At 41.2% G+C, this 46,476-nt stretch carries 40 protein-coding genes and 3 tRNA genes (1 of these 43 running past the window's edge); 10 read left to right on the forward strand and 33 right to left on the reverse strand.

Translation table 11 applies throughout. The features are described 5' to 3' along the window. From AA980_RS17175 to ychF, 19 genes are all read right to left on the reverse strand, one after another. Positions 1 to 311, reverse strand: partial view of a S1C family serine protease gene (locus AA980_RS17175; RefSeq protein WP_024030283.1) — the beginning only. 922 nt of this gene lie to the left of the window's left edge; 311 of the gene's 1,233 nt are visible here — the first part of the coding sequence; it begins with the start codon at positions 309 to 311; its stop codon lies off the left edge, out of view. 424 nt (positions 312 to 735) lie between these two features. Then, complete coding sequence (locus tag AA980_RS17180) at positions 736 to 1,530, reverse strand: MBL fold metallo-hydrolase (protein WP_024030284.1); 795 nt, start codon at positions 1,528 to 1,530, stop codon at positions 736 to 738. Between the two features lie 6 nt (positions 1,531 to 1,536). Beyond that, positions 1,537 to 2,334: a two-component system regulatory protein YycI gene (locus tag AA980_RS17185; protein ID WP_024030285.1), complete on the reverse strand. Its 798-nt coding sequence runs from the start codon at positions 2,332 to 2,334 to the stop codon at positions 1,537 to 1,539. Continuing rightward, positions 2,321 to 3,640: a YycH family regulatory protein gene (locus tag AA980_RS17190; RefSeq protein WP_024030286.1), complete on the reverse strand. Its 1,320-nt coding sequence runs from the start codon at positions 3,638 to 3,640 to the stop codon at positions 2,321 to 2,323. Before AA980_RS17190 ends, AA980_RS17185 begins: the two co-directional genes overlap by 14 nt. Continuing rightward, a complete protein-coding gene (gene walK / locus AA980_RS17195; RefSeq protein ID WP_024030287.1) occupies positions 3,637 to 5,460 on the reverse strand; it encodes a cell wall metabolism sensor histidine kinase WalK in 1,824 nt (607 codons plus the stop codon). Before walK ends, AA980_RS17190 begins: the two co-directional genes overlap by 4 nt. Before the next feature lie 8 nt (positions 5,461 to 5,468). Then, a complete protein-coding gene (gene yycF, locus AA980_RS17200; RefSeq protein ID WP_024030288.1) occupies positions 5,469 to 6,179 on the reverse strand; it encodes a response regulator YycF in 711 nt (236 codons plus the stop codon). 217 nt (positions 6,180 to 6,396) lie between these two features. Further along, entirely contained in the window at positions 6,397 to 7,845 is a 1,449-nt protein-coding gene (locus AA980_RS17205; protein WP_024030289.1) for a peptidoglycan DD-metalloendopeptidase family protein, read from the reverse strand. Between the two features lie 408 nt (positions 7,846 to 8,253). Beyond that, positions 8,254 to 8,326: transfer RNA gene (locus AA980_RS17210), tRNA-Phe, on the reverse strand. A 51-nt stretch (positions 8,327 to 8,377) separates the two neighbouring features. Further along, positions 8,378 to 8,449 (reverse strand) — tRNA-Glu (locus AA980_RS17215). A 13-nt stretch (positions 8,450 to 8,462) separates the two neighbouring features. Next, positions 8,463 to 8,538, reverse strand: a tRNA-Lys gene (locus tag AA980_RS17220). 1,113 nt (positions 8,539 to 9,651) lie between these two features. Next, entirely contained in the window at positions 9,652 to 10,944 is a 1,293-nt protein-coding gene (locus tag AA980_RS17225; protein ID WP_024030987.1) for an adenylosuccinate synthase, read from the reverse strand. Positions 10,945 to 11,385: 441 nt separating this feature from the next. Continuing rightward, positions 11,386 to 12,741 carry a replicative DNA helicase gene (dnaB, locus tag AA980_RS17230; protein WP_024030267.1) on the reverse strand — a complete coding sequence of 452 codons (1,356 nt, stop codon included), beginning with the start codon at positions 12,739 to 12,741 and terminating at the stop codon, positions 11,386 to 11,388. A 148-nt stretch (positions 12,742 to 12,889) separates the two neighbouring features. Next, positions 12,890 to 13,339: a 50S ribosomal protein L9 gene (gene rplI, locus AA980_RS17235; RefSeq protein WP_024030266.1), complete on the reverse strand. Its 450-nt coding sequence runs from the start codon at positions 13,337 to 13,339 to the stop codon at positions 12,890 to 12,892. Beyond that, entirely contained in the window at positions 13,336 to 15,309 is a 1,974-nt protein-coding gene (locus AA980_RS17240) for a DHH family phosphoesterase (RefSeq protein WP_024030265.1), read from the reverse strand. Before AA980_RS17240 ends, rplI begins: the two co-directional genes overlap by 4 nt. A 25-nt stretch (positions 15,310 to 15,334) precedes the next feature. Then, the gene (locus AA980_RS17245) at positions 15,335 to 16,279 is read right to left on the reverse strand and encodes a YybS family protein (RefSeq protein WP_024030264.1); all 945 of its coding nucleotides are present in this window, start codon (positions 16,277 to 16,279) and stop codon (positions 15,335 to 15,337) included. Between the two features lie 101 nt (positions 16,280 to 16,380). Beyond that, positions 16,381 to 16,620, reverse strand: coding sequence for a 30S ribosomal protein S18 (gene rpsR / locus AA980_RS17250; protein WP_024030263.1), 240 nt, complete (start codon positions 16,618 to 16,620; stop codon positions 16,381 to 16,383). A 51-nt stretch (positions 16,621 to 16,671) separates the two neighbouring features. Then, complete coding sequence (gene ssb / locus AA980_RS17255) at positions 16,672 to 17,193, reverse strand: single-stranded DNA-binding protein (RefSeq protein ID WP_024030262.1); 522 nt, start codon at positions 17,191 to 17,193, stop codon at positions 16,672 to 16,674. A gap of 74 nt (positions 17,194 to 17,267) precedes the next feature. Beyond that, positions 17,268 to 17,555: a 30S ribosomal protein S6 gene (gene rpsF, locus AA980_RS17260; RefSeq protein WP_024030261.1), complete on the reverse strand. Its 288-nt coding sequence runs from the start codon at positions 17,553 to 17,555 to the stop codon at positions 17,268 to 17,270. 185 nt (positions 17,556 to 17,740) lie between these two features. Then, positions 17,741 to 18,841, reverse strand: a complete 1,101-nt coding sequence (gene ychF, locus AA980_RS17265) for a redox-regulated ATPase YchF (protein WP_024030260.1) — start codon at positions 18,839 to 18,841, stop codon at positions 17,741 to 17,743. Positions 18,842 to 19,097: 256 nt separating this feature from the next. On the opposite strand from ychF, the gene AA980_RS26505 reads away from it, so the two are divergent. Further along, on the forward strand, positions 19,098 to 22,073 hold the full coding sequence (locus AA980_RS26505; RefSeq protein ID WP_082195756.1) for an SH3 domain-containing protein: 2,976 nt from the start codon (positions 19,098 to 19,100) through the stop codon (positions 22,071 to 22,073). A gap of 72 nt (positions 22,074 to 22,145) precedes the next feature. Here AA980_RS26505 and AA980_RS17275 read toward each other — a convergent pair whose 3' ends face one another. From AA980_RS17275 to AA980_RS17285, 3 genes are read right to left on the reverse strand one after another with little or no spacing between them, the layout of a single operon-like run. After that, positions 22,146 to 24,149 carry a molybdopterin-dependent oxidoreductase gene (locus AA980_RS17275; RefSeq protein WP_024030907.1) on the reverse strand — a complete coding sequence of 668 codons (2,004 nt, stop codon included), beginning with the start codon at positions 24,147 to 24,149 and terminating at the stop codon, positions 22,146 to 22,148. A gap of 42 nt (positions 24,150 to 24,191) precedes the next feature. Continuing rightward, on the reverse strand, positions 24,192 to 24,392 hold the full coding sequence (locus AA980_RS17280) for a DUF951 domain-containing protein (protein WP_024030908.1): 201 nt from the start codon (positions 24,390 to 24,392) through the stop codon (positions 24,192 to 24,194). A 29-nt stretch (positions 24,393 to 24,421) separates the two neighbouring features. Beyond that, positions 24,422 to 25,282 carry a mechanosensitive ion channel family protein gene (locus tag AA980_RS17285; protein ID WP_407937467.1) on the reverse strand — a complete coding sequence of 287 codons (861 nt, stop codon included), beginning with the start codon at positions 25,280 to 25,282 and terminating at the stop codon, positions 24,422 to 24,424. Positions 25,283 to 25,448: 166 nt separating this feature from the next. Between AA980_RS17285 and yyaC the strand changes: the two genes are divergently transcribed. Continuing rightward, positions 25,449 to 26,063 (forward strand): spore protease YyaC, encoded by a 615-nt coding sequence (gene yyaC / locus AA980_RS17290; RefSeq protein ID WP_024030910.1) that lies wholly within the window; start codon positions 25,449 to 25,451, stop codon positions 26,061 to 26,063. A 50-nt stretch (positions 26,064 to 26,113) separates the two neighbouring features. Here yyaC and AA980_RS17295 read toward each other — a convergent pair whose 3' ends face one another. The 11 genes from AA980_RS17295 to rpmH all read right to left on the reverse strand — a co-directional run bounded on the left by AA980_RS17295 (position 26,114) and on the right by rpmH (position 36,377). After that, positions 26,114 to 26,827 (reverse strand): DUF554 domain-containing protein, encoded by a 714-nt coding sequence (locus AA980_RS17295; RefSeq protein ID WP_024030911.1) that lies wholly within the window; start codon positions 26,825 to 26,827, stop codon positions 26,114 to 26,116. Positions 26,828 to 26,908: 81 nt separating this feature from the next. After that, positions 26,909 to 27,757, reverse strand: a complete 849-nt coding sequence (locus AA980_RS17300; RefSeq protein WP_024030912.1) for a ParB/RepB/Spo0J family partition protein — start codon at positions 27,755 to 27,757, stop codon at positions 26,909 to 26,911. Continuing rightward, complete coding sequence (locus AA980_RS17305; RefSeq protein ID WP_024030913.1) at positions 27,750 to 28,511, reverse strand: ParA family protein; 762 nt, start codon at positions 28,509 to 28,511, stop codon at positions 27,750 to 27,752. Before AA980_RS17305 ends, AA980_RS17300 begins: the two co-directional genes overlap by 8 nt. Before the next feature lie 269 nt (positions 28,512 to 28,780). After that, on the reverse strand, positions 28,781 to 29,644 hold the full coding sequence (noc, locus tag AA980_RS17310) for a nucleoid occlusion protein (RefSeq protein WP_024030914.1): 864 nt from the start codon (positions 29,642 to 29,644) through the stop codon (positions 28,781 to 28,783). A 99-nt stretch (positions 29,645 to 29,743) separates the two neighbouring features. After that, entirely contained in the window at positions 29,744 to 30,460 is a 717-nt protein-coding gene (gene rsmG / locus AA980_RS17315; protein WP_024030915.1) for a 16S rRNA (guanine(527)-N(7))-methyltransferase RsmG, read from the reverse strand. A 12-nt stretch (positions 30,461 to 30,472) separates the two neighbouring features. Further along, on the reverse strand, positions 30,473 to 32,362 hold the full coding sequence (mnmG, locus tag AA980_RS17320; RefSeq protein WP_024030916.1) for a tRNA uridine-5-carboxymethylaminomethyl(34) synthesis enzyme MnmG: 1,890 nt from the start codon (positions 32,360 to 32,362) through the stop codon (positions 30,473 to 30,475). A gap of 280 nt (positions 32,363 to 32,642) precedes the next feature. After that, a complete protein-coding gene (mnmE, locus tag AA980_RS17325; RefSeq protein ID WP_024031044.1) occupies positions 32,643 to 34,028 on the reverse strand; it encodes a tRNA uridine-5-carboxymethylaminomethyl(34) synthesis GTPase MnmE in 1,386 nt (461 codons plus the stop codon). A 270-nt stretch (positions 34,029 to 34,298) separates the two neighbouring features. After that, complete coding sequence (gene jag / locus AA980_RS17330) at positions 34,299 to 34,922, reverse strand: RNA-binding cell elongation regulator Jag/EloR (RefSeq protein ID WP_024031043.1); 624 nt, start codon at positions 34,920 to 34,922, stop codon at positions 34,299 to 34,301. Next, positions 34,919 to 35,689, reverse strand: coding sequence for a YidC family membrane integrase SpoIIIJ (gene spoIIIJ, locus AA980_RS17335; RefSeq protein WP_024031042.1), 771 nt, complete (start codon positions 35,687 to 35,689; stop codon positions 34,919 to 34,921). The genes jag and spoIIIJ overlap by 4 nt, the downstream gene beginning before the upstream one ends. A 155-nt stretch (positions 35,690 to 35,844) precedes the next feature. Further along, complete coding sequence (rnpA, locus tag AA980_RS17340; RefSeq protein ID WP_024031041.1) at positions 35,845 to 36,192, reverse strand: ribonuclease P protein component; 348 nt, start codon at positions 36,190 to 36,192, stop codon at positions 35,845 to 35,847. A 50-nt stretch (positions 36,193 to 36,242) separates the two neighbouring features. After that, a complete protein-coding gene (gene rpmH, locus AA980_RS26510) occupies positions 36,243 to 36,377 on the reverse strand; it encodes a 50S ribosomal protein L34 (RefSeq protein WP_024031040.1) in 135 nt (44 codons plus the stop codon). An 85-nt stretch (positions 36,378 to 36,462) separates the two neighbouring features. Between rpmH and AA980_RS17345 the strand changes: the two genes are divergently transcribed. From AA980_RS17345 to gyrA, 8 genes are all read left to right on the forward strand, one after another. Continuing rightward, positions 36,463 to 36,744, forward strand: coding sequence for a hypothetical protein (locus AA980_RS17345; protein ID WP_024031039.1), 282 nt, complete (start codon positions 36,463 to 36,465; stop codon positions 36,742 to 36,744). A gap of 342 nt (positions 36,745 to 37,086) precedes the next feature. Further along, positions 37,087 to 38,433, forward strand: a complete 1,347-nt coding sequence (gene dnaA, locus AA980_RS17355; RefSeq protein ID WP_024031037.1) for a chromosomal replication initiator protein DnaA — start codon at positions 37,087 to 37,089, stop codon at positions 38,431 to 38,433. 185 nt (positions 38,434 to 38,618) lie between these two features. Continuing rightward, positions 38,619 to 39,755 carry a DNA polymerase III subunit beta gene (gene dnaN, locus AA980_RS17360; RefSeq protein WP_024031036.1) on the forward strand — a complete coding sequence of 379 codons (1,137 nt, stop codon included), beginning with the start codon at positions 38,619 to 38,621 and terminating at the stop codon, positions 39,753 to 39,755. A gap of 336 nt (positions 39,756 to 40,091) precedes the next feature. After that, positions 40,092 to 40,307: a S4 domain-containing protein YaaA gene (yaaA, locus tag AA980_RS17365; protein WP_024031126.1), complete on the forward strand. Its 216-nt coding sequence runs from the start codon at positions 40,092 to 40,094 to the stop codon at positions 40,305 to 40,307. A gap of 16 nt (positions 40,308 to 40,323) precedes the next feature. After that, positions 40,324 to 41,439 (forward strand): DNA replication/repair protein RecF, encoded by a 1,116-nt coding sequence (gene recF / locus AA980_RS17370; RefSeq protein WP_024031127.1) that lies wholly within the window; start codon positions 40,324 to 40,326, stop codon positions 41,437 to 41,439. Positions 41,440 to 41,451: 12 nt separating this feature from the next. Next, positions 41,452 to 41,697, forward strand: a complete 246-nt coding sequence (gene remB / locus AA980_RS17375; protein ID WP_024031128.1) for an extracellular matrix regulator RemB — start codon at positions 41,452 to 41,454, stop codon at positions 41,695 to 41,697. Positions 41,698 to 41,777: 80 nt separating this feature from the next. Next, positions 41,778 to 43,700, forward strand: coding sequence for a DNA topoisomerase (ATP-hydrolyzing) subunit B (gene gyrB, locus AA980_RS17380; RefSeq protein WP_024031129.1), 1,923 nt, complete (start codon positions 41,778 to 41,780; stop codon positions 43,698 to 43,700). A 24-nt stretch (positions 43,701 to 43,724) separates the two neighbouring features. Further along, positions 43,725 to 46,250 (forward strand): DNA gyrase subunit A, encoded by a 2,526-nt coding sequence (gyrA, locus tag AA980_RS17385; RefSeq protein WP_024031130.1) that lies wholly within the window; start codon positions 43,725 to 43,727, stop codon positions 46,248 to 46,250. Positions 46,251 to 46,476 lie beyond the last annotated feature (226 nt).

Here is a 46,476-nt window from a genome sequence, read left to right on the forward strand (position 1 = left end):
GTAGCCTGAATGTTATTGATGCCAACAACTGCTTCACCTGTTTTATCAACAGCTTTTGTCGTATTAGTGGTTACATCATAAGATACTTGCTTAATGACATTTTGCTGGTTATTATTATTCGTATCCGTTGGTAAGTTTTGCGCGGATTCCAGCTCATAAGGGAGGATCCCCTGTTTTGACAAGGTTGGAATGGCCAGGATAACGACAATGGCACCAATTATTGCCCCGACAAAGCTAGCAAGAAAGAAACCGCTCTTTTTTCCCTTTTGTTCTTGATAACGCCCCTGTGAATGATCATCATAATAACCCAATCTACACCATTCCTCTCTACCCGAAAAGGTTGCTATCTACTATTTTGGCTTATAATAACAATTATACTCATTCAACTGAAAATTACTAAAAAATTGCTTTTTATTAGCAAAAACTTACGAGTTTATTCATAGTTTTTTCATAATTTATAAAAAAAAGCGCCACAGCATAAGGGAGGGCACTGAAAAAGTCAATTAAATTTAGAATATGTCTCTATACTGTCTGTTGATTTCCACTCCAGGCGGCTACGCGCACCTTAGGGCGTGCCGGTGAGCCTCCTAGGCGCTAGCGCCTGCGGGGTCTCACCTGACCCGTACTCCCGCAGGAGTCTTCGCCGCCTTCCGTTCCAATCAACAAGTTCTTTTACCTAGGCTAAATTTAAGATATTCGGTGCCCTCACATAAGGGCGCGTGATTTTCTTATAATTTATACCGCTGTTAAAATCGTTGGTGTTTTTGGGTCTGTGTCGTAAAGCCCAAATTGTTCGCCGACTATTAAGCCCTGGCTCTCGAGGGTTTGAGTCACTGCCATCTTCGCTAAATCCTTCATATTATTATCTAAACTAAGATGGGCAAGATAGACCCTTTTGGTTCGATCTCCAACCACATCGCTCATTGCAATCGCAGCATCCTCATTGGAAACATGGCCGACATCACTGAGAATCCTTCGTTTGATGTTCCAAGGATATCTCCCCATCCGCAGCATTTGCACATCATGATTGGATTCAAAAATATAAACATCGGCATTAGAGATAGTTCCCTTCATTCGGTCGCTTACATAGCCTGTATCGGTAATCAGCACTAGCTTTTTCCCAGATTGATGGAAGACGTAAAACATCGGTTCTGCCGCATCATGGGAAACCCCGAATGATTCAATATCAACAGAACCAAAGCTCTTTACCGTTTCCATATTGAAAACAAACTTTTGCTCAGTCGGAATGACCCCGACCGAACTTTCCATCGCCCGCCACGTTTTTTCATTCGCAAACACTGGCAAATGATATTTACGAGCCAGAATCCCAATCCCTTTAATATGATCACTATGCTCATGCGTGACAAAAATCCCCGATAGCTTACTAATATCACGATCAATCTGCCCAAAAAGAGCCTCCATCTGCTTGCCGCTAAACCCGGCATCCACGAGGAAGGAATGTTCATCAGATTCTACATAGAGGGCGTTTCCCGTACTCCCGCTTGCAAGAATGCTATAACTTAACGCCATGCTGTTTCACTCCACTTTACTATTTTCGTCACTCTTAAAATCAATAATCTGGCCCTCAAACGCATTCACAAATAAACTTTCCTTATCATTGACGACAAAGTGCCAGGTTGGTGCTAATACTTGAGATGCTGCCAGTTGAATCAGGGTCGAATAGCCAAGCTCCACCTTGGTAATTTTACTCTTCGGCTTCAACATTCCCTTTTGATGCAGGGTTTCAATTGCCTTTAACGGAAGCAGAATATCCTCTTTTGCCGTTAGTTTTTCGAACCCCTCCAGATAGGATTGTTGATACGAAACGATTTGATTATCTGCATTATAAGTGAAAGTAATCATTCCATTTATATTTTGATACAACGTGAAATTATCATATTGCTGAAAGAAGGTGATGGTATTCTTTTTGTCATCCTTTTCCCAAAACTGATAATGCTCACCGTAAAGGACATTTTCCTTTAAAAAGCCAGAGAGTTCAGCCGGTTCAAACTTTGAACCTAACTGCAATGGCTTCTCAAGTGTTACTTGAAGCGACAAACCTTGGTCCATAATAGTGGCAGACTGACCTTTTAATTTTGCAAAATCACCTTTAATAAAGACCTTTGGTTTTGCACTTAAATATTGATCCTTTATCGGTGCCTTTGGTAAGTCGTTATATTGAATCTCATCCGCCTTCAGTTTTTCTTCAAACGAAGCCTCATTTGCGACTTCGTATTTATTGGCATCACGGATTTTCATGAATTGAAATAAGAGGTAAACATCCAAGATCAGAAATGTTATGATAAAAATTGTTTTAGTTTTATTCCAATCCATGCTGCAATCCTCCCAGGTCGTCCATCGTAATCTGTCCCCATGCTTTATCATAGCGATAGAACCAGGTTGGCTCTAAGAGAATAAGCCTATTCTGATCTGAATCCCTTTCCATCCGATAGCCTAAAACCATTTCTTCAAGAAGCTCTGGTTTAAAGTTCTTTTGCTTTTGTAAAAATTCCAATGCGGCGTGTCCTGATGGCCGCGATACTTTCTGCATTTCCGTCGTTACTGGCAGTTCCAACGAAATATTAGGGCGCACATATTTATTAATGGTATCCCTGCCCCAAACTTCTTTGATTTCTGAAAGTCCATTATCATTAAAAACGGGATACCCTTCAATACTGTATAAACGAAAGGTAACGGACCGGCTAAATTCACTTTTTGAAACAAAACGATACGAATCTGTCCATCCCCCGTGCTCATTGACAAAATCAATGCTTCGTTTGACTAAATCATACGAGTTATCAATAAAATCATCATCTGCCGTTGGATTGACATAAGAAAGCATATTGCTATTATTATTCACCGTCATTTTGCTAGAACCATTTGTGTATTCTTCACCTTGCGTTATCAAACTTTTTTGAACAAAACTAGGATCACTAAAAAGCGCCTCTTTAAATTCCTCAGAAATAAGGTTAACAGGTACATACTTATAGGTCATCATTTCCGTCGTATTTTCAGGCAGGAAAAGCGTATGTTTATCAGATGTTTTATAGGCAAAGAACTCAGGAAACCGGTCAGCATTTTTATAGAAGTCACGGTTAAACGAGCTTAAATTGGCAGGCGTTATATGACTTATATGGACTTGCTGGTTTTCTGTTGAAACAAAGTAAACAATCCCATTCTCCTTTTCCGAGTCCTCAACATTAATAATAATCCGATTAAAGTTAAAGGAGGGCAGCTTCTTTCCTTCCATAGTTAAGACGCTGCGGTATAATTCAATTGGGACTTCTCCTGGAAAAACAATTTCTGCATTTCCGCTGCTGTGCGATAATTCTTCTATATTACCCACTTTGTCGCTAACATTTTTGATGTCGTAAAATGCCCACCCGCTCAATTCCTTGATTACCTTTTCAAGCTCCTCGGTATTATTGGTCCCGTAATGCTGACCTTTTATATGAAACAATATCCGATCAGGACGAACAATCTTTTGAACCTCCTGTTTTTCACTTACGGTGACTTCTCTCACCATATTATTTTCCATGGTGTCGTAATTGGGCTGGTATGTCCAAAGATTCCATGTTAACAGGGCACTGACCATGACTAATATTGTTAATATCCATGATTTAATATTTTCGTATCTCATGACCACTCTTCCTCTTCAGGACGCTCATACGGTAATGAAAAGGAAATCACCGTTCCCTTTCCTTCTTTACTTGTCGCCCAAATAGCTCCGCCGTGGACATTGACCATTTCCTTGGCAATCGCCAGCCCTAGTCCCGTACCGCCCAATTTCCGAGTTCTTGCTTTATCCACACGATAAAAACGGTCAAAAACCTTTCCAATATTCTCTTTTGGAATCCCCATCCCTTGGTCCGAGATGCTAACGATAATCTGGTCTTCTCGTTCTTGGACGGAGAATGTGACCTGGCCGCCTTCCGGTGAATACTTTAACGCATTGGAAATAATGTTGTATAATACCTGAGTCATTTTATCTTCATCAATTTCTACAAAGATGGCATGGTCAGGAAGCTTTCGATTGAAAGTGACATTCTGCTCCTTGGACATTTCAAAGCGGTCAATGATGCGATGATAGAAATTGACAAAGTTTACCCATTCCCTATTTAGCTTGTAATCCGTACTATCCATTTTCGATAGCTGCAGGAGGTCATTGACAAGTCGAATCATCCGTTCCGTTTCTGTCCGCGTCACTTCCAAAAAGTTTGGCGCAATTTCCTCATCTTGCCACGCCCCATCGGCAAGTGCCTCTAAATAACTTCTCATTGTGGTTAACGGCGTTCTTAGTTCGTGCGAAACATTGGCGACAAACTCTCTTCTTTCAGCATCAATCTTTTCCTGTTCTGTGATATCATGCAGCACAGCAATCAAACCGTTAACAAAGCCGGTTTCTTTTTGAATGACAGAAAAATTGGCGCGAAGAATATAGCTTTTTGTATTTGTACTATAGTCTAAGATTAACGAATCCTTCTCCTCTAATAAATCCTCAAAGGAATTGGAATCATCCAAACTCAATAACGACACAATCGGCTGCGAAAGAACTGTTTCACGTGAAACATTCAGCATGTCCGCTGCCGGCTCATTAATTAAAATAACTCGGCCTTTTCGGTCAGTAGCAATAACGCCATCGGTCATATACGATAGCACTGATGACAGTTTTCTTCGTTCCCCTTCGGTCATGGCCTGTGCTTCTTGAAGCTTCTTCGTCAGGTTGTTAAAGGTGACCGCTAGCGTACCGATTTCATCATTGCCATATACTTTAACCTTTCGGGAAAAGTTCCCTTTTGCCATCGCAAATGCCTGCTTCTTCATATCCGCAATTGGTCTTGTGATGGTTTGGGCCAATAATATCCCGAGAATAGCCGTTATTGATAAGGCAATCGCAGTTCCGGTCGCAAAGATTCCATTGATCGTTTTCATTTGTTCAAAGACATTTTCAATTTTTGCAACAAGATCGATTGATCCAATCACTTTTTTACCGGACTTTATTGGGGTAGAGAGGACCCAAATCCGATGTCCTGTTTGTGGGTCAATTTTGATTGCACTTTGGTCCTCCTCTAACACCATCGATTGCTTTATGCGCAGTTCTGTGGTCCTTTGGCCGACCACTCCTTGATTACTTGGTTGAGAACCGAGAATTTTAAGGGACCGGCTTTCAATGACGCGAACTTCAGAAATATCGCCTGCATCAAAGTCTCTAAGGATTTTTTTAATATCGTCTTCAAGTGTGGGGTCTTCTGGCGTTCTTTCCTTTTCCATTTCCTCCCGTACATTATAAGCAAGCAAATTAACCCGCTGCTTTAACGATGTCTGGAAATTTGCTCTTAGTGTTTCTTCCAGCTGGCGGACAAAATAAACACCGATAATTTGCATCGCTACTAAAAGCAGGAGGACATAGATGATGACAAACTTTACATGTATTGAGCGAAAGAAACCAACCTTTTTCATCAAAGAAATTACTCCTGTTCAGGATTCCGCAAGTAATATCCAACCCCGCGGCGAGTGACAATCCACGTTGGATGACTAGGGCTATCCTCAATTTTTTCGCGCAGGCGTCTAACGGTTACATCCACTGTCCTCACATCGCCGTAATAATCGTAACCCCATACCGTTTGTAAGAGGTGCTCTCGTGTCATTACTTGACCGATATGCTTGGCCAAATAGTAGAGCAGTTCAAACTCCCGGTGTGTCAGTTCAATAGTTTCACCGCGTTTTGAGACGACATAGGCATCAGGATGAATCACAAGCGAACCTATTTCAATTTCATTCGTTTCATTCTCAGCATCAGGCTGGGACAGAATCTGTTGGTGCCGGCGTAAATTGGCTTTAACACGGGCAATCAGTTCCCTTGTGCTAAATGGCTTTGTTACATAATCATCAGCACCCAGTTCAAGACCTAAAACTTTGTCAATTTCAGAATCCTTTGCTGTCAGCATAATAATCGGCATTTCATATTTTTTGCGGATTTCCCGGCAGACTTCCATCCCGTCCCTTTGTGGAAGCATAATGTCTAAGAGAATCAGGTCAGGCTGGATCTCTTCTACCAATTGAAGAGCTTCGTTGCCATCATAAGCACAATAGACAACGTAGCCTTCTTTTTTTAAATTAAACTGCAAAATATCTGCAATTGGTTTTTCATCATCTACAACTAGAATCTTCTTCTCCATACAATTTCTCCTTTTTACGTTAAATAATCTATACAATCAATAGCTGTTAAAAGACATACCTATACTATCTTACTTTACCATTTTATCAGCTTTAATTCACCTATAAGTAGCATTTGGCAAGAATGGAATAACATTTTTTCCCTTCTAGATAGTAGTAATTCCAATTACGTTTAAAAGGAAAAGTCTCTAGTTCCAACTAGAGACTTTTGATTCGTAATTATTTTAGATAGGAAAGCGGGTTGACCAAGCTGCCGTTTTTATACACTTCAAAATGCAAATGGACTCCGGTCGAATCGCCTGTTGAACCCATAATCCCAATTTGCGTGCCCTTTGAAACTGTTTGGCCGGCTTTAACATTAAGCGATGACATATGTCCATATAATGTGCGGAAGCCGTTTTGATGGTCGATGATGACTCTATTTCCATAGCCATTGCCCCATCCGGCAGAGACAACGACGCCATTATCAGCAGCCTTTATCGCTCTGTTGCTTGGTCCGGCAATATCAATTCCTTTGTGCAACTTGCCCCAGCGGTAGCCCATTTGGCTGGATACATATCCGCCAACAGTCGGCCAGGCCAAGACCCCCTCACCACGGGAAGGAATTGCCTTTGTTCCTTTGATGACAATATGATTTACCGCCTGCTGCAGGATTTGTTCGCTAGACTTATCCTTCTTAACAGTTACACCATTTTGTTCTGTAATTGCGTAAGTCACCGAGCGGGATCCGTTTTGACCTTTTTGTTTTTCCTTTGTATCGCCCTTCGGCATTGATGAATCCTCAACTACTTCATTTGCAAAAGGAATTTCTTCCTTTTGATTTAATTCTTTTTCAACGATTACTTCAATAAATGGTTTTAGCGCCGTTATATTAATTTCTTGACCAATTTTCAAGAGTGTTTCCTCGGTTATGTTTGGATTTAATGCCAGGATATCAGCCAACTTCAGACCGTGATCCTCGGCAATCGTTTCGAGAACATCTCCCTCTTGGATGGCATATTTCTTTTCTTCTAATGTGCCTTTTTGTAAAAAAGTAACAGCATCCGCAGCCGACATAATTTTGTCTGGGGCTACATTTACAGTTTCAACTGAAACATTTTTCGAAAGATGGACGTCTAATAGACGAGTCTCATTTTCTTGCAATGGCGGCAATGCCGTTTCGTCAGAAGCTTTTCGTGTTTCAAGTTCTGTTAATTGATCCTCAGTGACATATTGCAGCTTGAAATTCTTGATTACTTGTTCGGCTGTTTCTTCATGATCCAAGTAAACAACTGGTGTCCCGTCGATGAGGATTGCAGATGCCTCAGCCTGGATTTGAAAAGAGTTTTGTATATTTTGGACGGCTTCCTGATTATTGGCTTCTGAACGGAAAACCTGCTCAGGGATGTATTCAACCTGAGGGCCAATTTTTAAATTGACTTCCTTGAAGGATTGCTTTGCTGTGTCTACTTTTTCAGTAACGAGTTTATCAATTATGTCTTTATCCGTGACATTCCCAATGTATGTACCATTAAGATAGACATGATATATAGTTGTTAACTTTGGTGATGTGGCAAATGCAACCGGACCGTTACTAAAGGCAATAACGGACGCAGCCATGGTTGTAATAACTGCCGTTTTAAGAAATAAAAACCTCTTTGACTTCGAATCTTTATTCGAGAATAACATTTTTTCCTCCTAAACCACGGTAAAACCCTCTTAATCTTGTATGTAGACTAGTAAAGAATTTTCCAGAATTTTAGACCTTCTTTACTTTATCATAATTTTTTTTAAAAAGTTTATTAGTCTCTATAATGTAACAAAACTGTATAATTACTGACATTTTCCTACTTTTTCTGAAATATGTTAGTCATATTTTCATAGTTTTCATTTGAATTTTTTAAAAAAATTAGGGAGGAATTCCTATCATATCAAGGGTTTTACTGGTTCGAGAGTAATAGATTCCCATTTTACAAAATAGGACAAACTATGGTGGATTTGTAAAATATATGGAAGTTTTATTTCGTTTTTGTAACAGTGGCGATTTATATAAGTTTATAAAAAAAAGAAACCTGCGTTAGCAAGCTTCTTCTTGTATGGCTCAGGACGGAATCGAACCGCCGACACAAGGATTTTCAGTCCTTTGCTCTACCGACTGAGCTACTGAGCCAAAATATGGCGTGGCGNATTCTAACCAACTGAACTACCAGACCAAAACCAATGACCCCTACGGGATTCGAACCCGTGTTACCGCCGTGAAAGGGCGGTGTCTTAACCGCTTGACCAAGGGGCCATATTATTAAAAATGGTGAGCCATGAAGGACTCGAACCTTCGACCCTCTGATTAAAAGTCAGATGCTCTACCAACTGAGCTAATGGCTCGTACTATAATTGTTCCCTAAACTTCGACTTCTGCCGGATGCTCAAAATCCCTTGCGGAATTTCTCGCAGATTGCACGCGGAAGCTTATTCATTGAAGTCCGCAATCTGCTCTACCAACTGAGCTAATGGCTCGTACTATAATTGTTTCCTAAACTTCGACTTCTGCCGGATGCTCAAAATCCCTTGCGGAATTTCTCGCAGATTGCACGCGGAAGCTTATTCATTGAAGTCCGCAATCTGCTCTACCAACTGAGCTAATGGCTCGTACTATAATTGTTTCCTAAACTTCGACTTCTGCCGGATGCTCAAAATCCCTTGCGGAATTTCTCGCAGATTGCACGCGGAAGCTTATTCATTGAAGTCCGCAATCTGCTCTACCAACTGAGCTAATGGCTCGTACTATAATTGTTTCCTAAACTTCGACTTCTGCCGGATGCTCAAAATCCCTTGCGGAATTTCTCGCAGATTGCACGCGGAAGCTTATTCATTGAAGTCCGCAATCTGCTCTACCAACTGAGCTAATGGCTCGTACTATAATTGTTTCCTAAACTTCGACTTCTGCCGGATGCTCAAAATCCCTTGCGGAATTTCTCGCAGATTGCACGCGGAAGCTTATTCATTGAAGTCCGCAATCTGCTCTACCAACTGAGCTAATGGCTCGTACTATAAGTGCTGTAATTTGTCGTATTGTGACGACGCTTTTTATAATAGCATGGATAATAGATTTAAGGCAATACTTTTTTTAAAATATTTTTTAAAATATAGTTTCTATCTAAACTTCCGCTTAATTTAATCCAATTTTGCCAATTAAACATGCGCTTTTCGTTGATATTCTGTTCGAATGGTGGGGTAAAACGGGAAAACTGCAGAAAAAAATATTTTTAGGGCAAAAAGTTCTGTCAGAATCACTTATTTAGGGACGCAATCTAGTTTATTTGCGAATAAGTCCATTTTATTTGCGAATTACCTGGCTTTATTTGCGAATCCAGACCTTTTATTTGCGAATTACTTAGTTTTATTTGCGAATCGTCAAATCACACAATTTCCATCCCTCGCAAACCTTTCATATTCAAAGAGGAAAGCCCGCCAAGATGCGGGCCTCTCATTCTTGATTTAAATCTGTCTCCAAGGGCTGCGGACGACGTTTGTTTGGTTTCGATCTGGGCCGACAGAGAATGTGGTCAGCGGAACTCCTGTAAGCTGGGTGACACGCTCAATATAATGGCGGGCATTGGCAGGCAGTTCATCTAATGATTTAACGCCTGTAATATCCTCATTCCAGCCTGGAAGCTCCTCATATACAGGTTCACACTCCGCTAATACCTTTAAGCTCGCTGGATACTCTGTAATGAGTTCACCTTTATAGCGATAGGCCGTACATATTTTCAAAGTTTCGATACCGGTTAAGACGTCAATCGAATTAAGGGAAAGATCGGTTAACCCGCTGACACGGCGGGCATGACGGACAACGACGCTATCAAACCAGCCGACACGGCGCGGGCGTCCTGTTGTAGTACCGTATTCGCGTCCAACCTCACGGATGCGGTTTCCTGTTTCATCATTTAATTCAGTAGGAAACGGACCGTCCCCGACACGGGATGTGTATGCCTTACAAACGCCAACGGCATGAGTTATTTTCGATGGACCAACACCTGAACCAATCGTTACTCCGCCGGCAACTGGGTTAGAAGATGTAACAAACGGATACGTGCCTTGGTCAATATCAAGCATAACGCCCTGGGCACCTTCAAAGAGCACCCGCTTACCGTCATCTAGAGCATCATTTAACACCACAGATGTATCGCAGACATATTGCTTAATCTGCTGTCCATACTCAAAATATTCATCTAAGATTTCTTCTTTCTTAAAGCCAGTTGTCTCATAAATCCGTTCAAATAAGCGGTTCTTTTCAGCGAGGTTCCGCTCAAGTTTTTCCTCAAACACATCGCGCTCAAGCAAATCAGCAATCCGGATACCGACACGGGCGGCCTTGTCCATATAGGCAGGTCCGATTCCCTTTTTTGTCGTACCGATCTTATTAGCACCCTTACTTTCTTCTTCCACTTCATCCAATTTTAAATGATACGGAAGGATCACATGGGCACGATTGCTAATCCGAAGATTCTCAGTTGTAACGCCTTTTTCATGTAAATAAGCCAATTCCGTAACCAGTGCTTTTGGATCAACAACCATTCCATTGCCGATTACGCTAATTTTTTCTTTATTAAAAATCCCTGATGGAATTAAGTGTAATTTGTAGGTTTCTCCGTTAAATTTGATGGTGTGGCCTGCGTTGTTTCCACCTTGATAACGCGCAATTACTTCTGCATTTTCAGACAAAAAGTCAGTTATCTTTCCTTTGCCTTCGTCTCCCCACTGCGTACCAACTACCACTACTGATGACATATTAAGGCACCTCCAAAGTTTTTACCACTTTATTTACTCTGATAAGAAAGGAAAATTTCGACTTCGAAAATTGTCCAGCTTCAGCGCTTTTCTTATCACTTCATTAGTTTAGCAATTTTTCTACCATTAATCAAACTAAACACGAACATTTTATAGTTAAATATAAAATTATGTTCGTGAAATATAGCAATCTATTAAAATAAAGGCTGTGTTATAAGTGAATGTTTATTTCCGTTCCAGGCGCGAGCTTTCCGCGGGGCGGGCGGTGAGCCTCCTCGGCGAATTGCGCGCCTGCGGGGTCTCACCTGTCCCGCTGCTCCCGCTGGAGTCTCGCTGTATCCACGTCCAATCAACATTGTGATCAAAATCAATAATGTGGTTTAACACAGCCAAAATAAAAAAAAGCCAGCCTTAGATTTAGGCTGACTTTTCATATCGGCGTTATGCTCCTGGAGGAGAGTCATAACGCGTCTCGATGTTGACGAATTTATTATATTCCTTCACAAATGCTAACGAAACCGTGCCTGTCGGACCGTTACGCTGCTTAGCTATGATAATCTCGATAATATTCTTATTCTCTGATTCCTTATCATAGTAATCGTCACGATATAGGAAGGCAACGATATCGGCATCCTGCTCAATACTTCCTGATTCACGAATATCGGACATCATCGGGCGTTTATCCTGACGCTGCTCGACACCACGGGAAAGCTGAGAAAGAGCAATAACAGGGACTTGCAGCTCACGAGCTAATTGCTTAAGCGAGCGGGAAATTTCCGATACTTCCTGCTGACGGTTTTCACCAGAACGACCGCTTCCTAATATCAGCTGCAAATAGTCAATTAAAATCATCCCTAAGCCATGCTCTTGCTTTAAGCGGCGGCATTTAGAGCGAATATCACCGACGCGAACGCCAGGGGTATCATCAATATAGATTCCCGTATTTGATAAGGCTCCCATAGCCATCGTCAGCTTACCCCAATCATCCTCTGTCAGTGACCCGGTACGAAGCCTTTGGGCATCGATATTTCCTTCGGCACATAAAAGACGCATGACAAGCTGTTCAGCACCCATCTCAAGACTAAAGATGGCAATGTTTTCACCTGTTTTTTTGGCCACATTTTGCGCAACATTGAGGGCAAATGCTGTTTTACCAACAGAAGGACGGGCACCAACAATAATTAAGTCATTGCGCTGGAAGCCTGCTGTCATCCGGTCAAGCTCAACAAACCCAGTCTCAAGACCTGTAATTTCGCCAACGCGTTTATGCATCTCCTCAATATTGTCATACGTCCGAACGAGGACATCTTTAATGCTGTGGAAGGCACCGGCATTCTTTCTTTGAGCAACTTCAAGGATACTTTTCTCAGCCTCGCTCAAAAGCGCTTCGACTTCATCCTCACGCGAATATCCATCAGTGGCAATTCCTGTTGCCGTACGAATTAACCTTCTAAGTAAAGACTTTTCTTCTACGATTCTAGCATAATACTCTATATTTGCGGCAGTAGGAACCGACCCCGACAGTTCGTTTAAATAACTAACCCCGCCTGTATCTTCAATCAGCTTGGCCGCTGCCAATTCTTCTGTCACTGTAATTAAGTCAACCGCTTTACCTTCATCGTTTAGCTTCAACATGACATTAAAGATTTTTTGATGGGAGGCACGATAAAAATCCTCAGGAATTAATATTTCTGAAGCTAATGTTAACGCAGAAGGCTCTAGAAAAATCGCCCCTAAAACGGCTTGTTCCGCTTCAATATTTTGCGGCGGCATGCGGTCCGCATATAAATCACTCATCTATTCAAAACCTCCTATGTGAGAGGATGATTTAAAAATATCATATCTTATAAAGAAAAAAGTGACCAGTCAAAACCGATCACATCCCGTTGCTTACTTTGTCTATTCTATCATGTTTATCCAGAAATTGAACTGGCAAATTTTTATCTTATTTTATTTCCTTTACCGCAACAGTAAGTGTTGCAACTACTTCATGATGAAGCTTCACTGGAACCTTCGTATGGCCAAGGGTGCGGATGGCATCTGTTAATTCCATTTTCCGCTTATCAACTTTAATCCCTGTTTTCTTTTGTAGCTCTTCAGCAATTTGCTTTGTAGTAATCGAACCGAATAGTCTGCCGCCTTCACCAGCTTTTGCTGATAACTCAACAGTCGTTTGGTCCAATGTTTCTTTCAGCTTTTTCGCTTCAGCCAGTTCTTCAGCAGCTACCTTTTCCTGTTTCTTTTTTTGCCCCTCTAATGTGCTGATATTCGAGTTACTTGCTTCAATTGCCAAACCTTGCTTAATTAAGAAGTTTTGTGCATAGCCATCCGCCACATTTTTTACTTCGCCTTTTTTTCCTTTTCCTTTAACATCCTTGAGAAAAATTACTTTCATTCCTTTTTCACTCCTTCAAAATAATCATCAATCGCTGCTTTTAATTGTGCTTCCGTTTCTTCAATTGACAGCCCTGCCAGCTGGGTGGCCGCATTTGTTAAGTGACCGCCGCCCTTTAAGCTTTCCATAATCACTTGGACATTGATGTTTCCGAGGGACCTCGCACTAATACCAATAACTCCTTCGCCGCGTTTTGAAATCACAAAGGAAGCTAGGACACCGTCCATCGATAACAATGTATCCGCTGCTTGGGCAATAATCACTTGATCATTAAGATCATCTTCAGTGCCCTTAGCAATCGCAACCCCTTCACGGTAAAAAGTTACTGATTCAATCAGCTTCGACCTTTTGATATATGTATCTACGTCTTCTTTCAAAAACTTTTGCACGAGAACGGTATCAGCACCGTGTGCCCTCAAGTAGGAGGCGGCGTCAAATGTTCTTGAGCCGGTTCGTAATGTAAAGCTTTTTGTATCGACGATGATTCCTGCTAAAAGCGCCGTCGCTTCTATCATCTCTATTTTAGCTCGTTTCGGCTGATATTCCAAAAACTCTGTTACTAACTCCGATGTAGACGAGGCATATGGCTCCATATACACGAGCAATGGACCCTCAATAAAATCTTCGCCGCGGCGATGATGATCAATCACCACAACATGATCAATTTTGTTTAATAGCCGTTCCTCCATGACCAAAGAAGGTTTATGGGTATCAACAACAACAAGCAGCGTCTTATCCGTGGCAATTTCAAGCGCCTCATCAGGTCCGATAAAATGAGCAAACAATTGCTCTTGTTGGCGGATCTCAGCCATCAATCGCTTGACAGCATTGTCGATTTCCTGGGTATTAACAACGATATAGGCTTCCTTCCGGTTCATTTGCGCTACTTTATAAATTCCAATACTTGAGCCAATCGAATCCATGTCAGGGTTTTTATGACCCATAATAATCACTTTATCACTTGCAGTAATTAAATCCTTCAAGGCATGGGAGATGACCCTTGCTCTAACTCTTGTCCGTTTTTCAATTGGATTTGTTTTGCCGCCAAAGAACTTCACTTTCCCATTTGGCAGTTTAATCGCAACTTGATCCCCGCCCCTGCCTAAGGCCAGATCGAGACTTGATTGTGCCAAGACACCTAATTCAGGTAAGGACGAGACACCTGTTCCAACCCCAATACTCAAGGTAAACGAGACATTCTGATTTGAGGTCATTTCGCGCACTTCATCAAGGATGGCAAACTTCCCCTTTTCAAGCATATGGAGAATTCCTTCGTTAAAAACAGCCATAAATCGTTCCGAGGAAATCCTTTTTAAGAAAATTCCATTATCTGTTGCCCATTTATTCAGGATTGATGTAACTAAATTATTGATGCTGCCGCGCATCTGGTCGTCCATTCCCTGAGTTAAGTCATCATAATTATCTAGAAAGATCGTTGCAATAACGATCCGTTCTTCATGATACATTTTCTCAATCTCTGTTTGTTCTGTTACATCGAAAAAGTATAACAGCCGTTCTTCACGTTTATGGATGACGCGGAACTTCCGGTCATAGAGGGTAATGACTTCTGTTTCTACCTCCTGCTTAATTAACGGAACTAATGGGTCTGCTACGTCATACAGAGACCTTCCGACAAGTGTGTCCTCATCAAAACAAGAGGCGAGGAAGGGATTTGTCCATTCAATATTATACTCATCATTAATAAGCATAATTCCGATGGGCATCCCCAAAAGTGCTTCTTCGCCCACTCTTTTTACCCGGTAAGAAAGTGTTGTGATGTACTCTTCCATTTCCACTCTCTGGCGATGGTCAATGACAAACATATAGTAGATAGGAAAAAACATGAGTAACAGTCCGGCAGCACTTAATATCCAATTATATAAGGACAGGACAATGAGCACGACCACTGTAACGCCTATTAACCCGTAAAAGGGGTAACGTATTGACCGCTTTTCTAAAAATGCCGGCAAAGTTTTCAGCTCCTTGTCACAAGTCTTACTCTTTCTTCTTAAAACGCTTGCGGTAATCAAATCCGATATCTAAAATCCCTAACATTAATATTATATAATGAACAATCGGAATCATGAAAGCAAGAATTACCACAAGGGCGTTGAAACCCTTGGAAACGGACTTTTGATAAAAAATATAAAAAATAAACGCAAGACCTTGAAATAACAAAAACATATTCAATATATAAGTCGCATTAGTGACGACCGTATATAGATAGGTTCCTTCTTGGGGATGGGCCAGTATATTTACTCCCAAGGCAATTAAATAGTACCATAGAAGACTTCTAGGCAGGGACATATTGCGAAAACTGCCCCACGGCTGAACACTCACACCAAATCGCTTTAATATTGGAAAGCTGACCCACTGGATAATAAAGACAGCCGTAATTGACATCATAATTAAAAAATACGGGACCAGCGTTTCAATCATTTTAAGCAGGTCGGCATTTTGTTTTTTTATCAGTTCAATTTGATCTTCTTGCCCCAGAGCTTTAAGGAGATCTTGAGAATTATTGACGGTGTCATTTAATGCTGCAGTCAGCTCATTAATGATATTTAACTTAAAAAAGGCGACAGAAATTACATAATAAATGACAAGTCCCGCCATAAAGATCAGCGAGTTTACTATTAATATCGATGTTCGGCTCTTATTTTTTTGAAGCATAAACCCGATGATCACTCCGATTGTCCCATAAAGTAGCATTAAGCCAAGTCCCAAGAATGAACCGGCAAGAAATGAAAGGAATATAGCCGCTAGAAAGAAGGCCACTATATTTTTCAGCTCATTTTTTGCCGCAAACAACATGAACGGCAGCGGTAAGACCAAGTTTGAAAAGGCTCCAACAAGCGGTATGTATATGGTGATTAATAGCAGAACAGTAAATGCCGCTAAGAGGATGGCACCTTCTGTTAATTTACGAACATTTTTCACTTCTTCCCCCCTAATATTCTAACCCTATCTCCTTATTGTAGCTTTCAATTTATTAAATGTAAAAAGACAGCAAGGGCGTGGCCCTTGCTGCCTACAATTTATTATTCACCTGCAACGAATGGTAGTAATGCCATTTGACGTGCACGTTTGATTGCAACTGTTAGTTTGCGTTGATATTTAGCGCTTGTACCAGTTACACGACGTGGTAAAATCTTTCCACGCTCAGAGATGAATTTTTTGAGTAAATCCACATCTTTATAATCGATGCGAGAGATGCCATTTGCTGTGAAATAACATACTTTACGGCGCTTCGCGCGTCCGCCTTTACGTCCTCCTGCCATGAAAATTCCCTCCTTTATGTTTTTTATCTTAACGTTTGAGTAAGGTTTGATTTAAAATGGCAGATCGTCATCAGAGATGTCGATTTGACCATTTCCGGCAAATGGATCTTCATCCATTCGGGTAAAACCTTTATTTTGGTTTTGGTTCTGATTTTGGCGTTGATTCTGATTGCTGCTGCCATATGGATTACCTTGTGGTTCCATTGGAGGAGCTCCGTAATAATCGTTGCTTCTTCCACCGCCTCCGCCAGAAGAGCCCTTAGGTTCAAGGAATTGAACGCTATCTGCTACAATCTCAGTAAAATATTGACGTCTTCCATCTTGCTCGTACGTACGAACTTGAATTCTGCCGTCTACACCTGCTAAGCTGCCCTTCTTCAGGAAGTTTGCAACATTTTCAGCAGCCTTACGCCACACAACAATGTTAAGGAAGTCTGCTTCACGTTCACCTTGCTGATTTGAAAATTGCCGATTTACTGCAAGAGTAAAGGTAGCAACGGCAATGCCGTTTGGAGTAAATTTCAATTCAGGGTCTTTTGTTAAACGGCCAACAAGCACGACACGGTTTATCATCAGAATCAACTCCTTTTCTTTCGGCGCATGTTTCATCTGAAACATTCTGCACCAGAAAAATTTTTATATTAATATTAAGCTTCTTCTTTAATTACAAGATGGCGAATGATATCTTCGCTGATTTTTGCAAGACGAGAAAACTCTTGTACTGCAGCAGCTGAAGATGTTGTTTTAGCGATTTGGTAGTATCCGTCACGGAAATCGTTGATTTCGTATGCTAGACGGCGCTTACCCCAATCCTTTGTTTCAGCAGTTTCCGCACCATTGTCAAGAAGAATTGTGTTGAAACGCTCAACAAGAGCCTTTTTCGCTTCATCTTCAATATTTGGGCGGATGATGTACATGATTTCGTACTTATTCATCACAGTCACCTCCTTTTGGTCTAAACGGCCCGAATGGGCAAGGAGCAATTATTCATTACTCACAAGTTGAAATTATAGCACAGGTATAAGAAAAATGCAATGTCCTTCACAAGTTTGTAAATTTTATAAAAGGATTTTACCTGCTAAATATTAAAAGCCCTGCAAAAATTGCAGGGCAGAAATATTTATACATTAAAACGGAAGTGGATGACATCGCCGTCTTTTACTTCATATTCTTTTCCTTCTAAACGAACTTTACCTGCTTCTTTTGCTGCAGTGTGACTGCCGGCTGCGAGTAAATCATCGTAGGACACTGTTTCTGCACGAATGAAGCCGCGTTCGAAGTCTGAATGAATAACGCCGGCACATTGCGGTGCTTTCATGCCTTTTCTAAATGTCCAAGCCCGAACCTCCTGTACACCTGCGGTAAAGTAGGTAGCTAACCCGAGTAAATGGTATGCAGCACGGATTAATTGGTCAAGACCGGATTCCTCAATGCCAAGCTCCTCAAGGAACATCTGCTTTTCTTCGCCTTCAAGCTCCGCAATTTCTTCTTCAATCTTGGCACAGATGACGATTACTTCTGCATTATCTGCTGCAGCAAATTCACGAACCTTTTGAACATATTCATTTTCTGATGGATCTGCTACATCATCCTCACTAACGTTTGCTACATAAAGTACAGGCTTAATCGTTAACAGATGCAGTCCTTTTACCAATTTCATTTGTTCTTCGGTAAAATCAACCGTACGTGCGGGTTTTTCAGCCTCAAAGGCATCACGCAGCATCGCAAGGACTTCAAATTCAGCTGCTGCTTCCTTATCCTTTTGCTTTGCCAATTTTTCAACACGGCCAATTCTTTTTTCTACTGATTCCATATCGGCAAGGATTAACTCAAGGTTGATGGTTTCAATATCATCAATCGGGTCAACCTTACCGGATACATGGGTAATATTTTCATCGGCAAAACAGCGAACTACCTGGCAAATGGCATCAACTTGACGGATATGAGAAAGGAACTTATTTCCAAGCCCTTCTCCTTTACTTGCGCCTTTGACAATCCCGGCAATATCGGTAAATTCAAATGCCGTTGGCACGGTTTTCTTCGGTTGCACGAGTTCCGTTAATTTTTGCAGGCGGTGGTCAGGAACCTCCACAATTCCGACATTCGGGTCAATCGTACAGAAAGGGTAATTCGCTGATTCTGCACCAGCTTGGGTAATTGCATTAAATAAAGTAGACTTTCCAACGTTCGGCAATCCTACAATACCGGCTGTCAATGCCATATACTTCACTCCTCTAAAAAAGTTAATCTATATTAATTAAAATTAGTCCAAATGTTTTCATTAGACAAGTCCTCCACAATTATAGACATACGTCTGAAAAAAGACAAGAACTAGTACAACTAGGTTCATTTCGGCATCTTTCTACAAATTCCTCACATTAATTTAGTAAATATGGTAAAATTTATTATAATATTTTTCTAGTATCATAGGGAAATGAATACATATTTAAAGTTTAATAGACTTTGGAGGGGGATTAATGAACAAGATACCGTTATCACAAGAGAGTATAAAAACAAAAGGACCACAGAAATCTAGAAATGTTATCAAAAAGGCAATTATTCCTGGTTTTTGTTTTGCTGTTTTATCTACTGCAGCATTTGAAGAAGTGGTTCATGCGGCCGGATCCACTTCAGCTAAAATAACTGTAAATAGTCAATTATCATTCACAACCAAATATGTAAATGTTACAAGCGGGTCATTAAATTTACGGTCAACTGCCTCTACAAGTGGCTCTATCGTCACTAGTCTTTCAAAAGGAACAGCGGTAACCGTTTATTCGGAAGCAAACGGCTGGGCCAAGGTATCCGCCAATGGTAAAGATGGGTATGTCAGTACAAGCTTTTTATCATCCGCAAATCCAACAGTTAAGCCCAGTTATCCCGCAGTTGCAGCAATTACCAAATATGTAAATGTTACAAGCGGGTCATTAAATTTACGATCAACTGCCTCTACAAGCGGCTCTATCGTCACTAGTCTTTCAAAAGGAACAGCGGTAACCGTTTATTCGGAAGCAAACGGCTGGGCCAAGGTATCCGCCAATGGTAAAGATGGGTATGTCAGCACAAGCTTCCTATCATCCGCAAATCCAACAGTGAAGCCTAGTTCTCCCGCTGCTGCGGCAATAACCAAGTATGTAAATGTTACAAGCGGGTCGTTAAATTTGCGATCAACTGCCTCTACAAGTGGCTCTATCGTCACTAGTCTTTCAAAAGGAACAGCGGTAACCGTTTATTCGGAAGCAAACGGCTGGGCCAAGGTATCCGCCAATGGTAAAGATGGGTATGTCAGTACAAGCTTTTTATCATCCGCAAATCCAACAGTTAAGCCCAGTTATCCCGCAGTTGCAGCAATTACCAAATATGTAAATGTTACAAGCGGGTCATTAAATTTACGATCAACTGCCTCTACAAGCGGCTCTATCGTCACTAGTCTTTCAAAAGGAACAGCGGTAACCGTTTATTCGGAAGCAAACGGCTGGGCCAAGGTATCCGCCAATGGTAAAGATGGGTATGTCAGTACAAGCTTTTTATCCGCACAAAACCCAAATGGTTCAGCGACTTCCCCACCAGCAGCAGTGGTGACTAAATATGTAAATGTTGCTAGCGGATCATTAAATATGCGAAATGGCGCTTCCAATAGTTCCTCTATAATCGTTGGCCTTGCAAAAGGCACCGCGGTTAAGGTTTATTCAGAAACTGGGGGCTGGGCTAAGATTGAGGCCTATGGAAAAACCGGTTATGTCAGTTCTGCTTTTTTAGTGGCTACTATTCCAGCCTCTAATAATAATACTGGTTCTGGTACCGTTCCTCCCGCTCAGCAAATAACAACAAAATATGTGAATGTAAACAAGGGCTCGAGCCTGAATGTTAGAAAAAGTGCTTCAACCAGTTCAGCCATTCTCACAAAGCTGTCAAGTGGAACGGAAGTAAAGGTACAGTCAGAGTCAAACGGCTGGGCAAAGATACAAGTAAACGGAGTAGAAGGATATGTGAGCTCGGAATTCCTTTCCGCGTCTAAATCAAACCCTGCTCCTCCAAAAGAGGAACAGCAAACAAGCAAAACGATGTTTGTCAATGTGAGCTTGGGCTCCACTTTAAGTATGTACAATAGTGTTTCAACAAATGCATCCATCCTCGTCAAATTAGCCCGTGGGGTGGAGGTCACTGTTTACTCTGAGGAAAATGGCTGGTCGAAAATAGAAGCATATGGGAAAACCGGCTATGTGAGCTCGGAATATCTATCTGAAACAAAACCGGCTGCTGGTGAGGAAAACGCACCAGATAATAAATCAGGTTCAGCTAATGTAGAGACAGTTACAAAATATATAGATGTAATTTATGGTTCCAGCTTAAATTTGCGCACGGCCGCCTCTACTAGTGCAGCAATCATCACAAAACTTGCGAGAGGGACTATTGTCACTGTTCATTCAGAAGAAAATGGCTGGTCAAGGGTAACCGCCAATGGACAAACCGGCTATGTCAGTTCCCAATACTTATCGAAAACAGCACCATTTAATCCGAATACAACAAAAGGCACCATTGAAAAAGTATACAAAAGCTACGATATTAGCTTAAATGACCTAACAAAAAAACAAATGGCTGTGAACCCGCAAACAGATAAAAAGTACAAAACCTACATTAGCACCGATGCCGTTACTGTTACTACTCCTACTAGCGGAAACGTAAATGGGACGGGGTTGAATGTTAGAGGCGGCGCCGGCACGGATTATTGGGTCGTCGGGCAAGTGAATAACCAAGATTCCCTGCAAATTCTTTCGACTGTTAAAGACGCAGCTGGAAACACTTGGTATGAAATTAAGTATAATAAGGCATGGGTCAATGCTAGTCCTGAAGATGTTGCCCACTTTGTAGACCCTAACAATTTTCTTAGTAATACTGTTGATTCCCTGCAATTCCTTAAGCTATCCGCTTCAGCAAATATTGATGCAGGGGAGGTAAATGAAAGAATTCTCTCGGGAAAAGGTATTCTACAAGGTTTAGCATCCGCCTTTATTACCGCTGGAGACACATCTGGGATTAATGAAATTTATTTAATCTCCCATGCATTACTAGAGACAGGCAATGGTACATCACAGCTTGCAAAAGGTGTACAAATTAATGGAAAGACCGTTTACAATATGTATGGAATTGGTGCTTATGATCACTCTGCTCTTAACAGCGGTGCCCAATTTGCCTATAATGCCGGTTGGTTTACACCTGAAGCAGCGATTATTGGCGGAGCACAATTTATTGAAAATGGGTACATAAATGCAGGTCAAGACACACTCTATAAAATGAGATGGAACCCAGGCTCAGTAACGAAAAACGGCTATGCGTCCCATCAATATGCCACAGATATAGCTTGGGCTGCGAAGCAAGTAAACCAAATCAACAATATATATAGTTTATTAGACTCTTATAAACTAGTGCTTGAAATCCCACAATTTAAGTAACTTGCAGACCGTAGAATGTAAAAAGGCTGTCCAATGGACAGCCTTTTTACATTCTTTTTTGCTTATTTTTCCTTACTGACGGATATCCTTATCCAAATTTACAAGACAATCATACAACGTGCTCCCAAAGCCATTATCTGATTCTCTGCTTGATGTCAGTTTATTAACGGAACCGCCAAACTCCCTCCAAATACCTTCATCGATATTAATTGTGTTTGGATGCGCACCCGCTAAAATAGAAATGAATCCCTTTACTTCGCCGCGGTCATTCCAGACCTTGACAAAATCACCATTTTGCAATCCCCGCTCTTCGGCAATATTAGCAGCAATCTCCACTTTCAATTTAGGCTTTGAAGCAAACAGGTGATAGTTCTGCGAGTGATTGGAGCGCATCGGATGAATCGTGAGCAGCTGATACGGATATTCATTCGCAAGCTCAGGGTTTGCCCACTTCGATTCATTCGGGACCGCCAATGTTAATCGGCCCTGACCACCTTTTTGCTGTGCTGTAAATTCATACTTACCTGACGGAGTTTGGAATTTATGGTCATGCCATGGGATTTTTTCAACCGGAAGTTCCATTGTATGCTGCGACTTTAATTTTTCAAGCGTCAACCCCTTTTCCGCTAACGGTTTAAGTGCCATCTGAAACCATTCGTCTCTTGAAAAATTAAAATCGTCGCCAAAGCCAAGCCGCTTTGCCAGCTCGGTCCAAATCCATAAATCCGGCTGTGCCTCACCAGGGGCTGAAACAAGTTTCGGACCGTAATTCACATAGTGATGATACATCGATGAATAGTAGAGATCTTCTTCTTCAAAGGCAGTTGTCGTCGGCAGCACATAATCGGCAAGCATAGCTGTATCCGTCATAAATTGGTCAATCACGACAAGCGTCGGAGTAGAGGCAAAGGCCCGTTCAACCAAATGGGTGTCAGGCACCTGTGTCAATGGATTGCCGCAGGTCACGATAATCATCTTTATTGCTGGGGCATACGCGGCAAGCACTTCTTCCGCTTGCTTCATGATGGAGAATTGCCTATGGTTTTGCCGGCGTTCCGGAAGTGTTAATTCCTCAAAGGCAAAGCTTTGCCCAACCTGGAGATTTGCATAATTAGCCCCGCCGCCGGCAATGCCAATATTCCCACTGATGGCAGCCAGGGCATCAATTAAGCGGATTGTATTACCACCGTTTTGATAGCGCTGCAGTCCTAAACCCATATAGGTTGCCGTAGGCTTATCCGCAAACACTTGGGCTAATCTTGTCATGACTTCACAAGCAACTTCCGTCATTTCACTAATTTTTTCTAAAGAAATGCTCTTAACCAGCCGCACTACATCAGCAAAGCCGTGAGTAAATTGCTCAATAAAAACACGGTCCTCTAAGCCTAACCTTAACATTTCCTTGATAATTCCAGCTGCCAATAATCCGTCCATCCCAGGTTTAACCGTTATATATTCATCAGCAATTTTCGCAGTCGCGTTATAAAGCGGATCAATGACATAAAGCTTGGCACCTTGCTTCTTAGCATCCAAAAGCTTTTCGTAAAAATGCATATTAGTCCGGGCCACATTTCTTCCCCAAATGATGATATTCTTACTATTGAAAATATCATCAGGTTCATGGCTCCACGCATTGCCAAAATCCCATTTCTGCGCTTCAATCCCAGCCCCCCAGCAAAGCGAGCCGTACAGCTCAGTTACACCGCCATAGCAATTAAAAAAGCGCTGGTCTAGATTTTTCAAGATGCCGTTATTGGCATAATCATGACTGTGGAGGACAGCAGTGGTCCGATATTTTTCTTTAATATCCGTTAATTTAGCAGCTATTTCATCAAGCGCCTGCTCCCAGGAAATTTGCACAAAATTCCCGTTTACCTTTTTTAAGGGATGCAGCACCCGCGCAGGCGAGTTGGTTCTAGTTTCAAGCATCCGGCCCCGGCCGCAGATTTTCCCTTTGGTAATTGGATGGGAGGGATCACCGTCCACTTTCATCACTCGATTATTTTCTACTGTTACCTGAAAGCCGCAGCTATCCCAGCAATTCAACGGACAGGCCGCCTTTCGTACCTCAGCCAAAATCGTTTCCCCCTCTAAACACAATCGTTCTATTTCTACTTGTTATTCACCCTCATGCTTGACGAGGATCTTTTTCATCTTGCGCGAAAACTCTCTTCTTGGGATCAAGACGCTATGAGCGCAGCCTTCACATTTAATCCGAATATCCATTCCTAAACGGATAATTTTCCAGCGATTTGTTCCGCAAGGGTGCTGCTTCTTCATTTCTACAATATCATTTAAGGCAAATTCTTTTTCTTCCATACTTTCCACCACCGTTTCTATTTAGATTACTAGGAACCACTTTTGTACATATAAAGTCTTGGATCTGGCGCTTTAATGCCATTCTCGTCCAATAATAGCTTGATATCCTTCCGAATCCCCCGGGTTACACCGGATTGCTTCATTGGCAATGTTTCAACTACAATTCGGAAAACAATCTCGGCAGGGTCTATCGTTTGAATCCCTAACAGCTCAGGCGTCTTCGTTAACTCTTCATATTTCAATGTCATGTTTTGTAGTGCTTCACCAATCACATTTTCCGCCTTATCAATGTCTTCTCCATAGGAAATCGCAATATCAATCGTTGCCACGGTATTATTTAATGAAAAATTGGTTACTTGGGTAATGCTTCCGTTCGGTAAAATATGAACCTCACCTGTCCCGCTTTTTATTTTTGTTGTTCGGAGTCCAATTGTTTCGACTGTTCCTTCTAATAATCCTACACGAATTTGGTCACCGACTGAAAATTGATCTTCAAAAATAATAAAGAAACCGGAAATCACATCTTTCACAAGGCTTTGGGCACCAAATCCGACCGCTAAACCAACAACCCCGGCACCAGCAATAAGCGCCTTTACATCAATCCCTAATACTGAAAGAATCATCATAAACGCAATAAAATAAACTACATATGAAATAATGTTATCGAGAAGCTTAGAAAGCGTCTCTCCCCGCCTTACCGAAGTGCTGAGCGGCGAGATATTTCTAATTTTAAACATGTTGTGAATGGCAACTTTTCCAAGTCTAATTAAGATATTTGCAATGACGATAATCGCTATAATTTTTAGAAGCCCTTCACCGAGAGAGAGCCATGTACTTTGATCTTGAAATTTAGTGACTTGTTCTTGAATTTCCTTTTCAGTCATATTTATTTTCCACCATCCTCTAAACAGCCAATTAAATTAACATCTATTTTAACAATTTTTTTCTGTTCTAGATAGCATTCTGATTTTTTCTTTTTCTTCCAATCCTTATGTATAGATTTACCGGATTTTCCGTATACTAGTAAGACTTATTAACAGTGGGAGAGGACTTTACATGAATTTGAAAACAGGCTTTTTTGAGCGGAGGGCGGGGAAACAAATTTTTCATGATGATGTGCAAGCTGCTGAAAACCTGGCGGCTGAACTGCTATCCACAATTCCTAAAGTGACAAGCCGGCCAATTGTATTTGTTTGTATTGGAACGGACCGCTCCACAGGGGATTCATTAGGACCACTTGTCGGGACTCTTTTAGAGGAGAAAGAGCTGAAATCATTTTATGTTTACGGAACATTGGATAAACCAATCCACGCTGTGAATCTGGCTGAAAAAATCGCGGAAATCAATACAAGACACGTTCATCCTTATATTGTCGGAATCGATGCCTGCTTAGGGCGAATAAAAAATGTTGGGAACATCCAGGTCGGAAATGGCCCCGTGAAGCCGGGAGCAGGCGTTAACAAAGACCTGCCTGCTGTAGGAGATATACATATCACTGGCATCGTCAATGTCAGCGGGTTTATGGAGTTTTTCGTTTTGCAAAACACACGCTTAAATCTTGTGATGAAAATGGCCAAAACAATTGCCAACGGAATTTACGAAGCAAGCCTGCTTTACCCAAAACTATCCTGGAACGACTTAAAATGGTTAGATGAAGAGAAGACGAATTAAAAAAGAGCGCACAGTGTTAAGACACCTTACGCTCTTTTTATTTCCGTTTATCAGAAAAATAGATTGACAATATAAACACCCGTTACAATTACTCCCGTTACGAAGATACCTGGAAGCAGGTTGGCAACCTTTATCTTTACCATTCCCGTAAGGTTTAAACCAATGGCAAAAATCATAATTCCGCCCGCAGCCGTCATTTCAACAATAAATTGGTCCATTAATGCCTGAGGAACAAATCGGTCAATCTGAGTAGCAAATAAAGCAATTAACCCTTCATAGAGAACGACAGGAATCGCAGAAAAAATCACGCCGATGCCAAGCGTAGTCGTTAAAATCAACGCTGTAAATCCGTCAATAAAGGATTTCATGTACAAAACATCATGATCACCGCGAATCCCGCTGTCAAGGGCACCAAGAATCGCCATTGCTCCAATCACAAAAATTAATGTAGCGTTCACAAACCCTTCTGATATGCTGCCTTTTCCATTTGAACCAATCTTCCGCTCCAGCCACTGACCCAAATCATTTAATCGATCTTCTAATCTTAATAGCTCCCCGATAACCGCTCCGGCTACGAGGCTGATGATGACAATGATGAAATTTTCACTCTTAAATCCCATCTGTAAGCCTAAGACCATCACAGACAGTCCAATCGCATACATGACCGTCACTTTCATTCCTTCAGGGATGCGGTTTAGCAGCTTCCCGATCAAAGATCCAATAATAATTAATAGTCCATTTACAAGTGTTCCTAGTAAAAACATGGTGTTTTTTCGCCTTTCGAAATAGTATTAATATTAACCTAGGATCAATAGAAGTAAAATAAACCATCGTCGTGCGATGGTTTATAAAGTCTCCTCTTGATTGAGCATTTCTAGAATGCGTTCCAGATCCTCTTGAGAGAAAAATTCAATTTCAATTTTCCCCTTATTTTTGTTTTGTTTAATATTTACAGTTGTCCCAAAGCGCTCACGAAGAAAATGTTCCCTTTCTTTAATGAAAACATCCTTTTTCTTTTCCGGCTTTTTTGTTTCACGTGAAACATTTTCATTTAAATGCTGAATTAATTTTTCTAATTGACGGACATTCAGCCCTTCGTTAACAACCTTCTCTACTAAAACTGGCACATTCGCCTTTTGCCTGAGTCCTAATAATGCGCGGCCATGGCCCATGGATATTTTCCCAGCTGAAATCAGTTCCTGAATTTTTGCAGGAAGGGACAGGAGCCGAATGTGATTGGCTATATGCGGCCGGCTTTTCCCTAACCGCTTTGCTACCTCTTCCTGTGTCAGCTGCAGTTTTTCCATTAATGTTTGATAGGCAAGTCCCTCTTCAATCGGGTTTAAATCTTCCCTTTGCAGGTTTTCGAGGACAGCTAATTCCATCATTTTCTGTTCAGAAAGCTCGCGGACTACTGCTGGAACCGTTTGGAGCTTCGCTTCCTTTGCCGCTCGAAAACGCCGTTCTCCCACAACAATTTCGTAGCCTTTTATACTTTTTCTCACAACGAGAGGCTGTAAGATTCCATGTTCTATAATTGAATCCTTTAATTCATCAATTGACTCTTGTTGAAAGGTTTTGCGAGGCTGGTAGGGGTTGGGACGCAGATCCTTAAGTTTGATCTCTTGGACAGTTTCTTCCTTACTGACATCATTGAAAAAAGCATTTAGGCCCTTTCCTAAACCTTTAGCCATTCGCGACCACTTCCTTTGCTAAATCTAAATACACTTCAGCACCGCGGGATTTTGAATCATAGGTAATGATTGGTTCCCCATGGCTTGGAGCTTCACTTAGACGCACATTTCTTGGAATAATGGTTTTATAGACTTTATCTTGAAAGTACTTTTTTACTTCTTCAATGACTTGGATGCCAAGATTTGTCCGCGCATCAAGCATTGTTAATAAAACGCCTTCAATTTTCAAGTCTTGATTTAAGTGTTTTTGTACCAGTCTGACCGTGTTTAATAACTGACTTAAGCCTTCAAGTGCATAATATTCACATTGAACAGGGATTAACACCGCATCCGATGCCGTTAACGCATTAATCGTCAATAAGCCTAATGATGGCGGACAATCAATAATAATATAATCAAATTGATCTTTCACTTCTCCAAGAGCCCGTTTTAGCCTGACCTCTCTTGAAATCGTGGGAACCAATTCAATTTCAGCACCCGCTAACTGAATAGTAGCCGGAATTGCATACAAATTTTCAACAGATGTTGGCTTAATAACAGCTTTTGCTTCGACATCGTCTACTAAAACATCATAGATACACTGCTCTACTTCTGCTTTTTCAATGCCGATACCGCTGGTTGCATTACCCTGTGGGTCTGTATCTACCAGTAAGACCCGTTTTCCAATATAGGCTAAGCAAGCGCCTAGGTTGACAGAGGTAGTTGTTTTACCGACTCCGCCTTTTTGATTCGCGATTGCAAGGATTTTGCCCACGTTGTCACCTACCCTTTAATTCTCAAAAGATATTATTCTCAAATTCTATCAAAAGTGTCGTTAATATCACCAATTCTATCATAAAACAAGGAATGTAAAATTCCATTCCTCTATTTTATCATGAAATGAAAGGGTTGTTGTTTTTTTTCCAAAATAAATATAGTGTTTCAGACTGGAACAATTATTCCATTTTCCCCAAAATTAGGGATTGTAACACACAAAAACAGGGGAGCAGACAAAAAGTCGTGTGCTCCCCTGAATATAGTTATCTATTTTTTCTTTGGAATCCGAATAGTAAATTGGTAAAATTCATCAAATTCTTCTTCCTCAGCATCCAGGTTAATCCCGCTGTCTGTTACCATCGTTAATGATTGCCGAATGGTATTGACGGCAATTCTCATATCTTTACTGAAAGCCTTTCTTTTCGGCTTTGGTTTTTCATTCTTTTGTTCAAGCAGCCTGGCAACCCGTTCTTCGGTCTGCTTAACATTCCAATTCCGTTCCATCACTTCAGTTAAAAGAGTCACTTGTTTTTCCGGATCTTTCAATGGAATCAATGCTCGAGCATGACGTTCAGTAATGGTTTTATTTAATAAGGCATCCTGAACCGGCTCCGGTAATTTAAGAAGCCGCAATTTGTTGGCGACAGTCGACTGCCCTTTACCAAGGCGCTGTGCTAATGCTTCCTGTGTCAAGTTGTGAAGCTCCAGCAGCTTCCCGTATGCGTGGGCTTCTTCAATTGGGGAAAGCTCTTCCCGTTGTAAATTCTCGATAAGCGCCACAGATGCCGTTTCGGTATCGGTTAAATTTTTTATAATGGCTGGCGCTTCGTCCCAGCCAAGTAATTTCATCGCACGCCAGCGGCGCTCCCCCGCGATAATTTCATATTTATCGACTGCAAATTCCCTGACCACAATCGGTTGAATGATACCGTGTATATGAATCGTTCTCGATAACTCTTCAATTTTCTCTTCATCAAATACCGTCCGCGGCTGGAATCGATTGGGCACAATCTGATCAATCGGTATTTTTTTTATTTCCTCGTTTCGTTCGATATCCAGCTCTTTCTCAAGCTCAACCTCTTGTTCTCCCTTATCGCCGAGGCCAAAAAAGCGTGTAAACGAACTCTTCATCCCCCAACACCACCTTTACGAAACTCCCTATTACTTATTCTCTATGCAATCCAATTCTTCCTGCCCTAGGATAACATTTTTGTCTAAAAATTGTAAGCTTTATTCAATTGGCATTTTACCAGGTGTTCCTGGCTTCCGGGGGTATTTCTTTGGTGTCTGTTTTTCTTTTTTAATGATTAAGATTGTGCGTTCACTCTCTTCCAATGGCAGCGTAAAGGTAAACTCTTTTTCTACCTTACCGCCAAGAGTAGTTATCGCCTTTTGACCCACTTCTAATTCATCCTTGGCATGAGCTGCCTTCATGGCAATAAAATGGCCGCCTACTTTTACAAGCGGTAAACAGAGCTCACTTAATACGGACATTCTTGCAACAGCCCTTGCTGTTACGACATCAAATCTTTCCCGGTAGTTTGGATTGACCCCAAAGGTTTCCGCCCGATCATGAACAAAATGGACGTTTTCCAAATCCAATATGTTAGCAAGATGATTTAAAAACGAGATTCGCTTGTTTAATGAATCAACAATCGTTACTTCGATTTGAGGATAAATGATTTTCAAGGGGATACTTGGAAATCCTGCACCCGCCCCGACATCGCAAAGATGAAAGGGCTTGGTAAAATCAAAATAAAACGATGCTGTAATCGAATCAAAAAAATGCTTTAAATACACATCAGCTTTTTCCGTAATTGCGGTTAAATTCATTTTTTCATTCCATTCAACCAAGGTTGAATAGTACTTTTCAAACTGGGCTAGCTGCTTTTCAGAAAGGAGAATCCCCTTTTCCTTTAAACCCGCTTCAAATTGTTCGATATTCATTAATAAATCTTCCTATTCATTTGAGATTCTGGCCACGCGGCCTTGCTCCAGGTAGACAAGGAGAATCGAAATGTCGGCTGGATTTACTCCTGAAATCCGGGATGCTTGGGCTAGTGATAGCGGTTTGATTTGTTTTAATTTTTGTTTTGCCTCGGTTGCGATTCCTGAAATTGCATCATAATCGATATTCTCAGGGATTTTCTTATCTTCCATTTTCTTTAAACGCTCGACCTGCTGCAATGATTTTTCAATATAGCCCTCATACTTAATTTGGATTTCTACTTGTTCCTTGACTTCATCATCCAAAGGAGAATCTGATTTCGTAAGAGTCTCCAGCAATTCATAGGACATTTCCGGTCTTTTTAACAAATCAGAAGCACGGATTCCATCCTTCAATTCACTGCCGCCAATACTGCGGATTAGTTCTTGGACTTCGGCAGAAGGTTTTAAAATGACCGACGATAATCGTTGCTTTTCTGCTTCAATCGCTGCCCTTTTCACTAAAAATGATTGATAACGTTGTTCACGGATTAGGCCAATTTCATGCCCTGTCTCTGTTAATCGGAGATCGGCATTATCATGACGTAATAAAAGCCGATATTCCGCTCTTGATGTTAACAATCGATAAGGTTCGCTTGTTCCTTTTGTAATTAAATCATCAATCAACACACCAATATAGGCATCGGATCGGCTTAACACCAATTGTTCGCGGCCGAGTGCATTCAATCCGGCATTAATACCGGCCATTAACCCTTGACCTGCAGCCTCTTCATAACCGGACGTCCCATTAATTTGACCTGCTGTATATAAATTTTTGACAACCTTTGTTTCCAGCGTTGGCCATAGCTGTGTAGGTACAATCGCATCATATTCAATCGCATAGCCGGCTCTCATCATTTGGGCATTTTCGAGGCCAGGAACCGTTTTGATGATTTGCTGCTGCACGTCTTCCGGCAGGCTTGTTGATAATCCTTGTACATAGACTTCTTTTGTATTCCGTCCTTCAGGTTCGAGAAAAATCTGATGGCGCGGCTTGTCATTAAACCGAACAACCTTATCTTCAATTGACGGACAATATCTTGGTCCTGTCCCTTTAATCATTCCGGAAAACATCGGTGACCGATGAAGGTTTGCGTCAATTAATTGATGGGTTCGGTCATTTGTATAGGTCAGCCAGCATGGCAGCTGGTCGGTAATATATTTGGTTGTTTCATAGGAAAAGGCGCGTGGCGCTTCATCACCAGGCTGGATTTCCGTCTTGCTGTAATCAATCGTGTTGCTATTTACCCGTGGCGGTGTCCCTGTTTTAAACCGCACTAATTCGAATCCAAGCTCCTCTAAATGCTCCGACAGCTTTATCGATGGCTGCTGGTTATTCGGACCGCTCGAATATTTTAATTCGCCAAGGATAATTTCGCCGCGTAAGAATGTTCCTGTCGTAATAATAACTGTTTTTGAACGGTAAACAGCACCTGTTTTCGTAATGACGCCTTTAGAAACACCGTCCTCGACGATTAATTGCTCGACCATGCCCTGGATTAAGGTTAAATTGGCCTCTTCTTCCAAAGTCTTTTTCATTTCATGCTGGTAGGCAAATTTATCAGCTTGTGCTCTTAGGGCGCGGACTGCCGGCCCTTTACCAGTGTTCAGCATCCGCATTTGGATATATGTTTTATCGATATTCTTTGCCATCTCGCCGCCAAGGGCGTCGATTTCCCGAACGACAATCCCTTTTGCCGGACCGCCGACAGATGGGTTACATGGCATAAAGGCAACCATATCTAAGTTGATGGTAATCATTAATGTTTTTGCGCCAAGCCGTGCCGCCGCAAGGCCCGCCTCACAGCCAGCATGGCCGGCACCAATGACAATGACGTCATAATTTCCTGCTTCGTATAGCAAAGTATTTCCTCCTTTTCCGTACAAACGGAAAAAATTGCGTTAAACAATAAAATGTCCAGCTCCAGCGCCGCAAACGGGCGCTTCCGCTTTTCTTCAAAGATAAAAAGTATAAAATTTTGGACTTTGAGAATTGTCCAGCTTCAGCGCCCTAGCGGCTAATGTCCTTCGCTCTCCGCCCTACGATAAGTCAACATCGAATCGCCTCCGGCTCTTCGTGTTTCCTTTATCTCAGTTGGAGCGCTCCAGGCCATACGCCGCTGAACAGGGCGCTTCCGCTTTTCTATTTCCCTAAACAAAACTGTGCGAATAACTGGTCAATTAGACTTTCATGGACGCTGTCGCCGATGATTTCGCCAAGCAGCTCCCATGTTCTCGTTAAATCTATTTGGATGATATCAATCGGTGTGCCCATTTCCACTCCGTCAAGCGCCTCTTCGATTGCGTGGAGACTTTGGTGCAATAATGCAATATGACGGCTGTTGGAAACGTAGGTCATATCTCCCGCTTCAATCGAACCAGCAAAGAATAATGAAGCAATTGCTTCCTCCAGTTCATCAACACCGCGATCTTCTAATAGTGATGTCGTCACAACCTTATGTTCCATTGCTAATTCATGAACCCGGGCCATATCAATTTGCTGCGGCAGGTCCGTTTTATTAACAATAACGATGACATCCATCCCTTTGACGACCTCAAAAAGATGCTCATCCTCAACACTAAGCTTGTCAGAGTAATTCAAGACCAGCAAAATTAAGTCGGCCTCTTTCAATACTTGACGGGAGCGCTCGACACCAATCCGTTCGACGATATCTTCCGTTTCCCGGATACCGGCCGTGTCCAATAGTCTGAGCGGGACGCCGCGGACATTGACATACTCTTCAATCACATCACGCGTTGTTCCAGGAATATCAGTAACAATTGCTTTATTTTCCTGAACAAGACTATTTAATAACGACGATTTCCCGACATTTGGGCGCCCGACAATGGCAGTAGACAGACCTTCTCGTAAAATTTTCCCTTGCTGTGATGTTTGCAGCAACTTATTTATTTCCTCACGAACAAAATGAGCCTTTTCTTTAAGCATTTTATGGGTCATTTCCTCGACATCATCGTATTCCGGGTAATCGATATTCACCTCAACATGAGCAAGGATTTCTAAGATTTCCTGGCGGAGCCTTCTAATCAGCTTCGATAACCGTCCGTCCATCTGCCCGAGAGCCACATTCATCGCCCGGTCTGTTTTCGCTCTGATTAAATCCATAACCGCTTCTGCCTGCGATAAATCAATCCGTCCATTTAAAAAAGCCCGTTTCGTAAATTCACCGGGTTCAGCAAGTCTCGCACCATTCGTTAATACATGCTGTAATACCCGATTCACGGAAACAAGTCCACCATGGCAATTTATTTCAACTACGTCCTCTTTCGTAAACGTCTTCGGTCCTTTCATGACAGAGACCATTACCTCTTCCACCACTTGGCCGCTTTTCGGATCAACCAGATGGCCATAGTGAATCGTATGGGTTGCCACTTCAGCTAACCTCTTTCCCCCTATACTCTTAAATAGCTTGTCTGCAATTGGGATTGCCTCATCGCCGCTCAAACGGACAATCGCAATGGCACCCTCACCCATCGGCGTCGATATCGCTGCAATAGTATCAAATTCCATTTTCCTCACTTCACCTCACAAATAAAAAAATTCATCTATATATAATAAATAACTTTTTCTCCAAATTACTAGAATACCACATGACTTTTTATTTTTACTACCGTAAATTATCCACAACCTGATGGTATCCTTGTATTATTTTAACTTATCCACATGTGAATAACAATAAAACAAGAAATGAAACAAAGTTGTCGACAGGTGAATTACTTAAATCGGGCAAAAAAAAACACCCTGCTTAAATTTAAGCTGGATGTCTTTTTTATAAAAAATTTACCTTTTCACTGGTGTAATAACAATAAATCGATGTGGTTCAGAGCCATCTGAAAATGTTTTTACTCGTTTGTTTTCGGCTAAAGCGGTATGAATCACTTTACGCTCATAGGATGGCATTGGTTCTAATGGCACATCTTTTCCTGACTTAACAGCCTTTAGCGCCAGTCGGTGTGCTAATTGAATAAGCGTTTCGCTGCGTCGATTGCGGTAATCCTCAGCGTCCAAGATAACCGTTAAATATTGATTGGAAAAACGATTAATAACGAGCTGAGTCAAATATTGCAGCGAATTTAGTGTTTGACCTCTTTTTCCAATCAAAAGAGCAATCTTTTCCCCCGTCATCACAAAGTGAACCTGTTTGCCGTCACGTTTGATTTCGATTTCCACCGGAGCTCCCATTTGTTCACTCACTTGGATAAGAAATTTCTTTGCTTCTTCAAGTGGATCGATGATGACTGATACTTTGACGACTGCCGGACGTGAACCAAAAATACCGAAAATCCCTCTTTTTCCTTCGTCTATGATGTCTACCTCAGCGCGGTCTTTTGTTGTTTGTAATTGAACTAAAGCTGATTCTACTGCTTCTTCGACAGTTTGTCCTGTAGCAGTTATCTGTTTCACTTCTTTTCACCCGCTTTACCGGTTGCCGTTGCCCGCAAATCCGGTCCTTTAATAAAATAGGTTTGTACAATCATAAATATATTTCCGACAACCCAATACAATGAAAGAGCTGCTGGGAAACTAAACGCGAAAAAGACAATCATAATCGGCATCATCCATAGCATCATCGCCATTTGCGGGTTTTGTTGCTGACCAGCCATCATCATTTTTTGCTGGATAAACGTAGTGATACCTGCAACAATCGGCAAAATATAATATGGATCTGAATGACCAAGCTCAAACCAAAGGAATGTTCCTACTTTAAGCTCTGGTGTTCTAGAAATGGCATGATAAAAACCAATTAAAATTGGCATTTGCACGATTAATGGGAAACAGCCTGCCATCGGATTAACGCCATGCTTAGAAAACAGCGCCATTGTTTCTTGCTGCAGCTTTTGCTGTGTCTTTTGATCTTTAGAGCTGTATTTTTCTTTCAGTGCCTTCATTTCTGGTTGCAGGGCCTGCATCGCCTTTGAGCTCTTTGTCTGCTTAATCATCAGCGGCAATAGAACTAATCGAATTAAAATCGTAACGACAATAATCGAAAAGCCATAGTTGTCTCCTAGAAAATGAGCAACCTCCTTAATCAGCCAGGACAATGGATAGACAATGTACTCATTCCAAAAACCTGTGCTCTCCGACGTAATCGGCTTCTTAATCTCACTGCATCCTGCTAAAAGAAAGAATACAGAAAGCATGCCGAATAAAAGTAATATTCGCTTTTTCAACCAAATTTTCCTCCTCACGATCGTCTACTTACCTGAAAAAATATCTGTTATCAAAAACTATATGTATCCGTTTTCTAATTGGTATTTTATCATTTTTTCAAATGAATTGTCTTCATAACGGAGCTATATTTTGACTAAATCGTAAACATTTGCCTTCATCTGCTTTTCTTTAGGACCTTACCCACTTTAAGGACATGGGTGATACTTTTTTTCACCTCAAAAAAGTCCATTTCGGCCGTTGGTTTCCTGGCAATAATCACATAATCATTCCCGGCTGCTAACTGATCCTTCAACTCAAAAACAGCTTGTCTAACATACCTTTTGATCCTGTTTCTAGTCACAGCATTGCCAATCTTCTTACTGACAGACAGACCGATGCGAAAAAAGTCCTGGTCCTCTTTTTTTAATGAATAGACAACAAATTGCCGATTGGCAAATGAAGTTCCATTCTGAAAGGCAGCTTGGAATTCTTTATTTTTTTTTATTCGTAACTCTTTTTTCATCATAACACCCTCAGACGGATTAGAAAAAAGACCACTGACGTTGCAGTGGCCTAAGCTGATAATACTTTTCTTCCCTTTTGACGACGACGAGCAAGAACCTTACGTCCATTTGCTGAGCTCATGCGACTGCGGAAACCGTGAACCTTACTATGTTTACGACTATTTGGTTGATATGTTCTTTTCATTATATGACACCTCCCTGAGGAATAGCTCTTAAATTAAACAGAGTCTAGACTATTATAAAGACGTCAGCATAAAGTTGTCAACCACTTGCCAATTATTGTTTCCCATTTTTATTTTTTTGAACTTGATCCAAGTAAATTTCCAGAACTTCATTTTTTTAAAAAATTGTCCAACTCCAGCTCCAGCGGTAGCGAACTTCGTGCTTCCACTTTTATGCCTGTGGATAATAAATCGACAGGATTTGCGTTATTCACACAGGTTATTGACAAGTTTTTCACAGACAAACCCCTTGTGGACAATTTTTATACACACAATGTTACAGTTGTGGATAAACTAAGAAAAACCATTGCACCTATTGCTATTATTTGATATTATATTTGTGTTTTCACTCTGAATAACTTTATCCTAAATAAATGTTATCCACAGATTGTGGATAACATGTGGACATGTTATTCTATGGCTCTGTAGAAACTTGTCCACAAGCGGTGGATATTGTCGAAACTCCACTTTATTTCCTTATTATACTTTTTCCACAACCTGAACTGCCATTAATGTTATTGTATATTTATAAATTACTAGGCTGTGTCCTGTTGTATGACAGCTATTTTCATGGAACTTTAGTTGATTAGGTTACCGGGTGGAGAAGAAAATACTCTAAATAATTTCGGACAATTTTTTAAATAAAAAGAAAGAAAAAAGGAGGGATATTCGTTGGAAAATATTGCGGATCTTTGGAATGCAGCGCTGGGCAATATTGAGAAGAAGATAAGCAAGCCTAGCTTTGATACCTGGCTTAAGTCGACAAAGGCTCATGCCCTTCAAGGCGATCTGCTTGTCATTACCGCCCCCAATGAATTCGCACGCGATTGGCTGGAAGAGCGTTATTCTCAGTTAATCTCGGGAATTCTTTACGAAATCACTGGAGAAGAACTTTCGGTGAAGTTTATTATTCCGCAAAATCAAAAAGAGGAAAACCAAGACGAGCCAACACCTCCAAAAAGGGCAAAAAGAGACGATGATCACGCCGATTTCCCGCCAAACATATTAAATCCGAAATATACGTTTGATACGTTTGTTATTGGTTCTGGCAACCGGTTTGCTCATGCTGCCTCACTTGCTGTTGCAGAAGCACCGGCTAAAGCATACAATCCATTGTTTATCTATGGAGGCGTAGGTTTAGGGAAAACACACTTAATGCATGCGATCGGTCATTACGTTTTAGACCATAACCCGTCTGCAAAAGTTGTCTATTTATCATCGGAAAAATTCACAAATGAGTTCATTAACTCGATTCGTGACAACCGAGCGGAAAGTTTCCGCAATAAATATCGAAACGTGGATATCCTGCTAATTGATGATATTCAGTTTTTAGCTGGAAAAGAATCAACCCAGGAAGAATTTTTCCATACGTTTAATGCACTGCATGAGGAAAGCAAACAAATTATTATCTCCAGTGACCGGCCGCCAAGAGAAATTCCGACATTGGAGGACCGTCTGCGTTCACGGTTTGAATGGGGCCTAATTACCGATATCACGCCTCCGGATTTAGAAACAAGAATTGCTATTCTCCGGAAAAAGGCACGGGCAGAAGGCTTAGATATTCCAAACGAAGTGATGCTTTATATTGCCAATCAAATTGATTCCAATATTCGTGAACTAGAAGGTGCACTCATCCGCGTTGTTGCCTATTCATCGTTAATAAATAAAGACATCAATGCCGATCTGGCTGCGGAAGCACTGAAGGATATCATTCCAAGCTCTAAACCACGGGTGATAACGATCCTTGAGATTCAACGGATTGTCGGTGAGCACTATAGTATTAAACTTGAGGATTTCAAGGCAAAAAAGCGGACAAAGTCTGTCGCCTTCCCAAGGCAAATTGCCATGTACTTATCGCGCGAATTAACCGATCACTCTTTGCCTAAAATAGGAGAAGAATTTGGCGGACGCGATCATACAACCGTTATCCATGCCCATGAAAAAATTTCAAAACTCCTTCAAACAGATTCACAGTTCCAAAAGCAAATGAAAGAACTGAATGACCTGTTGAAAATCTAATATTATTGTGAATAACTTTTACCTATCTGTACACAGTCTGTCCACATGTGGATAGACTGTGTTTCTATTGATAACAGGTAGTTATCCACATACTAACAGGGCCTACTAGTACTTCTACTATTTTTTTAAAAAAATAATATTATATGTTCATGCTTTTAAAAATATGCTCACAAGGAGGATAAAAAATGAAATTTATAATCCAACGAGACCGCCTGGTGCAAAGTGTCCAAGATGTTATGAAGGCTGTAACTTCAAGAACAACGATTCCAATCTTAACGGGAATTAAAATTACCGCAGCCGCAGAGGGGGTAACCCTAACCGGAAGTGATTCAGATATCTCAATAGAATCCTTTATTCCTAAAGAGGAAGCTGGGGATGAAATTGTCGAAATCAAACAACCTGGCGCTATCGTACTTCCAGCTAAATTCTTTAGTGAAATTGTCAAAAAACTCCCTACTGATTCTGTGGAAATCGAGATCTTAGGATCACTACAAACCGTGATTCGTTCCGGGAAATCGGAATTTAACCTAAACGGATTGGATGCAGAGGAGTACCCTCACCTGCCGCAAATTGAAGAAAATAATAAATTTCATATTGCGACAGATCTATTAAAAGCAATGATCAGACAAACCCATTTTGCGGTGTCCACCTCAGAAACACGGCCCATCTTGACAGGTGTAAACTGGAAGATTGAAAATGGGGATTTAAGCTGTATTGCAACAGACAGCCATCGTTTGGCGCTCCGTAAAGCGAAAATTGAAACGGAAATGAATGAAAGCTACAATATCGTCATTCCAGGCAAAAGTTTGAATGAGTTAAGTAAGATTATTGATGACACAAATGAATTAATTGATATTGTCATTACCGAAAATCAAATTTTATTTAAAGCAAAGCACTTATTATTTTTCTCTAGATTGTTAGAAGGCAATTATCCTGATACATCTAGATTGATTCCAAGTGAAAGTAAAACGGAAATCACGGTTAATACGAAAGAATTCCTCCAGGCAATTGACCGTGCTTCCCTGCTTGCACGTGAAGGAAGAAACAATGTCGTTAAGTTTTCAACAATTACCGACAATATCATCGAAGTATCGTCAAATACCCCTGAGGTTGGAAAGGTTGTTGAAGAGATTCAAAGCCAATCAATCGAGGGAGAGGAATTGAAAATTTCCTTTAGCGCAAAATACATGATGGATGCCTTAAAAGCACTTGAAGGAACAGATATAAAAGTGAGTTTTACCGGAGCCATGCGTCCTTTTGTTATTCGTCCCCTGCATGACGAAACAATTTTACAGCTCATTTTGCCCGTCAGAACCTATTAAAATTAAGCTGTGTTAAAGAACATTGTTGATTTTGAACACAATGTTGATTGGAGTGGAAGGCGCGAGACTCCTGCGGGAGCAGCGGGACAGGTGAGACCCCGCAGGTGCTTTAGCGCCGAGGAGGCTCACCGCCCGCCCCGCGAACCGCTCGCGCCTGGAACGGAAATCAACATTCACTTTTAACACAGCCTAAAATTAAAGAATTCCTCCATTGCCGCCTTATACTGGCGGCTTGGTTTATTTTTAAAACAATTTCTTTTTAGTTTTCTTTGTATCTAAACGAATAGTTTAGTAAAATAAAGTATTGAGACCATTTTAGAAATGAGGGTGACGAGTGTGCCTGAAAAAATTAAGCTGAACACGGAATATATTACATTGGGGCAATTTCTGAAATTGGCTGATGTAATTCAAACGGGCGGTATGGCAAAATGGTTTTTAAGTGAACATGAAGTAGTAATAAATGGTGAACAGGACCAAAGAAGAGGAAGAAAGCTTCGTGCAGGCGACAAAGTCCAAATTGCCGGCTTTGGGGAGTTTGTGATAACCGAGTAGCTAAAGGATGTTTGCCATGTATATAGAAAAGTTAGCACTGCAAAATTACCGGAATTATCAAGAATTATTCATTGAATTCGAAAATAAAGTAAATGTCATCCTAGGCGAAAACGCCCAAGGAAAAACAAATGTGATGGAATCTATTTATGTGTTAGCGATGGCAAAGTCACACCGGACCTCGAATGATAAAGAACTTATCCGCTGGGACCAAGAGTATGCTAAAATAGAGGGCAGAGTTCAAAAGCAGCACAGCTCTTTACCGCTGCAGTTGGTTATCTCCAAAAAGGGAAAAAAGGCCAAATGTAACCATATTGAGCAGCAACGGTTAAGTCAATATGTCGGCAATATGAATGTGGTTATGTTTGCACCTGAAGACCTTAACATCGTTAAAGGCAGCCCGCAAATACGAAGACGGTTTATCGATATGGAAATCGGGCAAGTATCCCCTATTTATTTACATGATATGAGTCAATATCAAAAAATACTTCAGCAGCGTAATCATTATTTAAAAATGATGCAGATAAAAAAACAAACGGACCAGACGATGCTCGAAATATTAACGGAGCAATTTATTCAAACAGCCGTAAAGATTGTGACAAAAAGGTTTGAATTCCTCCGTTTATTGCAAAATTGGGCAAAACCAATTCATCAAGGGATCTCACGAGGGCTGGAATCACTGGAGATTACCTATAAGCCTTCAGTTGAGGTATTAGAAGGGCAAAATTTGTCGAAGATGGTAGCAAGCTTTATGGAAAAGTTTGCTAAGGTGAGAACAAGGGAAATCGAACGAGGTACAACCCTTTTTGGCCCTCATCGTGACGACTTGTTATTTTTTGTGAATGGCAGGGATGTGCAAACATTCGGATCCCAAGGTCAGCAGCGAACAACCGCCCTATCAGTCAAACTTGCTGAAATTGAATTAATCCACAATGAAATTGGAGAATATCCTATTCTCCTGCTTGACGATGTATTATCGGAATTAGATGATTATCGCCAATCCCATTTGCTTAATACCATTCAAGGAAAAGTCCAAACGTTTGTGACAACAACAAGTGTAGAGGGAATCCATCATCAAACATTAAAAGAAGCCTCAACATTTATTGTTGAAGCAGGTGCAATAGTAAAACGTTAATTGAGGTGGAGCATGTATATTCATATTGGGGAAGATTTGAACATACGGGCGAAGGATATCATTTCAATACTTGATAAAGAGAGTGTAAACCATTCAAACCTAATTGAAGAGTTCTTACAACGCCATCAAGCAAAGTTAGTTAATTTGTCCAAAAGCCCTTTTAAGTCGGTCATTATTACATACGACAAGGTTTATTTATCCCCAATTGCTTCTGGAACATTAAAGAAACGTTCAGCTCAAAGGAATATACAGGGATAGTCCTTTAAATATTTTTCATTGTAAATGGTGGCAGAAACACCATATTAGTTTTGTGAAGGTGCAGGTGAACAAGCATGACTATGGAACAAAAAGCAATCGAAGAAGAATCATACGGTGCCGATCAGATTCAGGTGTTAGAAGGACTGGAAGCTGTTCGAAAAAGACCTGGTATGTATATTGGTTCAACCAGCGGTAAGGGTCTCCACCACCTTGTTTGGGAAATAGTTGATAATAGTATTGACGAGGCACTCGCTGGCTTCTGTGACGAAATTAATGTCATTATTGAAGAAGACAACAGCATTACGGTTAAGGATAACGGCCGCGGGATTCCAGTCGGCATTCAGGAAAAAATGGGACGGCCTGCAGTGGAAGTCATCATGACTGTGCTTCACGCCGGCGGTAAATTTGGCGGCGGAGGTTATAAGGTTTCCGGCGGTCTTCATGGCGTTGGTGCATCGGTTGTAAATGCCCTTTCCACCGAACTTGAAGTTTACGTCCATCGTGACGGCAATATTCACCAAATTAAATTTGAACGAGGCGTTGTAGTTTCTGAGTTAAGTGTAATCGGAACTACTGACAAAACAGGTACGATTACCCACTTTAAACCAGACGGCGAAATTTTCACCGAAACATTGGAGTTTGAATATGACATTCTCGCCACTCGTCTTCGTGAACTGGCATTCTTAAATCGCGGCATCAAAATCACGATTGAAGATAAACGCGTCGAAAATAAACAAAATGAATATTACTACGAGGGCGGAATTAAATCCTATGTTGAGCATTTAAACCGTACTAAAGAGGTTATTCATGAAGAACCGATTTTTGTGGAAGGAGAACGTGACGGAATTAGTGTTGAAGTTGCCCTCCAATATAACGAGGGCTATACAGATAGCATTTACTCCTTCGCAAATAATATCCACACATATGAAGGCGGTACACACGAATCAGGTTTTAAAACAGCTTTGACAAGAGTCATTAATGATTATGCAAGGAAAAATGGCATATTTAAAGAAAATGATACAAATCTTTCAGGGGAAGATGTTCGAGAAGGGATCACAGCCATTGTGTCAATCAAACACCCTGACCCGCAATTTGAAGGACAAACGAAGACGAAGCTTGGAAACTCTGAAGTCAGGGCGATTACAGATACCGTGTTTGCGAGCACATTTGAAAAGTTTTTGTTAGAAAATCCAACTGTAGCTAGGAAAATTGTCGATAAAGGCTTAATGGCCGCACGTGCAAGACTTGCAGCCAAGAAAGCAAGGGAATTAACCCGCAGGAAAAGTGCATTAGAGGTTTCCAGTTTACCTGGGAAACTGGCTGACTGTTCATCAAAGGATCCTGCTGAAAGTGAAATGTATATCGTTGAGGGGGATTCCGCTGGCGGGTCGGCAAAACAAGGCCGTGATCGCCATTTCCAAGCCATTCTGCCGCTTCGAGGAAAAATTCTAAATGTGGAAAAGGCACGACTGGATAGAATTCTTTCTAACAACGAAGTGAGAGCGATGATTACTGCAATCGGAACAGGGATTGGAGAAGATTTTGATATCGCTAAGGCACGATATCATAAAATTGTTATTATGACAGATGCCGATGTGGATGGGGCACATATTCGGACGCTCCTTTTAACGTTCTTTTATCGTTTTATGAGAAAAATTATTGAAGCGGGTTACATTTATATTGCCCAGCCGCCGCTTTATAAAGTTCAACAAGGCAAACGAATTGAGTACGCCTATAATGACAAAGAGTTGGAGCGGATCTTCGCAGAGCTGCCGGCTGCACCAAAGCCTAATATCCAACGGTATAAAGGTTTGGGGGAAATGAACCCTGAACAATTATGGGATACAACGATGGATCCTGCGCAAAGAAGCATGCTCCAGGTTAGTCTTGAAGATGCCATCGAGGCAGATGAAACCTTTGATATGTTAATGGGTGAAAAGGTAGAACCGCGCCGTAACTTCATTGAAGAAAATGCACAATACGTTAAGAATTTAGATATATAACAATAGTGAAGGGAGGTAATCAATATGTCTGAAACATCCAATCCTCAAATTAAGGAGATTAATATTAGTCAGGAAATGCGTTCATCCTTCCTTGACTATGCGATGAGTGTTATTGTTTCTCGTGCCCTTCCAGACGTTCGTGATGGGCTAAAACCCGTTCATCGCCGTATTTTATATGCGATGCATGACCTTGGCATCCATGCGGATAAACCGTATAAAAAGTCTGCTCGTATCGTTGGGGATGTTATTGGTAAATATCACCCCCATGGTGACTCTGCAGTTTATGAAACAATGGTTCGAATGGCACAGGATTTTAACTATCGCTACATGCTCGTCGATGGCCACGGAAACTTCGGCTCTGTCGACGGAGACGGTGCGGCGGCGATGCGTTATACAGAATCGAGAATGTCAAAGATTTCAATGGAATTATTAAGAGACTTAAATAAAGATACCATTGATTATCAAGATAACTACGATGGTGAAGAACGAGAGCCAGTTGTACTGCCCGCCCGTTTTCCAAACCTTCTAGTTAACGGGACAACCGGGATTGCTGTTGGGATGGCGACAAATATACCGCCGCATCAGCTTGGAGAAGTCATTGACGGCGTTTTAGCTATATCCAAAGACCCTGAAATGACGATTGCAGAGTTAATGGAAATTATTCCCGGCCCAGATTTTCCAACAGCTGGGTTAATTCTTGGTCGAAGTGGTATTCGTAAAGCATACGAAACAGGCAGAGGATCGATAACTCTACGTGCAAAAGTAGTAATTGAACAAAAATCAAACGGTAAAGAAGTCATTATCGTTAATGAATTACCATATCAAGTAAATAAAGCGAAATTGGTTGAAAAAATTGCCGAATTAGCCCGCGATAAAAAAATTGAAGGCATTACAGACTTAAGAGATGAATCCGATCGTAAAGGGATGCGAATTGTGATCGAGGTTCGTAAAGATGCCAATGCCAATGTTCTTTTAAATAATTTATATAAACAAACAGCTTTACAAACTAGTTTCGGTATCAATACATTGGCACTTGTGAATGGACATCCAAAGGTGCTGAATCTTAAACAATGTTTGGTTCACTACTTAGACCACCAAAAAGTGGTTATACGCCGGAGAACCGAATTTGAATTGCGTAAAGCCGAAGCTCGTGCCCATATTTTAGAAGGCTTAAGAATTGCCCTAGATAATTTAGACGCAGTCATTACCCTCATTCGAAATTCACAGACAACGGATATTGCCCGTGAAGGCTTAATGACACAATTTAATCTATCTGAGAAGCAAGCACAGGCCATCCTGGATATGCGCCTGCAGCGTTTAACAGGATTAGAACGTGAAAAAATAGAGGACGAATTCCAAAGCTTGATGAAGCTTATTGCTGAGTTAAAGGCAATTTTAGCTGATGAAGAAAAAATCCTTGAAATTATTCGTGAAGAATTACTAGAAATTAAAGAGCGCTTCAATGATAAACGCCGAACAGAGATTGTAACCGGCGGGTTAGAAAATATTGAAGACGAGGATTTAATTCCCCGCGAAAATATTGTTATTTCGTTAACACACAATGGATATATTAAGCGTCTTCCGGTTTCCACTTATCGTGCACAAAGACGCGGAGGCCGCGGTATCCAAGGAATGGGAACGAATGAAGATGATTTCGTTGAGCAATTAATTACGACATCGACACATGATACGATTCTCTTCTTTACAAACAAAGGGAAGGTCTATCGTTCAAAAGGCTACGAAATTCCGGAATTCAGCCGTACTGCGAAGGGGATACCGATTATTAACCTTCTTGGCATTGAAAAAGGCGAATGGGTGAATGCGATCATTCCTATTGAGGAATTCGTGGATGATTGGTCGTTATTCTTTACCACAAAAGAAGGTATCTCAAAACGTTCTCCGTTAACATCATTCGCTCATATTCGGAACAATGGTCTTATCGCCTTGAGCCTGCGTGAGGGGGATGAATTAATCTCCGTTCGTCTAACTGATGGCAGCAAGCATATGATTATTGGTACAAAGAATGGCATGTTGATCCGCTTCCCTGAGACGGATGTAAGGTCGATGGGACGAACCGCAACGGGTGTTAAAGGGATTACCCTTGATCCTGGTGATGAAGTGGTGGGAATGGAAGTTTTAGAAGAGGATAATGATGTCCTGATTGTCACTAAAAATGGCTATGGTAAACGTACGCCTGCATCCGAATACCGTATCCAAGGACGTGGCGGTAAAGGAATAAAGACCTGCCATGTAACTGAGAAAAATGGCGTTCTTGTTTCAATGAGAGCTGTAACAGGTGAAGAAGATCTGATGCTGATTACAACTGGCGGGGTTCTTATCCGTATTGATGTAGCTGGAATTTCTAAGATGGGCCGGAACACGCAAGGTGTTAAACTCATCAGTATGAAAGAAAGTGAAAATGAATTTGTGGCAACAGTCGCAAAGGTGGAAAAAGAAGAGGAAGACCCACAAGAGACTGAAAACGGTGAGGAAGAAGTAATGCCAGTTGATGAAGGTCAAGATATCAACACACCAGAGGATGAAGAATAGGCAATATAAAGGAGCATACATATGTGTGCTTCTTTTTTTTTTCAGCTTTTAAAGTGTCATCAAATTTTTTAAAAATAATTATAGTAAAAGAATAAGAAACGTGTTGACTTTGGGTATTGCAGATGATATATTTATTAAGTCGCTTACGAGTGATGCGAGAAATTGTTCTTTGAAAACTAAACAAACAAAAACGTCAACAAACAATATTTTTTAGTTTTTTTATAAA

Origin of the sequence: Neobacillus vireti (genome assembly GCF_001026695.1) — a bacterium.
Taxonomy (GTDB): Bacteria; Bacillota; Bacilli; order Bacillales; family Cytobacillaceae; genus Neobacillus; species Neobacillus vireti.

Bases quoted from the DNA above. Each gene is read 5' to 3' on its own strand.
- AA980_RS17180 (WP_024030284.1), bottom strand. From the start codon at position 1,530: ATGGCGTTAAGTTATAGCATTCTTGCAAGCGGGAGTACGGGAAACGCC.
- AA980_RS17185 (WP_024030285.1), bottom strand. From the start codon at position 2,334: ATGGATTGGAATAAAACTAAAACAATTTTTATCATAACATTTCTGATC.
- AA980_RS17190 (WP_024030286.1), bottom strand. From the start codon at position 3,640: ATGAGATACGAAAATATTAAATCATGGATATTAACAATATTAGTCATG.
- walK (WP_024030287.1), bottom strand. From the start codon at position 5,460: ATGAAAAAGGTTGGTTTCTTTCGCTCAATACATGTAAAGTTTGTCATC.
- yycF (WP_024030288.1), bottom strand. From the start codon at position 6,179: ATGGAGAAGAAGATTCTAGTTGTAGATGATGAAAAACCAATTGCAGAT.
- AA980_RS17205 (WP_024030289.1), bottom strand. From the start codon at position 7,845: ATGTTATTCTCGAATAAAGATTCGAAGTCAAAGAGGTTTTTATTTCTT.
- AA980_RS17225 (WP_024030987.1), bottom strand. From the start codon at position 10,944: ATGTCATCAGTAGTGGTAGTTGGTACGCAGTGGGGAGACGAAGGCAAA.
- dnaB (WP_024030267.1), bottom strand. From the start codon at position 12,741: ATGAGTGATTTATATGCGGACCGCATGCCGCCGCAAAATATTGAAGCG.
- rplI (WP_024030266.1), bottom strand. From the start codon at position 13,339: ATGAAAGTAATTTTTCTCAAGGATGTTAAAGGAAAAGGAAAAAAAGGC.
- rpsR (WP_024030263.1), bottom strand. From the start codon at position 16,620: ATGGCAGGAGGACGTAAAGGCGGACGCGCGAAGCGCCGTAAAGTATGT.
- ssb (WP_024030262.1), bottom strand. From the start codon at position 17,193: ATGATAAACCGTGTCGTGCTTGTTGGCCGTTTAACAAAAGACCCTGAA.
- rpsF (WP_024030261.1), bottom strand. From the start codon at position 17,555: ATGAATAAGTACGAAATCATGTACATCATCCGCCCAAATATTGAAGAT.
- ychF (WP_024030260.1), bottom strand. From the start codon at position 18,841: ATGGCATTGACAGCCGGTATTGTAGGATTGCCGAACGTTGGAAAGTCT.
- AA980_RS26505 (WP_082195756.1), top strand. From the start codon at position 19,098: ATGAACAAGATACCGTTATCACAAGAGAGTATAAAAACAAAAGGACCA.
- AA980_RS17280 (WP_024030908.1), bottom strand. From the start codon at position 24,392: ATGGAAGAAAAAGAATTTGCCTTAAATGATATTGTAGAAATGAAGAAG.
- yyaC (WP_024030910.1), top strand. From the start codon at position 25,449: ATGAATTTGAAAACAGGCTTTTTTGAGCGGAGGGCGGGGAAACAAATT.
- AA980_RS17295 (WP_024030911.1), bottom strand. From the start codon at position 26,827: ATGTTTTTACTAGGAACACTTGTAAATGGACTATTAATTATTATTGGA.
- AA980_RS17300 (WP_024030912.1), bottom strand. From the start codon at position 27,757: ATGGCTAAAGGTTTAGGAAAGGGCCTAAATGCTTTTTTCAATGATGTC.
- noc (WP_024030914.1), bottom strand. From the start codon at position 29,644: ATGAAGAGTTCGTTTACACGCTTTTTTGGCCTCGGCGATAAGGGAGAA.
- rsmG (WP_024030915.1), bottom strand. From the start codon at position 30,460: ATGAATATCGAACAATTTGAAGCGGGTTTAAAGGAAAAGGGGATTCTC.
- mnmE (WP_024031044.1), bottom strand. From the start codon at position 34,028: ATGGAATTTGATACTATTGCAGCGATATCGACGCCGATGGGTGAGGGT.
- rnpA (WP_024031041.1), bottom strand. From the start codon at position 36,192: ATGAAAAAAGAGTTACGAATAAAAAAAAATAAAGAATTCCAAGCTGCC.
- rpmH (WP_024031040.1), bottom strand. From the start codon at position 36,377: ATGAAAAGAACATATCAACCAAATAGTCGTAAACATAGTAAGGTTCAC.
- dnaN (WP_024031036.1), top strand. From the start codon at position 38,619: ATGAAATTTATAATCCAACGAGACCGCCTGGTGCAAAGTGTCCAAGAT.
- recF (WP_024031127.1), top strand. From the start codon at position 40,324: ATGTATATAGAAAAGTTAGCACTGCAAAATTACCGGAATTATCAAGAA.
- remB (WP_024031128.1), top strand. From the start codon at position 41,452: ATGTATATTCATATTGGGGAAGATTTGAACATACGGGCGAAGGATATC.
- gyrB (WP_024031129.1), top strand. From the start codon at position 41,778: ATGGAACAAAAAGCAATCGAAGAAGAATCATACGGTGCCGATCAGATT.
- gyrA (WP_024031130.1), top strand. From the start codon at position 43,725: ATGTCTGAAACATCCAATCCTCAAATTAAGGAGATTAATATTAGTCAG.